This is a genomic window from Streptomyces sp. NPDC059092, from assembly GCF_042756365.1.
Taxonomy (GTDB): domain Bacteria; phylum Actinomycetota; class Actinomycetes; order Streptomycetales; family Streptomycetaceae; genus Streptomyces.
This window is the reverse complement of the sequence record NZ_JBHZEJ010000007.1, coordinates 56508-113188: the sequence shown is the minus strand read 5'-3', so window position 1 is coordinate 113188 and position 56681 is coordinate 56508. Positions and strand designations below refer to the sequence as shown.

General features: G+C 69.0%; 54 protein-coding genes, 1 tRNA gene and 3 pseudogenes (2 of these 58 cut by a window edge). 38 read left to right on the top strand and 20 right to left on the bottom strand.

Annotation, left to right across the window (positions count from 1 at the left end):
* Positions 1-187: the 5' portion of a hypothetical protein gene (locus tag ACFXPL_RS06865; protein ID WP_384913625.1), read on the bottom strand. 194 nt of this gene lie to the left of the window's left edge; 187 of the gene's 381 nt are visible here — the first part of the coding sequence; it begins with the start codon at positions 185-187; its stop codon lies off the left edge, out of view.
* A gap of 383 nt (positions 188-570) precedes the next feature.
* Between ACFXPL_RS06865 and ACFXPL_RS06860 the strand changes: the two genes are divergently transcribed.
* A complete protein-coding gene (locus tag ACFXPL_RS06860; RefSeq protein WP_384913622.1) occupies positions 571-1104 on the top strand; it encodes an NUDIX hydrolase in 534 nt (177 codons plus the stop codon).
* Here ACFXPL_RS06860 and ACFXPL_RS06855 read toward each other — a convergent pair.
* A complete protein-coding gene (locus tag ACFXPL_RS06855; RefSeq protein WP_384913619.1) occupies positions 1082-2428 on the bottom strand; it encodes a hypothetical protein in 1347 nt (448 codons plus the stop codon). The genes ACFXPL_RS06860 and ACFXPL_RS06855 overlap by 23 nt on opposite strands.
* A 185-nt stretch (positions 2429-2613) precedes the next feature.
* On the opposite strand from ACFXPL_RS06855, the pseudogene ACFXPL_RS06850 reads away from it, so the two are divergent.
* Positions 2614-2799: pseudogene (locus ACFXPL_RS06850) on the top strand (hypothetical protein); the annotation flags it as partial.
* A gap of 453 nt (positions 2800-3252) precedes the next feature.
* Here ACFXPL_RS06850 and ACFXPL_RS06845 read toward each other — a convergent pair.
* From ACFXPL_RS06845 to ACFXPL_RS06830, 4 genes are all read right to left on the bottom strand, one after another.
* Entirely contained in the window at positions 3253-4353 is a 1101-nt protein-coding gene (locus ACFXPL_RS06845; protein ID WP_384913616.1) for an MrcB family domain-containing protein, read from the bottom strand.
* A gap of 166 nt (positions 4354-4519) precedes the next feature.
* Entirely contained in the window at positions 4520-5737 is a 1218-nt protein-coding gene (locus ACFXPL_RS06840; protein WP_384913613.1) for a NaeI family type II restriction endonuclease, read from the bottom strand.
* A gap of 66 nt (positions 5738-5803) precedes the next feature.
* Positions 5804-6874 carry a DNA cytosine methyltransferase gene (locus ACFXPL_RS06835; protein WP_384913610.1) on the bottom strand — a complete coding sequence of 357 codons (1071 nt, stop codon included), beginning with the start codon at positions 6872-6874 and terminating at the stop codon, positions 5804-5806.
* Between the two features lie 390 nt (positions 6875-7264).
* Positions 7265-9442: an ATP-binding protein gene (locus tag ACFXPL_RS06830; protein ID WP_384913607.1), complete on the bottom strand. Its 2178-nt coding sequence runs from the start codon at positions 9440-9442 to the stop codon at positions 7265-7267.
* A 96-nt stretch (positions 9443-9538) separates the two neighbouring features.
* Here ACFXPL_RS06830 and ACFXPL_RS06825 point away from each other — a divergent pair, with 96 nt between their 5' ends.
* Positions 9539-10567, top strand: a complete 1029-nt coding sequence (locus tag ACFXPL_RS06825) for a DNA cytosine methyltransferase (protein ID WP_384913604.1) — start codon at positions 9539-9541, stop codon at positions 10565-10567.
* Between the two features lie 96 nt (positions 10568-10663).
* On the opposite strand, the gene ACFXPL_RS06820 is transcribed toward ACFXPL_RS06825, so the two are convergent.
* Both ACFXPL_RS06820 and ACFXPL_RS06815 read right to left on the bottom strand, forming a co-directional pair.
* Positions 10664-11911 carry an XRE family transcriptional regulator gene (locus tag ACFXPL_RS06820; protein ID WP_384913601.1) on the bottom strand — a complete coding sequence of 416 codons (1248 nt, stop codon included), beginning with the start codon at positions 11909-11911 and terminating at the stop codon, positions 10664-10666.
* A 160-nt stretch (positions 11912-12071) separates the two neighbouring features.
* Positions 12072-12407: a winged helix-turn-helix domain-containing protein gene (locus tag ACFXPL_RS06815; protein WP_384913598.1), complete on the bottom strand. Its 336-nt coding sequence runs from the start codon at positions 12405-12407 to the stop codon at positions 12072-12074.
* Between the two features lie 735 nt (positions 12408-13142).
* On the opposite strand from ACFXPL_RS06815, the gene ACFXPL_RS06810 reads away from it, so the two are divergent.
* The 18 genes from ACFXPL_RS06810 to ACFXPL_RS06725 all read left to right on the top strand — a co-directional run bounded on the left by ACFXPL_RS06810 (position 13143) and on the right by ACFXPL_RS06725 (position 25400).
* Entirely contained in the window at positions 13143-13412 is a 270-nt protein-coding gene (locus tag ACFXPL_RS06810) for a DUF6284 family protein (protein ID WP_384913595.1), read from the top strand.
* The gene (locus tag ACFXPL_RS06805; RefSeq protein ID WP_384913592.1) at positions 13409-13864 is read left to right on the top strand and encodes a Pycsar system effector family protein; all 456 of its coding nucleotides are present in this window, start codon (positions 13409-13411) and stop codon (positions 13862-13864) included. Before ACFXPL_RS06810 ends, ACFXPL_RS06805 begins: the two co-directional genes overlap by 4 nt.
* Positions 13861-14190: a hypothetical protein gene (locus ACFXPL_RS06800; protein ID WP_384913588.1), complete on the top strand. Its 330-nt coding sequence runs from the start codon at positions 13861-13863 to the stop codon at positions 14188-14190. The genes ACFXPL_RS06805 and ACFXPL_RS06800 overlap by 4 nt, the downstream gene beginning before the upstream one ends.
* Positions 14187-14357: a hypothetical protein gene (locus ACFXPL_RS06795; RefSeq protein ID WP_384913585.1), complete on the top strand. Its 171-nt coding sequence runs from the start codon at positions 14187-14189 to the stop codon at positions 14355-14357. Before ACFXPL_RS06800 ends, ACFXPL_RS06795 begins: the two co-directional genes overlap by 4 nt.
* Complete coding sequence (locus ACFXPL_RS06790; protein WP_384913582.1) at positions 14354-15232, top strand: protein spdB; 879 nt, start codon at positions 14354-14356, stop codon at positions 15230-15232. Before ACFXPL_RS06795 ends, ACFXPL_RS06790 begins: the two co-directional genes overlap by 4 nt.
* Complete coding sequence (locus ACFXPL_RS06785; RefSeq protein ID WP_384913580.1) at positions 15229-15570, top strand: RRQRL motif-containing zinc-binding protein; 342 nt, start codon at positions 15229-15231, stop codon at positions 15568-15570. Before ACFXPL_RS06790 ends, ACFXPL_RS06785 begins: the two co-directional genes overlap by 4 nt.
* Before the next feature lie 292 nt (positions 15571-15862).
* Positions 15863-16237, top strand: a complete 375-nt coding sequence (locus ACFXPL_RS06780; protein WP_384913577.1) for a DUF6251 family protein — start codon at positions 15863-15865, stop codon at positions 16235-16237.
* A 78-nt stretch (positions 16238-16315) separates the two neighbouring features.
* A complete protein-coding gene (locus tag ACFXPL_RS06775; RefSeq protein WP_384913574.1) occupies positions 16316-16636 on the top strand; it encodes a hypothetical protein in 321 nt (106 codons plus the stop codon).
* A 92-nt stretch (positions 16637-16728) separates the two neighbouring features.
* A complete protein-coding gene (locus tag ACFXPL_RS06770; RefSeq protein WP_384913571.1) occupies positions 16729-18846 on the top strand; it encodes a cell division protein FtsK in 2118 nt (705 codons plus the stop codon).
* Between the two features lie 150 nt (positions 18847-18996).
* On the top strand, positions 18997-19260 hold the full coding sequence (locus ACFXPL_RS06765; protein ID WP_384913568.1) for a hypothetical protein: 264 nt from the start codon (positions 18997-18999) through the stop codon (positions 19258-19260).
* Positions 19251-19439, top strand: coding sequence for a hypothetical protein (locus tag ACFXPL_RS06760; protein ID WP_384913565.1), 189 nt, complete (start codon positions 19251-19253; stop codon positions 19437-19439). Before ACFXPL_RS06765 ends, ACFXPL_RS06760 begins: the two co-directional genes overlap by 10 nt.
* 11 nt (positions 19440-19450) lie before the next feature.
* Complete coding sequence (locus tag ACFXPL_RS06755; protein ID WP_384913562.1) at positions 19451-19891, top strand: NUDIX domain-containing protein; 441 nt, start codon at positions 19451-19453, stop codon at positions 19889-19891.
* 10 nt (positions 19892-19901) lie between these two features.
* Positions 19902-20153 carry a hypothetical protein gene (locus tag ACFXPL_RS06750; RefSeq protein WP_384913559.1) on the top strand — a complete coding sequence of 84 codons (252 nt, stop codon included), beginning with the start codon at positions 19902-19904 and terminating at the stop codon, positions 20151-20153.
* 83 nt (positions 20154-20236) lie between these two features.
* Positions 20237-20950, top strand: coding sequence for a DNA methylase (locus ACFXPL_RS06745; RefSeq protein ID WP_384913557.1), 714 nt, complete (start codon positions 20237-20239; stop codon positions 20948-20950).
* Complete coding sequence (locus ACFXPL_RS06740) at positions 20947-21777, top strand: bifunctional DNA primase/polymerase (protein WP_384913554.1); 831 nt, start codon at positions 20947-20949, stop codon at positions 21775-21777. The genes ACFXPL_RS06745 and ACFXPL_RS06740 overlap by 4 nt, the downstream gene beginning before the upstream one ends.
* A 1-nt stretch (position 21778) precedes the next feature.
* A complete protein-coding gene (locus ACFXPL_RS06735; RefSeq protein WP_384913551.1) occupies positions 21779-23254 on the top strand; it encodes an ATP-binding protein in 1476 nt (491 codons plus the stop codon).
* A 469-nt stretch (positions 23255-23723) separates the two neighbouring features.
* Entirely contained in the window at positions 23724-23912 is a 189-nt protein-coding gene (locus ACFXPL_RS06730) for a helix-turn-helix transcriptional regulator (protein ID WP_384913549.1), read from the top strand.
* Between the two features lie 72 nt (positions 23913-23984).
* A complete protein-coding gene (locus ACFXPL_RS06725; RefSeq protein ID WP_384913545.1) occupies positions 23985-25400 on the top strand; it encodes a tyrosine-type recombinase/integrase in 1416 nt (471 codons plus the stop codon).
* Positions 25401-25534: 134 nt separating this feature from the next.
* On the opposite strand, the gene ACFXPL_RS06720 is transcribed toward ACFXPL_RS06725, so the two are convergent.
* A tRNA-Ser gene (locus ACFXPL_RS06720) sits at positions 25535-25621 on the bottom strand.
* A gap of 323 nt (positions 25622-25944) precedes the next feature.
* Positions 25945-26874, bottom strand: a complete 930-nt coding sequence (locus tag ACFXPL_RS06715; protein WP_384913542.1) for an NADP-dependent oxidoreductase — start codon at positions 26872-26874, stop codon at positions 25945-25947.
* Positions 26875-26950: 76 nt separating this feature from the next.
* Here ACFXPL_RS06715 and ACFXPL_RS06710 point away from each other — a divergent pair.
* The 3 genes and pseudogenes from ACFXPL_RS06710 to ACFXPL_RS06700 all read left to right on the top strand — a co-directional run.
* A pseudogene (locus tag ACFXPL_RS06710) lies at positions 26951-27326 on the top strand (winged helix-turn-helix transcriptional regulator); the annotation flags it as partial.
* 365 nt (positions 27327-27691) lie between these two features.
* Positions 27692-28669 carry a hypothetical protein gene (locus ACFXPL_RS06705; RefSeq protein WP_384913539.1) on the top strand — a complete coding sequence of 326 codons (978 nt, stop codon included), beginning with the start codon at positions 27692-27694 and terminating at the stop codon, positions 28667-28669.
* Between the two features lie 81 nt (positions 28670-28750).
* Positions 28751-29674, top strand: coding sequence for an FkbM family methyltransferase (locus ACFXPL_RS06700; protein WP_384913537.1), 924 nt, complete (start codon positions 28751-28753; stop codon positions 29672-29674).
* 385 nt (positions 29675-30059) lie between these two features.
* On the opposite strand, the gene ACFXPL_RS06695 is transcribed toward ACFXPL_RS06700, so the two are convergent.
* From ACFXPL_RS06695 to ACFXPL_RS06685, 3 genes are all read right to left on the bottom strand, one after another.
* On the bottom strand, positions 30060-30818 hold the full coding sequence (locus ACFXPL_RS06695) for a glycosyltransferase family 2 protein (protein ID WP_384913534.1): 759 nt from the start codon (positions 30816-30818) through the stop codon (positions 30060-30062).
* Positions 30819-30823: 5 nt separating this feature from the next.
* Positions 30824-31612 carry a GntR family transcriptional regulator gene (locus ACFXPL_RS06690; protein WP_384913532.1) on the bottom strand — a complete coding sequence of 263 codons (789 nt, stop codon included), beginning with the start codon at positions 31610-31612 and terminating at the stop codon, positions 30824-30826.
* 197 nt (positions 31613-31809) lie between these two features.
* Positions 31810-33477 (bottom strand): S1C family serine protease, encoded by a 1668-nt coding sequence (locus ACFXPL_RS06685; RefSeq protein ID WP_384913528.1) that lies wholly within the window; start codon positions 33475-33477, stop codon positions 31810-31812.
* 216 nt (positions 33478-33693) lie between these two features.
* Here ACFXPL_RS06685 and ACFXPL_RS06680 point away from each other — a divergent pair, with 216 nt between their 5' ends.
* The 3 genes from ACFXPL_RS06680 to ACFXPL_RS06670 all read left to right on the top strand — a co-directional run bounded on the left by ACFXPL_RS06680 (position 33694) and on the right by ACFXPL_RS06670 (position 36492).
* Positions 33694-34494 (top strand): glycerophosphodiester phosphodiesterase, encoded by an 801-nt coding sequence (locus ACFXPL_RS06680; RefSeq protein WP_384913525.1) that lies wholly within the window; start codon positions 33694-33696, stop codon positions 34492-34494.
* Positions 34495-34578: 84 nt separating this feature from the next.
* Positions 34579-35295: an ATP-binding protein gene (locus tag ACFXPL_RS06675; RefSeq protein ID WP_384913522.1), complete on the top strand. Its 717-nt coding sequence runs from the start codon at positions 34579-34581 to the stop codon at positions 35293-35295.
* Between the two features lie 231 nt (positions 35296-35526).
* Positions 35527-36492, top strand: a complete 966-nt coding sequence (locus tag ACFXPL_RS06670; RefSeq protein ID WP_384913519.1) for a DUF5926 family protein — start codon at positions 35527-35529, stop codon at positions 36490-36492.
* 330 nt (positions 36493-36822) lie between these two features.
* On the opposite strand, the gene ACFXPL_RS06665 is transcribed toward ACFXPL_RS06670, so the two are convergent.
* Together ACFXPL_RS06665 and ACFXPL_RS06660 are read right to left on the bottom strand one after the other, a co-directional pair.
* Positions 36823-37503, bottom strand: a complete 681-nt coding sequence (locus ACFXPL_RS06665) for a hypothetical protein (RefSeq protein WP_384913516.1) — start codon at positions 37501-37503, stop codon at positions 36823-36825.
* A gap of 187 nt (positions 37504-37690) precedes the next feature.
* Complete coding sequence (locus ACFXPL_RS06660) at positions 37691-38383, bottom strand: bifunctional DNA primase/polymerase (RefSeq protein WP_384913513.1); 693 nt, start codon at positions 38381-38383, stop codon at positions 37691-37693.
* A gap of 631 nt (positions 38384-39014) precedes the next feature.
* Here ACFXPL_RS06660 and ACFXPL_RS06655 point away from each other — a divergent pair.
* Positions 39015-40678 (top strand): annotated as a pseudogene (locus ACFXPL_RS06655) (PP2C family protein-serine/threonine phosphatase).
* A gap of 75 nt (positions 40679-40753) precedes the next feature.
* The gene (locus ACFXPL_RS06650; RefSeq protein ID WP_384913510.1) at positions 40754-42235 is read left to right on the top strand and encodes an aminopeptidase P family protein; all 1482 of its coding nucleotides are present in this window, start codon (positions 40754-40756) and stop codon (positions 42233-42235) included.
* A gap of 111 nt (positions 42236-42346) precedes the next feature.
* On the opposite strand, the gene ACFXPL_RS06645 is transcribed toward ACFXPL_RS06650, so the two are convergent.
* Positions 42347-42811: an ATP-binding protein gene (locus ACFXPL_RS06645; protein ID WP_384913507.1), complete on the bottom strand. Its 465-nt coding sequence runs from the start codon at positions 42809-42811 to the stop codon at positions 42347-42349.
* A gap of 240 nt (positions 42812-43051) precedes the next feature.
* On the opposite strand from ACFXPL_RS06645, the gene ACFXPL_RS06640 reads away from it, so the two are divergent.
* The 9 genes from ACFXPL_RS06640 to ACFXPL_RS06600 all read left to right on the top strand — a co-directional run bounded on the left by ACFXPL_RS06640 (position 43052) and on the right by ACFXPL_RS06600 (position 53420).
* Positions 43052-43882, top strand: a complete 831-nt coding sequence (locus ACFXPL_RS06640; RefSeq protein ID WP_384913505.1) for a hypothetical protein — start codon at positions 43052-43054, stop codon at positions 43880-43882.
* 206 nt (positions 43883-44088) lie between these two features.
* Positions 44089-44892: a YcnI family protein gene (locus ACFXPL_RS06635; protein WP_384913502.1), complete on the top strand. Its 804-nt coding sequence runs from the start codon at positions 44089-44091 to the stop codon at positions 44890-44892.
* A 166-nt stretch (positions 44893-45058) separates the two neighbouring features.
* Entirely contained in the window at positions 45059-45718 is a 660-nt protein-coding gene (locus ACFXPL_RS06630) for an SCO family protein (protein ID WP_384913499.1), read from the top strand.
* Entirely contained in the window at positions 45715-46164 is a 450-nt protein-coding gene (locus ACFXPL_RS06625) for a copper chaperone PCu(A)C (protein ID WP_384913496.1), read from the top strand. The genes ACFXPL_RS06630 and ACFXPL_RS06625 overlap by 4 nt, the downstream gene beginning before the upstream one ends.
* 38 nt (positions 46165-46202) lie before the next feature.
* Entirely contained in the window at positions 46203-48284 is a 2082-nt protein-coding gene (locus ACFXPL_RS06620; protein ID WP_384913493.1) for a copper resistance CopC/CopD family protein, read from the top strand.
* A 137-nt stretch (positions 48285-48421) separates the two neighbouring features.
* On the top strand, positions 48422-49660 hold the full coding sequence (gene efeB / locus ACFXPL_RS06615) for an iron uptake transporter deferrochelatase/peroxidase subunit (RefSeq protein ID WP_384913781.1): 1239 nt from the start codon (positions 48422-48424) through the stop codon (positions 49658-49660).
* Positions 49661-49729: 69 nt separating this feature from the next.
* Complete coding sequence (gene pheA / locus ACFXPL_RS06610) at positions 49730-50665, top strand: prephenate dehydratase (protein WP_384913490.1); 936 nt, start codon at positions 49730-49732, stop codon at positions 50663-50665.
* Positions 50666-51321: 656 nt separating this feature from the next.
* On the top strand, positions 51322-52599 hold the full coding sequence (gene serS / locus ACFXPL_RS06605) for a serine--tRNA ligase (protein WP_384913487.1): 1278 nt from the start codon (positions 51322-51324) through the stop codon (positions 52597-52599).
* Between the two features lie 2 nt (positions 52600-52601).
* Positions 52602-53420 (top strand): HAD family hydrolase, encoded by an 819-nt coding sequence (locus ACFXPL_RS06600; RefSeq protein ID WP_384913778.1) that lies wholly within the window; start codon positions 52602-52604, stop codon positions 53418-53420.
* 419 nt (positions 53421-53839) lie between these two features.
* Here ACFXPL_RS06600 and ACFXPL_RS06595 read toward each other — a convergent pair whose 3' ends face one another.
* The 4 genes from ACFXPL_RS06595 to ACFXPL_RS06580 all read right to left on the bottom strand — a co-directional run.
* Positions 53840-54532 (bottom strand): hypothetical protein, encoded by a 693-nt coding sequence (locus tag ACFXPL_RS06595; protein ID WP_384913776.1) that lies wholly within the window; start codon positions 54530-54532, stop codon positions 53840-53842.
* A gap of 266 nt (positions 54533-54798) precedes the next feature.
* Positions 54799-55518 carry an ABC transporter permease gene (locus ACFXPL_RS06590; protein ID WP_384913485.1) on the bottom strand — a complete coding sequence of 240 codons (720 nt, stop codon included), beginning with the start codon at positions 55516-55518 and terminating at the stop codon, positions 54799-54801.
* Positions 55519-55543: 25 nt separating this feature from the next.
* Positions 55544-56455 carry an ABC transporter ATP-binding protein gene (locus tag ACFXPL_RS06585; protein WP_384913482.1) on the bottom strand — a complete coding sequence of 304 codons (912 nt, stop codon included), beginning with the start codon at positions 56453-56455 and terminating at the stop codon, positions 55544-55546.
* Positions 56452-56681, bottom strand: the 3' portion of a protein-coding gene (locus ACFXPL_RS06580) for an ABC transporter permease subunit (protein ID WP_384913478.1). Its footprint extends 694 nt past the window's final position; the window shows 230 of its 924 coding nt (coding positions 695-924); its start codon lies off the right edge, out of view; the stop codon is at positions 56452-56454. Before ACFXPL_RS06580 ends, ACFXPL_RS06585 begins: the two co-directional genes overlap by 4 nt.

Below are 56681 nucleotides of genomic sequence, written 5' to 3'. Positions count from 1 at the left end.
GGGGCACGAGCGAGCGGCCGAGCGCGTCCCCGTTCCGGTCGCGCTCGTCCACGACGAAGCCCTCGGACCTGCCCCGGACCGAGTCCAGATGCGTGACGTACACCGCGATCCTGCCGTACGGGGTCTCGACCACACAGCGCACGTTCCAGTCCAAGACGACGTCGTCGAGGGCGCGTGCCTCCGTCATGGGGTACTTGCTCCACACCCCACGCCACCCTCGATCGCGTGGTACTTGTACGTGCAGGCCAGGCTCTTCACGTACACCGCTCCCGCCTCATCGGTGACTTCCTGCACCGCGGGGACATCCGCACTCGAAGCGGCCAACTGCCGTGCCGTACCCGCCGGATCCGGTTTGAAGGCCGAGACGTTGTGGGTGACGACCGTGAAGCCCCTTCTGAGCCGAGCCTTCATGAAAGGTTGCGACCCCGTAGGAACAGACACGCCAGTATTCGTCAGCCTGACATGAAGCCCGGTCGAACCTGGCCTTAGTTAGTCCTAGTTAGCCCCTGGTTAGCCCCTGGTTAGCCCCTGCCCTGCGATGCTGGAGGCCGATCGAGAGGGGCCACAGCGATGCAGTGGAAGATCCACGGCGAACGTCCGATCTACGAGAACAGCTGGGTGAACCTGTGGCTCACCGACGTCGAGACGCCGGACGGGAACCGCTGGGAGCACCACGTCGTCAAGCTTCGGCACCTGGCCGTGGCCGCCGTGGTCAACGAGCGGCGTGAGGTTCTGATGATGTGGCGACATCGCTTCATCACGGACGCCTGGGCATGGGAGTTGCCTATGGGTCTGGTCGAGGAGGGTGAGACGCCAGCCGATGCTGCGGCCCGTGAGGTGCTGGAGGAGACCGGCTGGCGGCCCGGTCCGATCAAGTCGCTGATCTACGCCGAGCCGGCCAACGGCATCACCGACTCCCAGCACCACGTCTTCCGGGCCGACGGGGCGACGTACGAGGGGCCGCCGACCGAGAAGAACGAGTCGGATCGGATCGAGTGGATACCTCTGGCCGACGTGCGGGACATGATCGACCGTCGCGAGATCGTCAGCAGCGGCTCCCTGGTCGGGCTGCTGTACCTGCTTATGGACGAGGCGATCCGCTGACCTGGTGTGGCAGCACTTCCCGGAGCCGGGCCTCGAACGCCACCGCGGCCGGTTCCCGACGGAAGGGCTCCAGCTGCTCGTAGAACTCCCGGAGGTGGCCGGCGACTCGTTGCGAGCTGACGGCCGCTGCCGGGGCCAGGGCGTCCATGGCCGTGTGGCACGCCTCGTCGAGCTTGCCGCGTTGGAGCTGGGTGCGGGCGAGCCAGAAAGCGTGGAAGGCGCGGCCTCGGTGGTTCGTCTGGTGTTCTCGGCGCAGAGCGTCCGCAATCAGAGGTTCGGCGAAGGCGGCTTCGCCCAGGCGGCCGTGCGCGATACCGGTGTCCACGATCAGCTTCGGCTCGTCGAAGTAGGCGACCCAGCCCGGGTCCGGATCACCGGTGCTGATCCGTCCGAATTGGGTGTGGGCTTCCGAGATCGCAGTGTGGGTCGCGCCGTGGTTGCCGAGGGTGGCGTGGGCGAAGGCTTCGCGCATCGCGAGCATGGCCAGCACGCGCGGTGTCGTCCCCGCGGCCGTTCGGGCCTGGTCCTGGGCGGCCGTGACGAGTGCGAGGGCGTCGCCGGGCTTGTCCTGGTAGGTAGCCTGGAGGCTCATGCAGGCGAGGACGTTGGCCATGAACTGGCGGTCGTCGATGGCCTTGGCCAAGCCGAGGGATTCGGTGAAGTAGGCGCGTGCCTGGTTGTACTGACGGGCGTCGAAATAGGTCCATCCAGTGAGCCGGGCCAGCTCGGCCGCGATGCTGTGCAGGCCGTCCCGCAGAGGAGCCGGACGCTGTTCCTTGAGGAGATCGACGACGTAGCGGAGCTGCCCGACGACCGCAGGCCGTAAGGCCTCGCCGCCGTGCTCGTCGTCCCGGCGCCAGTAGTCCGCGATCGACGAGTGCAACGCGTCCAGCGTCGATGGGCTGAGGTCTCGCTCGGCCGCCAGAGTGAGGATGCTGTCGACATCCGCCCCTGGTAGTCCGGCGGCCAGCGGCTCAGCAGCGGGGACCGGTTCCTCGGCCGGTTGGCGGGGCGTGACCGTCAGGCTGGGCGGCGTCTCCCAGGAGCGGCGGGCAAGGCCGAGCATGTGTCCGGGGATGCGCAGCCCGTCCGAGATCCGTTCGATCACGTCCATGTGCAGCAACTGCCGCCGTCCGGCGATCACCTCGCCCACGCGGCTCGGGGTCAGGTCGCAGCGACGCGCGACCATCGACGGATAAATGCCTGCCCGCGCCTTGACCAGCTGAAAGATGCGGCCGAAGTCCCTGGCCTGGCATGCCTCGATCATGACTGGGTCCGTGAGCAGACTGACCGGGAGTTCCTTCGAGCGAGATGGCTCGGGCATCGGGCACGCTCCGGCATGAGGACTACGGATCGCTGCACTTGGTCAACCGAGGGTGATGTTACCCAAGTTGGGTAATCCGCTTGGCCTTTCTGTCCGGGCCTGCGGATCGCGATGCTCCTGACCATGGCGAACGGACAGAACGACGTACGGATGACGTTGCGGGTCTCCCGCGACTCCGGCCAGACGTCTTGGCCCGCATGAAGAGCTGGAAGATCCTCCGCGACTGCCGCCTCAAAGGCGACGGCATCCACCACGCCATGCTCGGCATCGCCCGGATGCACATCCTCGCACTCGCCGGATGGACGAGCGGCCCGCACAACGGCCCACCACGCCGTAGGCAACTCGGAGATCATTTACGGGACAACCCTTAGGCGGCGTGTTCGACCGCTCATCACCGTCGTTAGAGGTGGGTGCAAGGTGGTGATGAGGGTCCATCGGTTGCGGCACATGAGCGGGTCAGGATGAGACAGGGCTCCATGACGAAGGGGTGCCCCTAGTCGAGACACCCCTTGTGACCTGCACACATTCTGATCTGGCGGTGGGTGTGGGATTTGAACCCACGGTGACATCGCTGCCACGACGGTTTTCAAGACCGTCTGCATCCGTGAACGTCCGACTCTCTGACCTGCCTAGTTTCCGGGACTGCACCCCAGGGGTACTTCGCTGGCCCACACATGGCCCACGGCCTCAATTGGCTACGCCCATAGCCGACCGCAAAGAGTTCTATCAGCCGCCCCTCGCCCCCGGCGAAGCCAAGCGCCCCCGGTCACCCACACGGGCGAGAACGTTCACCGCAGGAACGCTTCCGCTTCCACCAGGCCTTCTCACAGACCGGTTCGATGGATGTATGAGATGACGGTCAGAGTCTCCTCCTCGATGGTCCACGGCGAAGTGCAGTAGAGAACTCCTCCGGTCGCGGTCACAGGTTCGACGGTGCGATTCAGTTCAATGGAGTGGACGATCACAAGTGCGTTCTCTGGCGCGAACCTGCGCTGCCATTCGACCTCGGCCCGGGTCAGGATGATCTGGCTGCCGTCGGACGTGGTCCCCTTCACCTCTACGTGAAGCTTCTCGTCCCCTCGTGTCAGGTGCAGGTCGTACGGCTTGCTGGCGCCGACGTCCTTCACGGTCCATCCCTGGGCTTCGAAGTGCTCCGTGGCGAGCAGGACGCTGCGGTCCTCAATGGCCTTACGCTCGGCGGCGGTCATGAGGAACCCTTGACCGCCCCTGCGGGCGCTCCTGCGGTTCGCGGCGGTCGCCGCGCTCTGCGTTGCTTCTCGGACCTCCACCGGCAGGTCGCCGGGAATGTGGGTGGCGTCGTCCGCTGCCTTGTACAGGAGGCCTAGGAGCCGCGCCATGAAGAGCAGGTCTTGGCTCAGAACATCCGAGTTGGGGATGGCATCGCGTCGGTACTCAATGGCCAGGACGGTCCCGGGCTCGTAGCCTTTGCCGAGCTTCGTGCGAGCGTTGAGGCGGATCTCCCTCAGCAAGTCAGCGCGCTCGCTGGCAAGGTGCTCGATGAGTGGGCGAGCCCAGTCGATGCGCTTCTTCAGGGCGGCCGGCTCTCGGGGCTTGAGCTCGCCAGCGATCCACTCGGTGGTGCCTTGCATGAGCGAGAGGTAGACGCGTTCACCGTCGGCGCTGAACAGATAGACGATGTACCAGCCGTCGGTCGCGCTCGGGGTTCTGCTCTTCGAATAGACCCGGGACCAGGCGACTTCAGACCTCTGGCCTGCCCCGTCCTTGCCCTCGACTCCGACGTCGTCGAGAGGTACCTCAATGGCTACGGCGAGAGCCTCGGCATGCTGACGCAACCAATCACGGATCTCGGTACGAACGACGACGCCACGGCGCTGCATCTCCTTCGTGTTCTTCGCCTGCCACACCTTCTGGAGGCCGAGCACCTCACTCAAAAGTTCATCCACGCCCGAACAGTAGCTACGCGGACTGACATCGGGCTGCGCAAGTCGATCTCAGATGTACTGCGCCCCCGGCCGGCATCGGCGACAGCGGGGCGCTGTTCATGGAGTTTAACGGCCCAGCCCCTGGATCCGCTGGGCCGTCGTGCTGCCGAGACGCTTGCGTAGGCCGCTACAAGGTGAGCGCAGCCCCGGAGTCGTTCTGCCCATCGATCTTCTTCTTGTCGGGAAGGTCAGGCGCTGGAACGGGGTCAAGATCCAGCTCATCCACACGAACCCGCGCCCAGAACTGGCCGTCCAACGAGAACTTCGGTCGCGCATCGTCAGATGAGACAGGAACGAGACGGGTAGAGATCCATTCGCCCTTGACCGGTGCGGGCAATTCGAGCGCGCGGGCGGCGTGGGGGTGTGATCCTTGGTGCCCCAGCACGACGATGCCTCGTTGACGCAGCTGTATCCGTGCGTCGCGGGCTCGCTTTGGCGAATCGTCCTGCTGGGCGACGGTCAACACCGTTTGGCGGCCGATGAGCCGATCCTGTACCTCAAGGAATAGCTGGTTCACCCGCTGCTGTCCCGATGAGGCTCGCCCAGGCCATTTTGCACTGAGAATCCGCTTGCGTGTTTCGGGTTCCAGGTGAAGGAGCAAGTTCGTCGGAAGGTCTCTCTGGAGCCCACCCCAGAGCCAGTAGACATCGGACTTCGCGCTGGGATCGATCTTGCGCTTATTGTCTTGATTATAGGCGCGAACGAGTTCACCATTCGCATCCGGCGCCTGCCTCCAACGCAGGCGCTCATCGGTAATCCGAACTATGCCTGCGGCCCACTCGCTCTTGTCGTCGTTCATCCAGGTCAGGACTGCAACGTGGTTGGCACGGCCGCCACGGTCGCCGTGAGCAGCGCACAGATACATCTCCATCGGAATTTCCCAACCGCCGAGATCCTTGGAGAACTTGCAGTCGATGTCGAGCTCGGCGATGGACCAGTCGAGGTCCGCGCCGTTGTCGATGTCGAATTCCTTGGTGAGGTTCACCTCGACGGCCGTCCCAAGATACGTCTTCTCCGTCTTCGTCAGGTGTTGGTACGCCCAGCGCCCCGTCCGCCGGCCGTCAAGCAATTCGTCAAGGGAGTCACGTAGTGCCCATCGGAAGCGCTCCCGCGCCTGCGGCTGGTCGTGGAACCACTCCACAAACGGGGCAAGGTCATCGGGTACGGACTGCGTAAGCCCGGGCTGGATCTGCCACTCGCGCGGCACCCTGCCCATGTCCCTGCGCGGGGGGTCCCATGTGCGGAACGTACTGCGGCGCGAGTACTTAGCCGCCAACGCTCGCGACTCCTGCATACCGGCCTGAGCGGCATCCTGCGGGAACGGCAAACCCATTTGTATCGTCACGCGCTGAAGTCTGACAGCAGGCACCAAGCCAAGTTCGACGAACCCCAACCACGGTCGACACGATCGTCAAACAGTGGCAGGCGCATCTTGGACCGACCGGCGAACCGTCCACGTGTTAAGTCCCTGCAGGGCGTCCTCGCTGGGTCCGTCCCAGCCGAATGCGGCGCTGAGGATGTGCATGGCTAGCCGCGGGGGCACCGCATTGCCGATCTGCTGACCGACGTCACGTCCAGACCACGGGTAGTTGGTCGGAAACGTCTGAAGACGTCCTGCTTCGGAGAAAGAGAAGCGGTCGAGTTCGGAGCCGTCCAGGCCGACCACGCGGTTGCGGGAGATCTTCCCCGTGACAGTGGCGGACGGCTCTTCGGACCGCCTGCGGCCCCGGGCCTTCGGGTCGCCCCCAGTGCCATAGTTGGAGATGACCTCGAAAGCGGTCGGTCGGCTGACCACGTCGGCCATCGTCCGCCACGGCAACAGACTCGCGTCCCCAGAATCTCGGGCTACGCCCTTGCGGTAAGTGCGGTGTGTCGCTGCTGGAAGCTTCACCGGGTCCTTGCCGTATCGGGCGACCAGGACTGCTCGCCGACGGGTCTGCGGTACGCCGAACGCTTCGGTGTGCAGAATGCCGCAGTCGACCTTGTAGCCCTCCCTTTCCAAGGCCTTCCCGTACTCCTTCCAGACCGGAAGTACGGCGGGCACCTGCTCAAGGACGATCGCCCGGTAGGGGCGGTCGAGCTTGTCGATGGCGTCGAGCGCCCAAATGAGAGGTTGCAGAACGAGGCCTGTCCGCTCGTCGTCCAGCTTGGCAAGGTCTTTCTCGATCTCTTCGCGGTCCTCGCGGGCAACGAGACGATCGACGAACCTCAGGACTTCTTCAAGGGCTCGGCGGCCCACGCCTGTTCCCGCGACGGTGAAGGTCTGGCAGGGAGGACCGCCGGCCAACACATCAGCCTCGGGAAAGTCAGACGGTCCATACATGCGAACATCGCCCTCGGCGGTCGCCAGACCTGAGGCGCGGCGGGTAGTGCATGCCGCCGAGTCCCATTCGATGCCCACCGTAGGAACACCAAGCGTCTCCGCTGCCACGTCGAGCCCGCCGGGGCCAGCGAAGAGGTCCACGATTTTGGTGGGCTGCACTCGGGTCTCCAGATGTGTCGTTACGGGGCGACGGTGCCCCGAGCTCGGTGACCCCGGTTGCCCGCTCTGACTGTCGCTTGCCGACGACCATGCAGCGTACCGCGAGGCACGGACAGGAAGGCCCCATGCTCTCGTGGGGTCACCCCGCCGTGCCCCCGGGCTCCCGGGCTCCCGCGCAACGATGAGCACTCGTCCCCTGTTGTTGTTCTACCCACTCGCTTTCCAACTGTCCGCGTGGCCGTCCGGGGGCGTCCGTAGAGGTTCACGCGGCAGGTCAGACAGGGCGCGCGTACGGCGGTGAACCATGGCGTCCGTCAGCGCACTGGACAAAGACCAGGACAACGCGCGGCTCAGAGTCTAGGGCTCAACTCACACAAGAGGGGGGACTGCTCATGCTTCGAGCTGTGGTTGAGCCGGTGCGTTGCTCGGGCGCCGGGGTGCTACGACCTGTGGTGCCGTCTCAGGAGTCACGGGTGTCCAACCACCTGCCGTGGATTCGACCAGTTCCAGGAAGTCCTTGTGTGCTCGCTTGGTGGAATCAAGCACCTCGTGCCATGTTTTTCGAGTCACGTTGGGGTCGTTCTCAAGCGATGAGATCGACACCTCATCGAGGCGGTCAATGCTATCGACCACGAAGGTAAGCCTACGGTAGGGAAACTGGCGTCCCAGCTCGGGATTGTCGTCGAGGAATCTGCGCAATGAATGCAGATATCGCATCGCGTTTAGGAATTCCGCGTCGGTCAGCTTATAGCCAAGCCTCTTGATTTCTACGATCCAGAGAACCCCTGAGTCGTGAAGCAGTACGAAATCAGGCTCTTTCGCCTTCCGCTCGATCGCTGTGGTGTTGATTTCGGTGTCGTACTTCTTGGCGTACCAAGCTTCGAAACTCGCCCTGACTCGTTTCAGGGACTCGTTCATTCCCAGCGGTGTCCACTCGGGAGCTAGGAGCCATGGCGCCTGCTCGATTAGCTCTTGGAGTGGTCTCTCCAGAGTTCTTCCATCAGAAATCAACGCCTCCAGCTTGGCCACAACCTCCAGCCGTTCGGCCGCTACCTGACCCAGAGAATACATTTCCGCAATGTGTGCCTTCTGGAAGAGATCCATGACGGCGTCCACAGTTGTTTCGGTCGTGTCGGCCACTTCCCGGAGTGCCTGGAGAAGACTTCGATGTGGGCCGAGGGACATTGCTAGATTGCTGATACGCTCCACATGTTCAGGATTTTGGAGTGAATCATTGTCCGTATCTCTAACAAGGAGAGCCGCAGCTTCTTTAACGGAATCTCGGTAAACCGGGTCTGCCGGTGCTGCCTCGATCAGTCTTTGTTCCAGACTTGACGTCTCCATGAAGAAGCGAGTCTTTGCACGTCGAATATGCTCTTCACTGCGCCTGGCAAGCTCCTTCATCAGCGCCTGACCCCACTGGCTCAGAGCTTCCCCTAGGTCCGAAGACCAGATAATGTCTTGCCTATCAGATCGGACTAGATCCTCGTCCTCATCCAGCCATTCGGCGTGGAGCTCACCCACAATGGAGCTTCGCAGTTTGAACTCTCCGGTGAATCCCGTGGCAATTCCAAAGTCCATCGTTTGTGCTACGAATTTTCCGCGTGCGTAGATTCGCACGCCAGCCATATTGGAGTCCTTGTAGGATTTCTCGCTGTAGGCGACGTATCCGGTTACCGGGAGGAAAGATGATTCGAACGGAACGGGTCTGTCGGCGAGCTCAATCCTAGTTCCCTCCAGTAGATCGATCTTGAGTTGCCCGAGCGTGAACTGATCGGTCAAGGATGAAGAATTTTTGACACATACTCGCCAGTCGGCGCGTTCAAGGCCGAATCGTGCAGCGAGTTGCCTATTCAGCTCTTCCTTGCTGGGGACACGCTTCCGCGAGAAGTTCCTCAACCTGATCGTGGTTCCATGGTCCTTAGACCATGTGCCGTCCAGTTCGCCAATCTCGGGATGATAGTTCTTTTCCGTGTCTGCGAGCATGTCGGTAAGGTTGAGGATTAAATGCGAGGTGCGATATCCGTTCTCAGTATTTTCGCCACCAGCTGAGACAACCTCCACAGTCTTGCAGATGCCGAATGGGGCAAGTTTACCGATTCCTTTTCTGCCCATCACGGGACGGTTCTTGCCTCGGGATTTGTCGCTACCTGTTCGGCTGCGCCTGTCGGCGCCGACAGTCAGATAGTGCTTATTGATCTCGGAAGGGGTCATCCCGTGACCGTTATCGGAAATTGTTATTTCGTATTGCGCAGAGAGGTTGGGCGCCTTGGGGTCGAAGAGGAAAGCTCCCCAAGGCACTGTGACAGTGACGTCTTCTGCATCCGCGTCGTACGAGTTGGCAATGAGTTCAGCCAAGACGGCCGAAACGCGGTCGTAGAGTTTGATGCCGAGCTTGTCGATCGTGAGCCGGCTGATGCGCATCGTGTAGACGTGTGCAGACTCGCTGCTGGGTGAGTCTGCTGCTGACTGCTCAGGCCCGGAAGGGGTGAGCATGGGAAGCTGTTCCGGCTGGTTCGACGGGTCCGACATCAAGTCCCCCTGGTCCGGCGACGGTGAATCAGACATTCTGCATGATGTGTCGTCAGCTTGCCTAGGGCGCACGCGGGTTGCAGGGAGCGCGAACCATGGTCATGAGGCGCTATGTTGAGCTAACATCCAGCCGTGACGAAGCCAACTGCCATCGACCTCTTCGCAGGAGCCGGCGGAGCCACCCAGGGCCTCGTGGGGGCTGGCTTCTCTGTCCTGGGCGCGGTCGAGAACGACTCTGATGCGGCTGCTACACACGCCAAGAACCATCCAGATTCCCACCTGTGGGAAGCGGATATCCGCTCGCTACAGGCTTCCGCAATGCGTAGACAGTTGGGGTTGGCCCCCGGTGAATTGACGCTGCTGAAGACGTGTCCCCCTTGTCAGGGATTTTCTTCGCTTGCGTCCGGTAAGGGGCTGACTGACCACGAGCGTAACGATCTCGTTTTGCATACAGTCAGATTCGTGCGCGCGCTGATGCCGCAGTCCGTTCTATTGGAAAATGTTCCTGGGCTAGGGAAAGACGCGCGCCTCCAAAGCGTGCGGGATTCGCTTCACTCTCTTGGTTACGTCTCGATGGTTTATAGGTTCGAGGCGTCCGATTTTGCTGTGCCGCAACGTAGGCGTCGTCTAATCATGCTCGCTGTGAGAGGGAAGAGACGGATCCTCCCCCAAGATATTTCCGAGGTAATTCCCGACCTGCGTGGTTCTGTTTCAGTCAGGGCCGCATTCTCCGAACTGGAATCGGCTAACAGAGTGGATGACCCGCTTGATCGCTATCGGAAAAGTTCTGACAAGGTTAGGCGTCGCATTGAGTCGATCCCTGTTGGCGGGGGGCGCCTAGACCTGCCAGAGGAGCATCAGCTCGATTGTCACAAGAAGGTTGGCACGAAGCATGCCACCGCTTCGTATGGTCGCATAAAGTGGGATTCTCCTGCGTCAACGATGACCACCCGTTGCACTACTCCCGCTTGCGGTACGTTCGTTCATCCGGAACAGCATCGCGGCATCACGCTGAGGGAAGCTGCTACGTTGCAGACCTTTCCGGCGGACTATGACTTTCAAGGAGACTACGGGTCAATTGAGCGACAGATTGGAAATGCTGTGCCTGTCCGTATGGCAACCGTCCTCGGAATGGCTGTGCGGCGGACGCTGAATCTCTAATCTGAGCCATTTGCCGTGGAGAGATATCTAGCAGACAGGTGAAACCAAGACGGGCGTGGCCTCACTTAAAGGTCTCGCCCGTCTACCGTGTGCGGTTCAGGAAGGGAGGAATCCCGGCTTCTCCCTTCCTAGGACTTGCAGCTGGTTCAGGTAGTCTTGTGCAGCCGGTTCGGTGCTGTAGCGCTGCCTCATGACGGCCGCGAGTTCTCGACTGGTCATGATCAGGGACGGGACGGACTGACGCTCTCCCTGTAGGGCGCGTTCGCCGTGGATGAGGGCTTGTTCGAGGTCACCCTCTCGCGCTGCGGTGACCCCCAGGGTTACCCGTGCTTCGGCGTTCCGCATGGGTGATCGCTCTGTGCCGTCGAAGTCAGTTCCCGTACGCAGAACTTCATCCGCGAGTGTCCGCGCAAGTCGGTCTTCCCCGACCAGCCGATAGCAGTCCATCGCGTAGAAGTCGAACTTGGCGGGGTCGACAACAAAGTGGTTGTCCAGGTTCTCGGGATACGGCATCCCCTCTAGCAGCCGGCGCCCCTTGTCGAGGGCCACCTCAACCTGCCGACGGTCCCCGAGCCGAGCCCATGCCTTGGCCTCCTGGCCGGCGAGCTGCACGGCGACGCCATGGTGCGCTGCGGTCTCTGCCCCGGCTTGCGCTGCCGCGATGACCCCGCGATAGTCGCCGGTCGTGAGGGAGAACCACGCCCGCATCTCGTGCGCCCACCCCGCCACCTCGGGATGGTCGGACTCGGTCGCGAGCGAGAGTGCGGCACGCCGCGTTGATTCGGCCGCGTGGCGGTCGCCCGTGTCGTACTCGACACAGCCGACCAGCAAGGCGAGCCAACCTGACAGCGCGAGTACCTCGCGATGCTGGGCAAGCGTGAGGCTCTTTGTGTGCAGGTCAACAACGCGGCGAAGCCACTGCCGACCCTCGATGAGAAGCTGGGCACTCGGCATGAATGGGTACTCGGAGCAGAGGCGGTCCGTGGTGATCCGGAGCGCATCGAGCGTCGCGCTGTCGATGTCGGACCGGTTCAGACGACTCACGATCTCCAGAGTCTCCATGCCGCTCGCTGCCAAGATCTCATTGTCTCCGTCCCGGCGAGACGGTGCGGGGAAGAGGGCGTGTGTCACCGTGCCGAACACGGCCGCGATGATCGGTTGGTAGAAGTCATTCGGTGTCTGGCCGGACTCCCAGCGCTTCCACTGGCGAATCATGCTGTCTTCTGCTGGCAGCTCCGTGGGTGCGTGCGCACGCAGGGCCCTGACCGCGTCACGCTGTGACCAGTCGCGGGCCTGTCGTTCGGCAGCAATGCGCCGCGCCCATGCGGGCCTGTCGTCAGTCATGCGCCCTCCTCTGAGTGCCTCTACTCCGAGTCTCGCGCGCGGGCCGGGGGGACAGGGAAGGGGACAGGGGGGTGTCACCGGACATGTCCCCACCTCTCTTTCGCCGTCCCCAGGCTGTCACTTACCTCACACACCCCGTTACTCCCATGCTGGTTGCAGATCAAGCGCCACCCGGTTCGGAGCGGCTTTCCAGCACTTCGAGTCGTTCGGTCAACGCCTTGAGTTGGGAGCGGATTTCCTTGATGTCATCACGTACGTCGTCACCCGGGGCAGACCCGTCGCTGACGAAGTTGCCCAAGTTCCCAGCAGACACGATCAACCCCTCGCTCCGGAGTGCGGCTAGTCCGTTCTGAATGGTCTGGCTGGCGTACCCAAAGCGGTCCATCAGCTCTCGCTGAGAGGGGAGTTTTTCCCCCGGCTTCATCTTCTTGATGTCGTCGCGGAGCGCGTCTGCGACCTGTACCGCCTTCGGCTTGGGCCCTCCTGTGACAGTCATGCCTTGAGGGTACCCACCACAGCGAACTAGTCCGCATCACCCCGCAAGGGTTGTGCACTACAGCAGACTAGTGCAAGCTAGTTGACGAGAGGTTGCCCTGACTCAAAGGGGAAATCGCTTGACCTGCACAGGCAGCGTCCGGAGGAAAGCCCGCAGGGGTGAGTACGAGGGAAGCGCTCGCTCCTTGAGAACTGAATCGTGTGCCGCTCCAGCCATCTGCTCTTGGGTGGTCGATGGGGCCGCCTCCAGTCCGGGATGTTCACGGACTTGGGAGGTCGTCTCCGGCCCTGGCAAGGGTTCGGGAGACCGCCGGAGTGATCCGGCCGCACGTCGCCGCGTCGTGGGTTACGCGGTCCGGGGCAACCAACCTCCCCGAGGCATCAAAAGGGGCGCTGTCCACCGAGTCACCCGGGGGTGGGCAGGGGTCGCAGAGTCTGTGCGGCCAACGATCACCCGGCATCACCTTCGCCGGAGGTTCGCATGATCCGCCGCTGTATGCGGGCGCTGACCGTGCTGGACCGGCACGGCGGCAACGCCCGCCCGCGTCGCTGAGACGCCGACGGCCGTACTGGACCTGAGTCCGGGACGGCCGCCGGTGTCTGCACCACCGCCCCGACGGTCGCAAGGCCGGGTTCGACTCCCGGCCGGGGCACTCCACCCACGAACGGCGCGGCCCCGGTGTGTCACCACCGGGGCCGCTTCGAGCCGTTCCACCTGCAAGGGAGAACCCGACTCATGGAGCACATCGTTACTGTTCAGGACGCCGTTACGGCGTTCGCGCCGTGGCGTGAGCCGACGGACGCGGAGCTGGACGCGATCGAGTTGGAGATGCCCGTCATCACGGCGGACATCGCCCTGCTGGACGCGCAGATCATGACGCTGGACCGGCCGGTCACCGAGCTGGACATCCGGCGGATCCGCCGGGCCCACAACCGGCTGCTGACCGCCCGCCGGGAACTCTCGAACCGGTCCGCCGTCGCGGACCTGTCCGGGGGTGCCGCATGAGCGCGCTGGACGCGGGCCTGAGCGCCGCGCACGCGGAGGTGAAGGCAGAGATCGCCCGGACCGACTCCAAGACGTCGCTGCTGCTGGCGTTCATCGGTGCGCTGCTGGCCGGCGTGTGGACGGTCGCCAAAGACGTCCACCTCCCCGTCGCCGCGTACGTGGTCGGCGGCGCGGGTGTGGTGCTGCTGGTCGTCGCCGCCGGTCTTCTGCTGGGAGCGGTCCGCCCGAACCTGTCGGGTGCGGCGGTGGCGGGTTTCCCGCTGTGGGCGACGCTCACGGCCGAGGAGATCCGGGACCACCTGGCCGAGGACCGGCGGGGCGCGGACATCGCGAATCTCTCCCGGATCGCGGTCCGCAAGTTCGCCGGTCTGCGACGCGCGGTCGACCTGACCCGCACGGCCGGTGTCCTGCTGGCCGTAGCCGCCCTGGTCGCGATGGGGGGTGCGCTGTGAGCGTCACGCTGAACGACCTGGCCGTCCCGCTGCGGGCCCTGCGGATGCTGGCGGTCGACTTCCCCGACCTGCCCGCCGTCGAAGCGCAGATGTCGCCCATCTACCCGAACCGGCTCGACCTCAGCCTGCACGACGACCTGGCCGCGTTCGAGACCTGGCGGACCGCCCTCGGCATCCCCGGCGAGGCGGTCACCTTCCACCAGGAGCCCGGCGGCCCGTCCATGTGGCTGAACTGCCGCACCGAGTACGCCGGGGCGGACCTGCATCTGACCGGCTTCGGCCGCCTGCCGGGGCCGGCCCTCCCGGTGAGCGAGGTGGCGGTATGAGTGCCCGGCCGCTGACCGGTGCGGACCGGCACCGGGTGGAGGGCGCCCGCCGGCTTCTCGCCGATCTGACGGCCACCGTGACCGACGCGGACCTGGCCTTTCTGGTCGGCCGTACGACGGTCGTCGTCGCGTCGCTGATCGTGACGGTTGAAGGGGGCCAGCGATGAACCGCAGCGTCAAGACCGTGCTGCCCGCCGTGGCGATGACGGTCGTCTCGATGGTCCTGACCCTGGCCGTGGTGGTGATGTGGCTGGGCACGGCGATGCCGTGGCTGGTTGCGCTGGTGGTCGGGTTGGGGATCGACGGGGGATGGCTGGCCACCCTCGCCTACGAACGGCGCCTGGCCGCGCAGGGCGACCACTCCACGGGCGTCACCGCCGTCGGGTGGGCGTTCGGGGCCGTGGCGACCGGTGTCCTGGTGGCGCATGCGCTCACCGCCGAGACGAACGCCGGCGCGTGGCTGGCCGTCGCGTGGCTGCCCATCGCCGCAAAGGCCCTGTGGCTGGTCCACGGACTGTGGGAGCGGACCGCGCTCACCACCGAAGCCCTCGATGCGATCCAGGGCATCCAGCAGGAAGCCCGCGACGAAGCGGCCGTGGCCCGCGCCCGGCTCCGGGCGGAAGCGGCCACCGAGGAGACGCGACTGACCGCCGTGACGCAAGCCGGCGCCCGCGTCGCACACGTCCAAGCCGAGACCGCCGAAACCCTCTCCGCCGCGTGGTCGACGCTGGAATCGGCCCGGGAGGGCAAGGACACCGGCAGGGCGCTGACCTGTGTGACGACCCCCGTCACACCCGGCGTCACACCCGGCGTCACGGCCCGCTGGGAACTCCCCGTCTGGGGCCCCACCGAGACCGTGTCACCCCTCGCCCTGGAGACAGCCCCCGCGCTCACCGATGACGAACTGGACGCGCTGGTCGACCAGATCCGGCACAGCGAATCCCCCGCCCTCTCGTACCGGGAGATGGCCGTCCGCTTCCGCGCCTCCCACTCCGCATCCGAGGTCCGCCTCCGGGCCGCGTGGAAGCGCGTCGCAGCATGAGCGGGACGCTGCCGGTCTACCGGTGGCGCCTCGCCCCCGACGGCTACGCCACCCGCCGCCAACTCCGCGCCCTGGGCTTGCGGCCCGGCGGTCAGAACGTCGCCGCCGAACTTCAACGGCCCCGCCGCCGACGCGGGCCGCTGGTCGCCTACCTCTACCGCGTCGACCGCGCCCTCCCGGTGCGGCCGATGACACCGGCCCGGCGGGCGGCACTCGCCAAAGCGATGACCGCCCGCCGGACCTGCCCCAACTGCCGCACCGACGCCGGGTACTGCATCCCGCGCTCGCTCGGCATGTGCGTGCCCTGCCACGACTCCGGCCGGCAGCACGCCGCTTAGCGCATCCGCCCGACACCCACACCCACACGACAGATCGAAGGGTGGGCTCATGCCCCGCGAGGACAAGACCGTCAAGAAGGCCGCCGCCAAGTACGGCGCCGCTGTCCGGGCCCAGAACGGCCCGGCACCTGTACGCGCTTCGCGTGCTTCGCGCTGCTCATGCGACCCGATCAGCTACCCGGGACGCACCTGCGCGAACTGCCGCTGAACACAGCCCCGATGGTCGCAGGCCGGGTTCGACTCCCGGCCGGGGCACTCCCCGCACCCACCCCGACCACGCACCGGAGGACGCATGGAACAGCTTCCCGCTCCGCGTACGGTCGTCCAGCTCCCGGACGGCACCCACGCCTACATCGACCCGAACATCCTGCCCGCACCCCAGACCGGCGGCCCGCAGGTCGTCCACGTCCACCAGGCCCCGCCGGACCGCACGGTCCAGCGGATCGCGCTCGGTACGGGTGTGGGCGCCGGAGCGGTCACCGCGGGGGTGTACTTCGGTCCGCTGCTGGTCGGCGTGCTGACCGCGATGGCCGCGAACCTCGCCCTGCTGGCCCTGCTGGCCGCCGTGTGCGCGTGGGGCGTGGTCACCGTCGTCAAGGCCGTCACCCCCACCGGCAACACCCCGCAGGAGAGCAAGCGGGGCTCCCGCAAGGGCCGCCGCGGCTGACCGGTTGCCTGTCCCGCCCGGCATGTCCGGGCGGGGCGGGGAGCCGGGACAGTCCCGGCCCCGAAAGGGGAAACCGCGATGCCCTCGTACACCCCGGCCGAACGCCGCCGCCGCGCCTGGCTCATCACCCGCGGGGTGAAGCAGGCCGCCGCCGACGCGGTCAGCCCGCGCATCGAAGCGGAGATCGACCGGATCGACGCCCGCGCCGACGAACGCGGCCGGCGCGAGACCTACGCCATGTTCGACCAGCTCGACCAGGCCAAGGACGCCGTCGCCGCCGCCAGGACGGCAGAGCGCACCGCGCCCCGCGACACCAGGAACGCCGCCCGCACCGCCCGCAAGGACGCCGAAGCGGCCCTGCGCCGGACCGAACAGGCCGCCCGCCGTATGGGCCTGTGATCACGCCCCGGGACGGCCGCACACCCGGCAAGGAAGCCGGCCGTCCCGGGCCCTACCCGCCCGCCTATCAGGCAGAGCAGGAGAACTCCAGCATGACCGACACCGTCACTTCTCCGAGCCATCTCCGGAAGGTTCCCGACCTCGACCCCACCACCACCGCCCCGGCCGCCACGGACGTCCCGGGCGACAAGGACGCGCCCGCGGTGGCGGTGGCCGTCGACAACCCCAAGCTCCCCGAACCGGGCGTGGCCACCGAGAAGCGCAAGCCCGTGCTCGCCGGGTGGCTGACCAGCCGGCGGGACTTCACCGCGACCGCCCGGCACGCCGCCGCGAACCTCGGCTACGCGTCGCTGTTCCACGGCGTGCGCCTGCCCGTCTACGCCGGTCGCCTGACCGCAATGGCCCCGCGGGGCGCCTGCCGGTTCGTCGTCACGACGAACCGGTGGGTGTGGGACCGCGAGGCCGCCCCGCTGCGCGACCACGCGGTGCGCACCGAGGATGTGGAGGAGTACATGCGCCTGTCGCGGCTGCGTGCCGGGCGGGTGCGGCTGCGCGGCCTGGTGACCCTGGTCGCGGCCGTGTTCGGACTCTCCTTCGCCCTGTGGCTCTATGTCCTGGCCCCCGCCTACCTGTACGCGTTCGCGGCCGGCGGGGTTCTGCTTCTCGGGGCGGGCGGTCAGCAGCCGGACGCGCCGGTCGTGGGCCCGGCTGTGCTGAAGACGGAGATCCAGAAGCTCACCGGGTCGATCGTGCTGCGCGGGCTGGACAGCATCGGCAACACGAAGGTGTCCGCCGCCATCAAGAAGGGCGGCGACATGAACGGCATGCGCTTCACCTCGGAGATCGTGCGCGACGGCCCCGGCTACCGCGCCGACCTCGATCTCCCCTACGGCGTGACGCCGGAGGACATCATGGAGGCCCGTAAGCCCCTCGCGTCCGGTCTGCGGCGCAAGGTGGGCTGCGTATGGCCTGCCCCCGACCCGACCGAGCATGAGGGCCGGTTGGTGCTGTGGGTGGGGGACAAGCCCATGAACGAGACCACCAAGCCCGCCTGGCCGCTGGCCAAGACCGGTCAGGTGGACCTGTTCAAGCCGGTCGTGTTCGGCAACGACCAGCGCATGCGCGACGTCGACGTCACCCTCATGTTCGCTTCCGTCGTGGTCGGGTCGATCCCGCGTATGGGCAAGACGTTCTTGATGCGGCTGTTCCTGCTGATCGCGGCGCTGGACCCGCGGGCGGAGATCCACGCGTTCGACTTCAAGGGAACCGGCGACTTCGGCGCCCTGGAACCCGTCTGCCACCGCTACCGCGCCGGCGAGGAAGACGAGGACATCGAGTACGTCGTCCACGCCCTGCGGGAGTTGAAGGAAGAGCTGCGGCGCCGCGCCAAGGTCATCAAGGGTCTGCCGACCTCCCGGTGCCCGGAGTCGAAGGTCACCCCCGCACTCGCGAACGACAAGTCGTTGGGGCTGCACCCGATCGTGGCCGGGTTCGACGAGTGCCAGGTGCCGTTCGAGCACGAGGAGTACGGCAAGGAGATCGAAGCGATCTGCACCGACCTGGTCAAGCGTGGCCCCGCCCTGGGGATCGTGGCCCTGTTCGGTACCCAGCGCCCCGATGCGAAGTCCCTGCCGACCGGGATCTCCGCGAACGCCGTGCTGCGGTTCTGCCTCAAGGTCATGGGCCAGCCCGCCAACGACATGGTGCTGGGCACCTCGATGTACAAGTCCGGCTACCGGGCCACCATGTTCTCCCGCTCCGACCGGGGCATCTGCTGGATGGCCGGTGAAGGCGACGACCCCCGCATCGTCGCGTCCGCGTTCGTCGACGCGCCCGCCGCCGAACAGATCGCCGCCCGCGCCCGCCAGGTGCGCGAGGAGTACGGCAACATCAGCGGCCACGCGATCGGACTCGGGCCCGAGAAGAGCCGCGGCGCGGACATCCTCACCGATGTTCTCGACGTTGTCCCGGCCGCGGAGAAAGCCGTGTGGTGCGAGCGGATCGCGGTCCGCCTGGCCGCCCACCGCCCCGAGGCGTACGAGGGGTGGAAGGGCGAGAACGTCACCGCGGCACTCAAGCCCTGGGGCATCAAGCCGGGGCAGGTCTGGGGCCAGACCGACGCCGGTGAAGGCAAGAACCGGCGCGGCATCGACCGCGCCGACATCACGGCCGCGATTACACGCCGTGACGCGGATCGGGCCGCCGCCTGACCCGAACCAGGCCGCTAGACCTAGCAGCCCCGGCCGCTAGGTCTAGCACCTGCGCTAGCAACCCGTCCGGCCTGTGATCAGGGACCTAGCGTCTAGCACCTGACCAGCCACAACCCCCGAAAACCACCCTACGACGGGAGTTGACCCCTCGTGCTCATCACTAGCGGCGTTCTGCTGGCCGCCCTCGCTGGTTACGCAGCGTTGTGTGCGGTCTCGCCGTTCGGCCCCTGCCGCAAGTGCTCCGGGACCGGTCTGCGCGAGCTGCGCAAGGGCGCCAAACTCTGCCGCCGCTGCCACGGCCGGCGCCGCCGACTCCGCCTCGGACGCCGCGCACTCAACGCCGGGCACCGCACCCACGCCGCCGCAACCACCCACCGCACACCCGCCCAGAAAGGAACCCCGCCGTGGCACTGACCATCTCCCTGGTCTTCCTCTTCGGACTCGTCCTGTTCTTCCTCCTGCGCTCCCACTCCCTCAGCTTCGGCTCCGCGTTCACCGCCGCCGGATTCGGGTTCTTCCTCGCCTCCACCGGCGCCGCCACCCCCATCAACCAACTCGCCACCGCCGTCCTCAACGCCATACCCGACCTGTAGAGGAGACCTACGTGACCGAGACCGAGACCTTCGAGACCATCCGCTACACCGCCGATGTCGTCCTGATCGCCGCCCGGCGCGTCCTGTTGATCGAGCGTGGCTGGGCCCCGTTCGAGGGGTACTGGGCTCTGCCCGGTGGGCACGTGGACGCCGGGGAAACCAGCCTGACCGCCGCTGCCCGCGAACTGGCCGAGGAGACCGGCATCACGGTCCCCACGACCGCTCTCCGGCAGGTAGCCACCTTCGACACCCCCGGCCGCGACCCGCGCGGCCGGTACGTCACCGTCGCCTACGCGGCCACCCTTCCCGAGACCGTCCCGCCGATGGCCGGGGACGACGCCACCGCCGCCCGCTGGTGGCCCCTGGACGCGCTTCCGAACCTCGCATTCGACCACGCCGACATCCTCAACGCGGCCGTGACTTCAACCATCGAGACCATCCCCGATCTGTAGAGGAGACCCCGTGATCCGACTGCGCATCAGCGTCACCGACTGGCCCCGCCGGGCCCTCATCCTCACCGACACCCCCCGCCCCAACTGCCCCGACTGCTATGGAGACGGCGGGATCGCTCAGCACTACGGCGACGAGACCGGCGAGTGGGCGGGCACCGACTGGTGGCACTGCCCCTGCTGGAACGAGAACCGCCGCTGGACCCTACTCCCGCTGCCCCGCCGCACCCCGCGCGGCGGCTACAGCGACGAACCGCCCTTCTAGACATGGCTGGGGCGGCCGTCTCTCGCCAAAGTCACGGCCGCCCCGGTCTCCAAGCACTCATCACAGAACTGGAGACATCCAGCATGACTCAACCCACCTTGATCCGGCGACCCCGCCGCCGGCCGCGTCTCCTTGACGCGTTCTGCTGCATCGGCGGCGCCGCCCGCGGCTACCAGGAAGCCGGTTTCCACGTCACCGGTGTGGATGTCCGGCCGCAGCCGGACTACTGCGGTGACGTCTTCCACCAGGGCGACGCGATCGAGTTCATCCGGGCCCACGGGCGCGATTTCGACTTCATCCACACGTCCCCGCCGTGCCAGGGGGAGGGCTCCCCGGCCAAGGGCACCAACGCCGCTCGCCTCACGGCGGCCGGCCGCTCCCACCCCCGGCTGATCGTTCCGACCCGGGCCGCGCTGGACGCGATCGGGCGACCGTACGTCATCGAGAACGTGGCCGGCTCGGAGGTCCGTAAGGATCTGCGGCTGTGTGGTGAGTCGTTCGGGCTCGCCGTGCTCATGCACCGGTACTTCGAACTGAGCGGCTGGACGGTCGACCAGCCGGCTCACCCTCGGCACCGGGGACGGGTGCGCGGGTGGCGTCACGGCGAGTACTTCGACGGCCCGTACGTCGCCGCCTACGGCAAGGGCGGCGGAAAGGCCACCGTCGAAGAGATCCGCGCCGCCAAGGGCATCGACTGGTCGACCGATCACTTCAACCTCCGCGAAGCTCTGCCCCCCGCCTACACCCGGTGGATCGGTGCCGCGTTCCTCACGACCCGGCTGGAAGTGGCGGCATGAGCGAGAACCTGCGAACCGCTCTGAAGTTGGCGGCGGCCGGAGTCCCGGTCCTGCCGCTGCGGGCGGGGAAGCTGCCCGTCGGCAACTGCCCGGCGTGCGCGGCCGTGGCCTGTGGTGGCCGGTCGAACATGCGGGAAGCGGGCCCTTGCCGGTGCCCCGCCCCGTGCCACGCGTGGGCCGCTGCCACCACCGACCCCGCGGTACTCACCTCCCGCGCGTGGGCGTCCGCCTGGCAGCACGCCGGAGCAGTCGCCTACCACCCCGGCGGGGCCGGCCTGACCGTCGTCGACCTCGACAACGCGGCGGCCGTCGCATGGGCCCGCCGCACCCTGCCGCCCACCTGCGCCGTGTCGACGACACGCGGGGAGCACTGGCTCTACCAGGGCACCATGCAGTCCTCGAACGGCGTCCGGCCCGGTGTGGACGTGAAGTCGTCCATGTCCTACGCCCGGTGGCTCGGCTCCGGCGCTGGCATGGTGACGGCGCTGCCCGACGCCGTGCGCGCGCTGATCGTGAAGGCGCCCGCCCCGGTCCAGCCGGTGCGCGCCGTCGCCGTGCCGGCCGGGGGCGGCCGGTGTCCGCACCGCACCCCCGTCTACCTCGAACGCGGCATCGCCATGGCAGTGCAGCGGATCGCTGCCGCCACCACGGCTGTGCACGCCACGGTGTTCGGGGCGTTCCTGGCCGTGCTGTCCACGCATGGCCGGTGCGGCTGCCTCACCGAGGACCACACGATGCGGCTCTTCGCCGCCGCGCAGGCCAAGGGCGAGTCGGCCCGGCACTGCGCGGACGCGTGGGCCAACGCCCGCACCCGGTTGGGACTGTGACATGGCCGACGACGAGAAGAACCCGGCACGCGAGGTCATCGCCGACTATGCGCACAGCCATTTCCGGTACTTCCGCACCGCGGATGGCACCGTGTACGCGCAGAAGAACGGCCACCCCGTCGCCCGCCCCATCCGCTCTCAGGGCACTACCGGCAGCCACCGCCAGGAACTTATGGTCGGCCTGTTCAGGGACGGCGTCGGCGTGTTCAACGGCACGGCGCTCAAAGAGGCACTGGACCTGATCGAAGCACTCGCCCTGACCGAGGACGTCCAGCCCGTGCACATCCGGGTGGCGCCCGGGTTCGACGGGGCGACGTGGCTCGACCTCGGCCGCGACGACGGACGCTCCGTCCGCATCCACCCGACCGGGTGGGACATCCGCGTCCCCGACCCGCGCGAGGTGTGCTGGCGACGCACCCAACTCACCGGGGAACTCCCCCTGCCCGCCAAGGACACCGACGGCAAAGGCATCGATCTCCTGCTGAGGCTGTGCAACTTCGCCGGCGCGGAGACGGAGTGTCTGGCCATCGCGTGGCTGATCGGCTGTCTCGGCCCGTCCGTCCCCGTCCCCGCCCCCTTCCTCACCGGCCCCCAGGGCGCGGGAAAGTCGACCGGCGGGCGGATGCTCGTACGGATCATCGAGGGCATGAGCGGCGACCTGCGCCGGGCGCCAAAGGACGAAGAGAACCTGATCGCGGCGGTGGCGGCCGGATGGGTGACCGCGCTGGACAACCTCTCCCACATGACCCCGGACCTGTCCGACGCCATGTGCTGCATCGTCACCGGAGCCGAGAGCGTCAAACGCGCCCTGTTCACCGACGGGGACGTCTTCCGCGTCGGCTACCGCCGCCCCCTCCTGCTGACCGGCATCGATGTCGGCGTCATCCGCCCCGACCTCGCCGAACGCCTCCTGCCCCTGCGCCTGGAACGCCCCCAGGTACGGCGTACCGAGGCGGAACTGTGGGCGGAGTACGCGGACGTCCTGCCCGTCGTCCTCGGCTCCCTCCTGGACCTCACGGTCAAGGTCCGGGCCGTGGAAGCACAGACGCCCACAGACCTGCGCATGGCCGACTTCGCCCACCTCTGCGCACAGCTCGACACCGCGACCGGATTCGGAGCGCTGGCCGCGTACCGGGCAAGTCTGGACGACCTCAACGACGACGTCATCGAAGGCGACCTCCTGGCGCAGACCGTCCTGCGGCACGCCGACACGATCGAACCGGGCGCAGCGCAGCGGATGACGTCCACGGAGTGGCTGCACTGCCTCAGCCGCCTCCACAGCGGCGAGGAATTGCGCTCCCTGCCCAAAGGGTGGCCGACGACGGGAAAGGTTCTCTCAGACCGTCTCAAGCGACTTCAACCCACCCTCGCCGCGCGCGGGGTGCTCATCGACACCGGCCGCACCTACGAAGGCCGTTACCTCGAAATGACCCGCACCGCCGCACCGGCCCCGGCACCACCGCCGCCGATGTTCTGACCAGCGGCCGGGACCGGCGGGGCGGACAAGCAAGAGGAGCACGGCCCGCCGCGCGGTGGTGCTCCTCTTGCTGTTCGGCGCTCGCGCCGCCCAAGGGACGCGCCGCGCAGCGGCCCCTTCTTCACGTCCTGAGGCGCCGCACCACTACAGACACCCCTCCCTTTGTCCTAAGAAGGGAAACGCTGCGTCATGTGCGTCATACGGACGGCCAACCGGCCCCCGGCCTGCGGCAATGGCCATGACGCAGACGGCCGATCCTGCGTCATCCCTGCGTCATGTGCGTCATGCCATGACGCACCCCATGACGAACCCATGACGCACACCCCAACCGCTGCGTCATGCAAAACCCCAGGTCAAAGCCCCCGCATGACGCTGATGACGCAATGACGCAGAAATCCGAACCTCGGACAGGCGCGAGCACTAGAAAGCCCACGCCCGAATGCCCCGTCACTCTCTGAGGAGTCGCACCGTGGCACGCCCCCAGATGCTCAAGCTCCCCGATGTCCTCACCGAACTCGACATGAGCCGCGCCGCTTTCTACCGCCTGCGCGCACGCGGTAAGGCGCCCCGTCTCTTCAAGCTCCCCAATGGCCAACTCCGTGTCCGTCGATCCGATCTGGACAACTGGCTGAACGGTTGCGAAGACGCCGCTGCCTGACCTGACCGCCGGACAACCGAAGAACCGAGGGGCCCGCTGTACAGGCGGGCCCCTCCCCTCATGGGGAGAAACATGCTCACGTACGACGTAGACATCTGGTCGATCAGGCAGCGAAAGGGGCGTCCCAAGCCTTTCGAACTGCGGTGGAAAGTTGGCGCGAGACCTCACTCGCGAAGCTTCAAGCTCAAAGTTCAGGCGGACGGTCGGCGCTCCGAGTTGATGGCGGCGCTCCGCGACCGGCAGCAATTCGACGAGGAATCCGGACTCCCCGCCTCTGAGTTGGCGGCACTCAACACGCCGACTTGGTACGAACACGCCAAGGCGTACGCCCTCATGAAGTGGCCTGGCGCCGCCGCGAAGCACCGGGCCGGCATCGCGGAGGGGCTCGCCGTGGTGACCCCGGCCTTGGTCACCACTACGCGTGGTGCTCCCGACCGGAAGGTCTTGCGTCGCGCTCTCTACACCTGGGCTTTCCGCGCCGTGACTGATGAGAAGGACAAGGTTGTCTGCCGTCTCGACATCGAGTCGCCGCCGGCGGATGTGCGCGCCGCGCTCGACTGGTTGGCCAAGAACTCGTTGAAAGTCACCGCACTTGAAGAGCCTGACAGGCTCCGTCCCGCGCTCGAAGCACTGTCCCGGAAGCTTGACGGCGGCAAGGCTGCCGAGAACACCGTGAAGCGCAAGCTCATGGTGTTCAGCAACGCGCTCCGGTACGCGGTGGAGGAGAAGGGATACCTGACCAGGAACCCTCTGCTACGGGTCGACTGGACAGCACCCGCGACGGATGACGAGGTGGACTTCCGCTACGTCCCCGGTCCCGCGCTCGCCCGTCGACTGCTGGCGGCAGTGAAGGGACAGGGGCAGCGCGGCGAGCACCTTGAAGCGTTCTTCGGCTGCATCTACTACGCGGCAATGCGTCCTGGTGAGATCGCCTCACTCAAGGACACAGACTGTCGCCTCCCTCCGGACACCGAGGGGTCCGCCGAAGAATGGGGAGAGCTTCTGTTGGAGGAGAGCCGCCCGGAAGTGGGCTCCGGGTGGACCGACAACGGAAAGTCGTACGAGAAACGTGGACTGAAGCGGCGGGCGCGCCGCGCCACGCGCTCGGTGCCCGCGCCACCCGCGTTGGTCCGGTTGCTCCGTGAGCACAAGCGCCGGTTCGGCACGGCCCCCGACGGCCGTCTGTTCCGGGCAGCGCGAGGCGGACGCATCCGTTCCACCGAGTACTGCGAGGTGTGGAGCATGGCCCGGAGCGAGGTTCTGACCTCTGCCGAGGTGAAGAGTCCACTCGCTGAAGTTCCCTACTCCCTGCGGCACGCCGGGGTCTCCCTATGGATCAAGGCGGGTGTTGACCCTGTCGAAGTCGCACGGCGGGCGGGACACAGCATCGCCGTGCTCTACCGCTTCTACGCGAAGATCTTGCGCGGAGCCCAGACGCGATCCAATCAGCTCATCGACAAGGAGTTGAGCAGCGACGATGACGGGTGATCCTGGCCCACACATGGCCCACACGGGCTGATCAGCACCGGGATTCACGCGTACGAGGTGAGACAAGGTGAACACACGGAAGGCGTCTCCACACCGGAGACGCCTTCCCTGACCTGCTACTTCTCTGACCTGTGCGGTGGGTGTGGGATTTGAACCCACGGTGACATCGCTGCCACGACGGTTTTCAAGACCGTTCCCTTAGGCCGCTCGGGCAACCCACCCACGCCCCGCCCACCAGCGGCGGAGCGGCTACAGCTTACCGGCTGGCCGGCCCGGGCGCGTATGCCCTGGCCGGAGGATGGCCACAGCCCCCATGGTCCGCAACTCGGCATCGCTGTCACGGCGAGGTGGACGACAGCGGGAGATCCCGCTCCGGATGGTCGTCGCCGGTAACGTTCCCCCGCACCCCGAGGTCCACCCGAGTCGCCTCGTGGAACGTCTCGGAATCGTCGCGGGGGGGGTCTGCGATCTCCTGCACCGTAGGCGGGAGGTCTACCAGCCGTTCGTCAGTGGGGCATCACTCACGCGAGGCCCCACGACGGGATCAGAGGGTGAGGACGAGCTTGCCCTGGAGGTGACCGCCGTCGAGCAGCCGGTGCGCGTCGGTGACGCGCTCGAACGGGAACGTCTCCTGCACGTGGACCCGGAGCCTGCCCTGTTCGACGAGTTCGACGAGACCTCGCAGGGCGACCGGATCGGGGTCGACCGCGATGCCGCTGAAGCGCATGCCGGCCGCCTCGTACTTGGCGATGAGCTCCGCGTCCCCCTCGGCGACCGCCGTCACCAGGTGACCGCCCGGGCGGAGCACTTCGAGCGACCGCTCGACGGTGTCGCCGCCGATCGTGTCGAGCACGACATCGATGTCGCGGACCGCCCCGGTGAAGTCGACCGCCGTGTAGTCGATCACCTCGTCGGCGCCGAACCCCTCGACGAACTTCCGCTTGCTCCCGCCGGCGGTCGCTATCACATACGCGCCGAGCGCCTTCGCGATCTGGATCGCGACGTGGCCGACCCCGCCACCACCGCCGTGGACCAGGACGCGGTCGCCCTCGGTCACGCCGCCGAGGTCGACGAGGCCCTGCCACGCCGTCAGTCCGACGACCGGCAGCGCCGCCGCCTCGACGTGCGAGAGCGACGCCGGCTTGCGTACCAGGTGCAACGCCGGCGCCGACACGAACTCGGCGTACGCGTTCGCCGCCCGCGGGAACAGCGGCATCCCGAACACCTCGTCGCCGGGCCTGAACCGCCACGTCTGCGCCTCCTCGACCACGCCGCTGATGTCCCAGCCGAGGACGAACGGCGGCCGGCCGATCAGCGGGGGGAACTCGCCGGCGCGCAGGAGCGCCTCCAGCGGGTTCAGCCCGATCGCCTCGACACGGACGAGAACCTCGGTCGGGAGGGGCTGGGGCTCGGGCGCGTCCACGATGGTGAGCACCTCAGGACCGCCGAGCGTCTGCTGGGTGATGACTCGCATGACTCTCCTGGCTTTGGAAGGGGGGAGAGAACTCAGGCTATGTATCCGATAGGAACCAGCAGGTACCTTTGGCGCCATGAGCGGTTTCGGTCCCGGCGATCCCTTTCTCGCCGACTGTCCGGGGCGTCTGGCGGTCGAGCTGATCGCCGACAAGTGGACGGCGGTCGTGCTCTACGGCCTCAGCGAGGGCCCGGTGCGCCATGGCGAGCTGATCGAGCTGATCGGCGGCATCTCCCGCAAGATGCTCACCCAGACGCTCCGACGGCTTGAGGCGCACGGACTCATCCGCCGCCACGCCTACGCCGAGGTGCCGCCCCGCGTCGAGTACGAGCTCACCCCGCTCGGGGCGACGCTGATCGATCCGATCCACATGCTGACCGAGTGGGCGAGGGAGAACGGCGACGCGGTGCTCGACGCGCTCGACGCCGATCCCCGAGCCGGTCGCCCATAGCGGCTGCGACCCCCGCCAGGACGCTGGTCGTTCACGAAGTGCCCGTTCGTGGCTGAACCGGCTCGCCTCAGCCCATCGCAGGCTGAGGCGTCCGACCGCGCAGGCCTCATGATCTGCCCACGTTCGTTGTCCCTGGGGGACATCCAGTTGTCCCTGGGGGACATCCATGCGCCATGTTCGTCTGAGGTACCGGCTGACCGGCTCGGGCGCGTATGCCCTGGCGGGGATGGGCGGCCCGGCCGGCGCGGACTAGTTCACATCGGTTGTGGGTACGGTTGAGGTGCTGCTGAACGAGCCTGTCGCGCCGCGGCCATCCGGGGGCCTCCGCAAAGCGACGTACGAGCTCGCTCACCACGGGGGGAACGTATGGAGCCGACAGAGTTAGTCGCCGCGGCGGTCCGGCTGGTGGCGTCGTCCGCGACCGGGAGCGCGGCTTCGGCCGTGGGGACGCGGGTCGGAGAAGTGATCACGCAGCGGTTGGGGCAGTCGCCGCAGGGGCGGCGTGCTCTGGCCGAGCTGGAGTCGGCGGACGCGTCGGACGATGACAGAGCGGCCGAACCGGCGCGGGCGGCGGTCAGCAGCGCGTTGCTCGACGAGGTGCTGGAGGATCCCGAGTTCAGGCGGCGACTGGACAGCGCGGTGGCCGAGGCCGTGACAGGGGCCGTGGCGGGGGCCCACCCGCCCGTGTCCGCGGGGCAGCCGGGCATCAACATCGGTGGGAGCCGTAACAAGGTCAAGGGCAATCTTTCCCTCGGCCCGCTCACGATCCACAACACACGCACCAATCAGGCCGTCGCTCTCGCCCTCCTGCTGATCTTCGCGGTGGCCGCGGTGCTGGTCTTCCGCGCGAGCGGGGAAGAGGGAGAAGAGAGAGTGGCGGCTCCGTTGGACGATCCCGTGGTGGTGCGGAGCGTCGTGCCCGACGAGGGCAGCGTGCCGTCGGGCTGGACCGTGACGGAGCAGCCCAAGGCCGAGCGGTGTGGCGGGCAGGCCGACTGTGCGAAGTTGCTCGGCGGCGCCACGGCCAAATGGAAAGAGGCCGAACTCATCGTGTACGCCGCGACGTCCAAAGGCGCCGCCGCGGACCTTTACACGGAGTTGCGTCAGACCCTGTCGGAGGAGGGCTCCGCGACGCAGACGGATGTGGGCGGTTTCGGGGACGACCGCAGTGGATGGCGTCACGGTGAGTTCAGCGAGGTGATCGCGCGCAGTGGGACGGTGCTGGTGAGAGCCGCCAGTGGTAAGGACGCCGGTGCTGATGCGGAGAAACTGGCTCAGGTGGTCGTGGAGCGCGCCGATCAGGCTCAGCGCGGCGACACCCCGAGCGCGTCCATGCGTCGTTAGCTCAACGATGTTCACCCGTGCCCGCACGACCGTTGTCCCCGGCGCTACGGTTCGCGTAGGACCAGGCGGAGAGGGCATCGGATGGCCAGTCACATCTCGGACTCGTTGGGCACTCTTGGCCGTGGCTATGTGCGTGACGCCCCTGGATCGCTCGGGAAGGCGTGGCTCGCCGCGCGGTATGTGAATCCCCGGTTGCGGGACCACCCCCGGCAGCGTGTCGTGCACACCCGGTTCGGTGCCCGGTTCGCCGTCGACACCCAGGACTTCATCCAGCGGTACCTGTACGTCTTCGGGGTCTGGGAACCGCACATCACACGATGGCTGCAGGGCCGGCTCCGCCCCGGTGACACCTTCGTCGACATCGGCGCGAACATCGGGTACTACAGCGTTCTCGCGTCCGGCCTCGTCGGGAACGCGGGACGGGTCGTGGCCGTCGAGGCCTCGCCGGCGTTCCATGAGCGGGTGGTGCAGCACGTACGGCTCAACGACTGCCGCAACGTGCGGGCGGTCAACGCCGCCGTCTCCGACAGCCGGAAGAAGGTCACCTTCGTGCTGGCCAGTTCGGCGAACCTGGGGGCGAACAGCATCGTCCCGTACGACGGGCCGGCCGAATCGTCCTTCGAGACCGAGACCGTTCCGCTGACGGAACTGCTGGAGCCCGACGAGATCGCCCACGCCCGGGTCATCAAGATCGACGTCGAGGGCGCCGAGGGGTCGGTCGTACGGGGCATGGTGCCGCTGCTCGACAAGCTGCGGCCGGACGTGGAGATCGCGGTGGAGGTGGCCCCCGGCCGGATGACTCAACTCGGAGACTCCGCAGAGGAGTTGCGAGCGACCATGCGCGAACACGGCTTCAACGTCTACCAGATCGCCAACGACTACCTGCCCGACAGCTACCCCCTGGCGATCCGCAGTACGTCGACCGTTCCCGAGCGATGGCGTGGACCGATCGCCGGGCAGTGCGACCTGATCTTCTCCCGGGTCGACGCCGAGACGCTGGGCTGACGCGAGCGGTCGGGGACTGAGGGGCTGGAGCCTTCCCGGCCCTTCACCGACGAGGTACGAGTGACACGTTCACGCGGTACGCGCCCCACCCAGCGCCGCCGGCGCCGCCTCGCCCACTGGTTCCGACCGCGCGGATCGCGCACGTTCGTCCTCGGGATGTGCGCTGCCGTCGGAGGAATCGCAGGCTCGATACGGGGCGCCGTGAACGGTGTGGGGATCCTTGAGGTCGCCGGACTGCTCGGACTGGGGATCCTCGGAACGCTGTTGGCCATCGGTTACGTCGTGCGGTACGGCAAGGAGAGGTGACGGTCCGCAGGTCGCTCAGGCGTACGGGCGTACGGGCGCGCGGGGAGATGCCTCAGGCCAGTGGCCGTACGGGAAGGGCTCAGCCCGTGGCCGGGGAGCTCCACCGAAGCCCCGACAGGGCCCGTGCCCGCGCCTCCACCACCGCCATGCGCGCGTCGCGCTCCGCCGGGTCGGTGTGGGCGGCCTGGCCGGTCGCCTGGCCGGGCCACTTGCGGTAGAGGAGCCCCACCTCCGACGAGAACCAGCCCCGGCTGACGGAGTCCAGCGCGAGCAGCAGCCCGGTGTCCTCGGAGGCCGGCAGGGCCATCCAGCCGCCGAGCGCGAGCACCAGATGGCGGCGCGCGAAGAGCGTCGCCGGGTGGACCTGGGCCAGGAAGTCGTGCGCCGACCAGTAATCCAGTACGGTGCCGCGCTCCATCGGGCCCTCGTCCGGGTCACCCGGGAAGCCGACCGTGGAACCGTCGGGCAGCAGATCCAGCACCCGCGACGTCGCCCAGCCGATCGTCGGGTCGGCTTCGAGCGCGGCCAGGTCACGGGCGAGCGCCCCCGCCGCCAACTGGTCGTCGGCGTCCAGGACCTTGACGTACTCGCCGTCCGCCACCGCGAGCGCGAGCGTACGGGCCGTACCCGGGCCGCCGGGCCGCCCCTGCGTGAACGTCACACGCGGATCGTCCGGAACGTACGGGGCGACCTCGTCGCTCCGGCCGTCCTCCTGGATCAGCCAGTGCCACTCCCACCCCTCGGGCAACTCCTGCTCGACGAGGGACTTGTACGCGTCCGGCAGGAAGTGCGCGGACGGAGCGTGCACGGCGGTAATGACGATGATGCGCCGGCGCACGGCACTCACCACCTTTCCAGGGGTGTGACGAAGAGCATCTCGGTACGGTCACCGGAGAGCGTGACCTCGGACATCTCCACCACACGGCCCTCGGTGCAGAACGACGTCTTCCGGCACAGCAGGACCGACGTCCCGGGCGGCAGCTCCAGTTCCGCCGCCTCTTCGGGGGTCGGCGGCCGGGCGGTCACGCGCTCCTCGATACGGTCCAGCTCGATCCCCACCGAGAGAAGCTGGTTCTGCGTACCGCCCGGCCACGGCTCGTTGGCCGCGTCCAGGAGCTTCGGGTTCGACTCGACCAGCGCGCGCACGAGGTACGAGGTGACCAGCGCGAAAGGCGCGGTCTCGGCGGCGTGCCGCGTCCGGTACGTACGCTCCACCAGGGCGCTTCCCTCGGGAATGCCGAGCGCCTCGGCGACCCTCGCGTCCGCCTTGGTCTCGCGGTACGCCGCGTGGAAGACGAGGTCGCCGACGCAGAGGCCGGTGTCGTGCTCGGTGGAGCCCGTCTCCAGCCGTTGGGCCTCCGGCTGGTGTGCCCGGTTCTTCTCCCACTGGTGACGGCCGTTGCCGCGCAGCACCTTCGTACGGGCCCTGCGGACGAAGTTGCCCCGGCCGTGCTGCTTCTCGACCAGGCCCTCGTCCTGAAGCACCCGGAGAGCGTCGCGGACCGTGGGGACGCTGCGGTGGTGGCGCTCCGCGAGCTTCGTCTCCGAGGGAAGGCGGTCACCGGGCCGGAGCCCACCCGCGCGGATGGACTCTCGCAGCTCGTCCGCGATCCGCTCGTACGCCTTGGCCATACGCGCTCACCGCCTTCTCGTACAACGGCGCCAGGATACGACGGCTGTGGGGGCGGGGCCCACGGAGGCGAAGGGGCACCGGGACGGCCGGTGCCCCGCCTCACCTGCGGTCCTGCGGTTCCCGCGGTTCCCGCGACGACGGGGAACCGGGGAAACTCCCGCGGGTCGCGTGGGCCCGCAGGAGCGTGGCCTCAGCCTCAGCTTTCGCCTTCGCGCTCGCCCAGCGTGACCTGGGTCGTGGACTCCTTGCCGCCGCGCTTGTAGGTGATCGTGACCTTGTCGCCCGGCTGGTGGGTCCAGATCTGGCCGATCAGGGTCGGGCCGCTGTCGATCGGGATGTTGTTGAACTTCGTGATGACGTCGCCGGCCTTCAGGCCCGCCTTGGCCGCCGGGCCGTTCGGGGAGACCGCGGGGGCGCCGCCCTCGCCCCCCACGGCGATCTTGGCGCCCTCGCTCGTCTCGCCCATCGTGACCGTCGCGCCGATCACCGGGTAGACCGGCTTGCCCGTCTTGATGAGCTGTTCGGCGACGTTCTTCGCCTGGTTGACCGGGATGGCGAAGCCGAGGCCGATCGAGCCCGCCTGGGACTGGCCCAGGCCGCCGCTGCCCGCCGACTGGATGGCGGAGTTGATGCCGATGACCGCGCCCCGCGCGTCCAGCAGCGGTCCGCCGGAGTTGCCCGGGTTGATCGACGCGTCGGTCTGGAGGGCGCTCATGTACGAGCTGCTGGAGCCCGAGCCGTCGCCGGAGGCGACCGGGCGGTTCTTGGCGCTGATGATGCCCGTCGTCACCGTGTTGGAAAGCCCGAAGGGCGCGCCGATCGCGATCGTCGTGTCGCCCACCGCCACCTGCTCCGAATTGGCGAGGGGGAGGGGGGTGAGCCCGGCGGGCGCGTTCTTCAGTTTCACCACCGCGACGTCGTAGCCCTCGGCCCGGCCGACGACCTCGGCGTTGTACTTCTTGCCGTTGGAGAAGGTCGCGGTGAGGGCACCGCCCTCGGCCGCGGAGGCCACCACATGGTTGTTGGTGAGGATGTGGCCTTCCTTGTCGTAGACGAAGCCGGTGCCCGTACCGCCCTCGCCGTTGCCGCCCTTCGCCTCGATCGTGACGACGCTCGGCAGCGACTTGGCGGCCACCGAGGCGACCGTACCCGCGTCACGCTTGACTTCCTTCGGGGTGTCCGCCGCGGAGACGGTCGTGGAACCCGTGGAGCCGTTGCTGTTGTTCTCCGCCGCCCAGTAGCCGATGCCGCCGCCGACACCGCCCGCGACGAGCGCGGCGACGAGCACGGCGGCCATCAGACCGCCCGCGCGACCGCGCGGGGGCTTCGGTTCGTGGCCCGGCATCGGCGTACCCCAGGAGCCGCCGTCACCGCCGCCTCCGTAGGAGGGGAGTACGGGCGGGGGCGGCGGCCAGCCGGCCCCGGCGGGCTGCGCCGCGGTGGGCGCGCCCACGGACGCGCCGACCGGGACAGGCCCGGGGGGCGGCAGCGGAGCCCCGTACTCCGGCGCGGGGTGGGCGGGGGGTGTCGGGGCGGCGTACGGGGACCGCGGTGGCGGGCCCGGCTGCTGCGGGGCGCCCGCGGGCTGCTCCGGCGCCGCGCCCGGCGTCCGCGGAACCGAGTCCTGCGGGTACGCCATGTGGGGGGCCGGCGCCTGCGGGGCGGGCGCCTGCGGGTCCGTCGGTGGCCGGCCCGGCTGCTGGTCCGTGGGCTCGGACGCGTGCTGCTGGTCCGTGGGCTCGGACGCGGCCTCTCGTGCGACCTCTCGCGGAGCGGACGCGGGTGTGCCCTCGGGAGCGGCATCCGGTACGGGAGGTACGGACGGGACGGCGGGGCCCGCGGTGCCCTCGTTCTCGGTGCTCACAGCTCTTTCTCCTCGGTTCCACTCGGTCTTCGGCAAGAGTCCGCTGTGCAAGTGTCTGCGGTCAGCTTTTCCCACAGCACGTCAGACCACTGTAAGCAGGACCTGTGTATCTGCCCGCCAACCTTTACTCCGGACATTACGGACAGGCCTGCAGGAGACCCCGGAACGGCCCCCTTCGAACACCCGCCTACCCCGTCACGATGACACCATGACGCGGTGACCCAAGCACGACAGCACAGCATCCAGGTCGTCGCCCACCGCGGAGCCTCGGAGGACGCCCCCGAGCACACCCTGGCCGCGTACACGAAAGCCATCGAGGACGGCGCGGACGCCCTTGAGTGCGACGTACGGCTCACCGCCGACGGCCATCTCGTCTGCGTCCACGACCGGCGCGTCAACCGCACCTCCAACGGACGCGGCGCGGTCTCCGCCCTGGAGCTGGCCGATCTCGCGGCGCTCGACTTCGGCTCCTGGAAGGACAGCGAGGAAAGCCCGGACTGGCGGGACCCGGAACTCACCTCCGTACTGACACTGGAACGGCTCCTCGAACTCGTCGCGGACGCCGGACGCCCCCTCCAGCTCGACATCGAGACCAAACATCCCACCCGCTGGGCCGGCCAGGTGGAGGACCGGCTGCTGCACCTGCTGCGCCGCTTCGGCCTGGACGCCCCCGGCGACGCGGAATCCCGCGTACGGGTCATGAGCTTCTCGGCGCGCTCGCTGCACCGGATCGCGGACGCCTCGCCGCAGCTCCCGACCGTGTACCTGATGCAGTTCGTCTCGCCCCGGCTGCGTGACGGACGGCTGCCCGCCGGCGCGCGGATCGCCGGGCCCGGGATGCGCATCGTCCGTAACCATCCCGGCTACATCACCCGGCTCCAGCAGGCGGGCCACCGCGTCCACGTATGGACGGTGAACGAACCGGAGGACGTCGACCTCTGTGTACGTCTCGGCGTCGACGCGATCATCACCAACCGCCCCCGTCAGGTGCTGGCCCAGCTCGGCCGGCCCACCTGACGCCCGCCACGTCCGGCCACCGCCCGGCTACGGAAGGTGGCCGGGTGTGCACCGGCGCGTTCGTCGTAAAGGCGATCGGTACGAGTGCGTCAAAGGCTCCCGCCCGGCCGGTTTCCGGTTCGGGCCGTTGGGGCATTCACACCGTGGCGTGGGGCAAAGGAGGTCTCGGGGGTGGCGTTTGTGGTGACACAGGAAGTACCCACGTCGTCTTGCATGGCCGTTCCCCACGGCCCTGCGGGCGTGGGTCAGGCGCGGCACCGTATGCGCGAGCAGTTGAGCCGCAGCGGGGTGTCGGAGTCGGTCGTCGACGACGCCGTGCTCATTCTCTCCGAACTCGTCAGCAACGCGTGCCGGCACGGCAGACCACTGGGGCGTTCGGAGATCGGCGACGGCGACATCCGCGCGGAGTGGCGCGTCGACAAGGCGGGACGGCTGACGGTCGAGGTGACGGACGGCGGCGGCCCGACCCGGCCCATTCCGGCCACCCCCTCGGTCACGGCCCGCGGCGGCCGAGGACTCAACATCATCTCGGCGCTGGCACAGGAGTGGGGCGTACGGGACAGCGCGACCGGTGAGGTCACGGTCTGGGTGATCGTCACCGAAGGCCACCGCCGCGAGGACTTCGCCACCCGCGTCACGGCCCCCGCCCTGACCGGGCTCGGCGACCTCGACGACCTCGAAGGACTGGACGGCTTCGAGGGACTGGACGGGCTCGACAGCCTCGGTGGCCTCGGTCATCTCGGCCGGATCGACGATCTCGGTGGACTGGACTTCGCGGACTCCCGCGGCGACAAGGACTGACGCGCCCCGCACATCCGGACGGACCCGCACGTGCGGACCCGTCTGCACGTGCGGACCCGTCCGTCCGAGCGGACCCGCACGTCCGGACGGACCCGTACGTCCGAACGAGGGCATACGGGCGCGCGCGGGCGCCCCGCGCTCCCCCCGTAGGCGCTGTACGGCCGGGCCCTGTCCGAGTGGGACGCTAGGCTCGCGCCGACACCGCATCGCCGTTCCCGGGAGAAAGCCACCATGGCCAAGAAGCGCCCCCAGACGAAGGCCGCGAAGGCTCAGCTCAAGGACGGTCCCGTCCCGGTGGTGGGGGCCCGCGAACCCTGCCCGTGCGATTCGGGCCGCCGCTACAAGGCGTGTCACGGCCGGGCCGCCGCACACGCCGTCACCGAGCTGATCCAGCGTCCCTTCGAGGGCCTGGCCGGTGAGTGCGACTGGGTCGCGCTGCGCGAGCTGGTGCCCGCCGCCACCGCCGAACTGACGCTCAAGGACGGGCTGCCCGAGGGCGTGCCCTCCGTGACGCTCGCGACGGTCCTGCCGATGGCCTGGCCCGCGCTGCGCCGTGACGACGGCTCCGTCCTGCTCGCCCTCCAGAACGACACGTCGTCCGGCGACCTGAGCCGCGACCTCGCGGACACCCTGCGGCGGGCGCTGGACTCCGAGCCGGGCCGGCCGGTGGCCGCCCACCGGGTGCCCGCCGACGGCCCGCGCCTCCAGGACCTGCTGGACCCCGCGGCGCCGTTCACCCCGGTCGTGCACTCCGGGTTCGAGTTCTGGGTGCCGGACGCGGAGAACAGCTCGCCGGAGGTGACCGCCTCCCTGGAGCGCGCGAATGCCGCCGCCATCCCGACCGCGCTCCTCTCCGGCACGGACGCCGCGTACTGGTGCGAGACGCCGGAGAAGAACCACCTGCGCTGGGTCATGCCGCACCCCGAGGAGAAGTTGCTGGACGCGCTCGCACGGCTGCACGCGGCCGGTGCGTCGAGCCTTGGCGAGGGCACCCGGCTGGTCGGCTCCTTCCGGGCGCACGGCCTCACCGTCCCGGTGTGGGACCTGCCGAGCGCGATGGGCGCGGAGGAGTGCGAGAAGCCGGCTGCGGAGTTCGCCGAGCGGCTGGCGGCGGCCCTCGCCGACGACGCCCCGCTCACGGGCGACGAGCGCCGGGCGCGCGGCGGCCTCACCAACCGACAGGTGACGCTGAGCTGAGCGCGGGGCGGGCGGAGCCCGTCGGGCCACCGACGGTTCGGCGGGCTGGCGCGCGCCGGGCCGGGCCCCGCCCGAAGGGGCCACGTGTCCCCCGAGGGGTTGCGATCCCAAAGGGTTCCACGGAAGTCCACAGAAGTTCACAAGAGTTCGGTGATACCAGTCACACCTTGCCGTACTGGCAAGTAATTCGTTGTCCGAATACGCCGGATCGAATTTGCTAACCGCCGATCTCTTGTTACCGTTCTAGAAGCCCGGTCGCTGGTGCATCCCCCGTCGCCAGCGACCGGGCGTCCGCGTTCCCGGTCCCGCCCACCCCTGCCGGCCGTCGGGTCAACGGACCGCGAGGCCGGGGGAGTTGCTTCCGGAACGCAACAGCAGGGGCCCTTCGGCCACCTCGCTCCCGCCCGCCCCCGACGCCGCGAACTCCGCCATCGCCAGATAGCCGGAACGCTTTCCCCGGGACGGCTCACGCGGTGTTTCACAGGTCGCCGGTTCGCCGTCCGCGGCGACCGCGCAATGCGTCTGTACGGTGCGCCCACGCGGGCCCATCAGGCTGAGCACGGCGAGCAGTTCGCCGCCCGTCGCATTGCGATAGTAAGTACGGCCCCAGGTGTCGCCGCCCCCGGCAGGACCGTCGGACAGGACGCATGTCTGCGCCTCGACGCCCTCGGAAGAGACGACTTCGGGCCCGCACAGCTCGACGGTCCGCCCCGCCACGCCCGTACGCGCCGCGGCGCCAGCGGCGTCCGTGCGCGCCGCCGCGTCCGTGGCCGCTTCGGCATCCGTGGACGCCGCCGCGCCCGTGGCGTCCGTGCGCGACCGTCCGTCCGTGGAGCCCGGCCCCGGGACCCGTACGGGCACGGTGGCGGTCCCTGAGGCGGCCCCCGGACCGGAAGAGCCCAGGGAGCCCAGAGAGCCCAGGGAAGGGCCCAGGGAGCCCGCGGAGGCCACCAGCGGCACCAGTGCGGCGCACACCACGGCGGCCGAGAGCCCGATCATGCGGAGATTCATGGTGGGCCGAACATAACGGCGGAACAGGCCGCCCAAGGACACCGCGCGGCCACTTCCCGGACAACTCGGCCCGGCTCACACCCGTACGAGTGAAGCGGCCGGCGTACGGGACGACGTGCGGCGGCGCCTACGTTCTGCCGCGCGTACGCCTGCTACGCCCGCGCCGCCCGCGCTGTCGCCCGTGGCCTCAGTACGCGAGCCTGCTGCCGCCGTCCGGTGCTCCGGTGCTCGCCTCGACCAGCGCGTCCACGACCGCCTCCACGTCCGGCAGCCAGGGCGCCGCCGACCCCGCCAGGGGCTCCCGCTCCCAGCGGACCTGTCCGCCGGCCGCCTCGGACGGCGGCAGGACGAGATAGCCGCCCTCGCCGTGGAACCGCAGCGAACTGGGCACCCAGTCCTTGGCGTACAGCAGCTCGCCGAGCTGTTCGAGGGTGTACGGGGCCACCAGCAGCGACCAGCGCGTGGGCGTCGCCACGACCGGGCCGAGCCGCATGCCCATCCGGTCCAGCTCCACCAGCGCCCGCGCGCCGGCGACGGCCGGCAGGCTCACCGCGCACGGCGCGGCGGCTCCGGTCGCCAGGACGATCGGGGCCGTGGGGCGGTTGTTCCACCACCAGCGCAGCATGCGCTCGTCGGTGGTCGCCGCGAGCAGTCCGGGATCGAAGGGGTGGGCGCCGGGTACGACGCATTCGGGGTCGGGGCAGGCGCATCCCTGGCCGCGGGTCCCGCGTCCGCCGGCCGCCTTGAGGCCGACGCCGGGGAGCACGGGCCAACCCCACTCCGAGGCGCAGATGAGCGCCGCGTCGAGCTGGGCAGGACTCTTCTTGCTCCCCTTGCGCCGGAGCCGGAGCCTGCGTCGCCTTCCGAGGATCTCGCGCATGAGCGCTCGTTCCTTTCCGTTGAACGCCGAGGGTCCACATGACACTGACACCCTGCGTGTGCGTGTGCATGTGCGTGCATCTCTTCACCGTGCGTACATCCAGCGCTCGGCCGCCCCCTGCCCGAGGCGCGGACAGTCGTTCCTGGTCCGCGGCGCGTCGCACCGTACCTGGACGGATCACGGACGGTCGTCGTTGCTTCTTGGCTTCGCTTCGCCGCGTGGTTCGAACGGGGTGGAACGTGTGGCGAGGAGTGGCGTGCGCATGGCGCTTGCTGTTCCGCTGTCGCGTGTCGCGCTTGGTAGGGCGCTTGGTTTCCCGCTGTCCCGCTGTACTTTTCTCGCCACTCCGGGGGACGGGGTGTGGCCTACGGCGGTTAAGACGCCAAGTCCCGCCGCCAGGTTCCGGGGCGGTCCCAACTGCCCCTGTCCGTCACCGTTTACGTACCCAGCATGTTCGGAATGACGCTCACGTTCGGAGTGACGCTCCATGGCGCCCCACCAGGGTTGTCGCGGAACTCAGCCCTGGCAGATCCCCTGTTGAACGCCCTCAGTCGATCGCAAAACATGGTCAGGGGGGTCATTTTTTGGACAAGTTCAGGATCCCACAGAAACCCACCACTGCGCCAGGACAATGCTGGACATTGCATCTGCTGTGCGTGTACATGTGGATGCAATGCCAGCCGTGCAGAATGACATGGGGGTTTGCGATGCTATTGAGCGAAACGCACCCACCGGGGAGCGGCCGCAATGAGCGCCCCTAACGTACCGAAAGTGGCTGGAATCGATTCAGCCGTCACCGTTTCCGCGCACACTGCCGCGCCGCGCGACGTCATTCCGCCCCCACCGGGCGCGCTGATCCAGGACCGGCTGGCCGGCTGGGTCTCGGACCTGACCACGCTCCACGAACTCGTGGAACGTCTGGCCATGACCGGCTCGCCCGGCGCCGCACTCGACGAACTGCTGCGCGCCGGGGCCGCTCTGGTCGGCGCCCCACGCGGCCTGGTGGTACTGGAACCGGCCGACGGGCTCGGCCCCGCAGCCACCGTCGGCCTCGGCCTCTCGCACGCCGATCTCGGCCAACTGGAGACCGTGCCGCGCCACGCGAGCGCGTACGGCAGGCTGCTCCTCGACGGTGCCGGGTCCCCCTCCGGATCGGGGCCGGGCGCCCGGCCGGTGGCCGGATCCGTACGGGACATGGACGCCAATCGGGTGAGCGACGGGGTGGCCGAACCCGATCTGTTCGCCGACCCGGCCACGGACCAGCGCCAGCGCGAGGTCGCCGCCCGCCTCGGCTACGGGGCGAGTTACGCCGTACCCCTGCGCACCGCCGCGGCCTCGGACGCGTCCCCGGCGCGGCCGGAACAGCTCGGCGTGGCCGTCTGGTTGTACGACGGGCCCGCCGAACCCGCGGAGCGCCGGCGCCGTCTCGTCGGCCTCTACGCCCGCCACGCCGCCGCCCATCTCGCCCGGCTGCTGGAGCTGGAACGGGCCCGCGCCCGGGCCACCGCGCTCGCCGAGGAGCTGCGGCCCGGCCGGCTGCCCCGGATCCCCGGCGTACGGCTGGCCGCGCGCCACAGCACCGTGCGGCGCGCCGACCGCGCCCCGTACGGGCCCGCACACGTCCCCGGACACGTCCCCGCGTACGGACGCGAGTCCGGGCAGGCGTACGGGCACGCGTACGGCGGCGACTGGTACGACGCGCTGCCGCTGCCCGAGGGCGCCCTGAGCCTGTCCGTCGGCTCGGTCAGCGGCTCGGGGCCCGCCGCGCTCGCCGCCACCGCCCGGCTGCGCGCCGCCCTGCGCGCGTACGCCGTGATGGAGGGCGAGGACCCCGTCGCCGTGCTCTCCGACCTGGAACTGCTCCTGCGGCTCACCGAGCCCGCCCGTACGGCCACCGCGCTCTTCGCGTACGCCGAGCCCGGACCGCGCAAGATCGTGTTCGCCGGGGCGGGGCACGCGCCACCGCTGATCGTCGGGGACCGGCGTACCCAGTACGTCGAGACGACCCTGTCCGCGCCGCTCGGAATGGTCTCCGGATGGCAGGCGCCGAGCGTGGAACTGTGGGCAGCGCCGGGCGAAACGTTGCTGCTTTACACAGATGGGCTGCTGCGCCGTACCGGCGGTCCTATGGACCGCGCCTTCGCCCGCCTGCACGCCGCGGCGGCGAGCGTCCCGGCGTCCGCGCGGAACGATCCGGGGGATGTCGCGGACCATGTCCTGCGGGTTCTGCTCCCGGAAGGGCGCCGGGAAGAGGGCGACGAGGACGCCGTGCTGCTCGCCGCCCGCTTCGACTGATTCCTCACAGGGATCCGGCCCCGCTTCCCCTCACACATACGATGGAAAAAATGGGCATTCGTACGAGGAGAAGACGTGGCTGAAGAGCTCACCCCGGAGACACCCGAACCGGAACCGGAGACCCCTGAGTCGGCGGAAGAACCCATCAAACAGCGGAAGAACGGTCTGTACCCGGGCGTGTCCGACGAGCTCGCAGAGAACATGAAGTCCGGCTGGGCCGACACCGCGCTGCACGGCCTGCGCGCCATCCCGCAGGCGGCCGAGACCGCCGCCCGGCGCGCCGCGCTCTCCGCGCGCTTCCCCGGCGAGCGTCTGGTGGTTCCCGCCGGAAAGCTGAAGACCCGCTCGAACGACACCGAGTACGCGTTCCGCGCGTCCACGGAGTACGCGTACCTCACCGGCGACCAGACCCAGGACGGCGTCCTCGTCCTGGAGCCGGAGGCCGGGGGCCACCGGGCGACGGTCTACCTGCTGCCGCGCTCCAACCGCGAGAACGGCGAGTTCTGGCTCGACGGCCAGGGCGAGCTGTGGGTCGGCCGCCGCCACTCGCTCGACGAGGCGGAGCGGCTTCTCGGCCTGCCCGCCAAGGACGTACGGGAGCTGCCCGCGGCGCTCCGGGCGGCCACGGGACCCGTCCGTGCCGTCCGTGGACACGACGCCGGGATCGAGGCGGCGCTGGCCGACAAGGTCACCGCCGAGCGCGACGAGGAACTGCGCGCCCACCTCTCCGAGGCACGTGCGGTGAAGGACGCCTTCGAGATCGGCGAGTTGCAGAAGGCCGTCGACTCGACCGTACGGGGCTTCGAGGACGTCGTACGGATCCTCGACAAGGCCGAGGCGACCAGCGAGCGCTACATCGAGGGAACCTTCTTCCTCCGCGCCCGCGTCGAGGGCAACGACATCGGTTACGGCTCGATCTGCGCGGCGGGCCCGCACGCGACCACCCTGCACTGGGTGCGGAACGACGGCGACGTACGCGCCGGCGACCTGCTGCTGCTCGACGCCGGTGTGGAGACGCACTCCCTCTACACCGCCGATGTCACGCGCACGCTGCCGATCAACGGCACGTACAGCGAGATCCAGCGGAAGATCTACGACGCGGTGTACGAGTCCCAGGAGGCGGGCATCGCGGCGGTCAGGCCCGGCGCGAAGTACCGGGACTTCCACGACGCCTCGCAGCGCGTCCTCGCCGAGAAGCTGGTCGAGTGGGGGCTGCTGGAAGGCCCGGTCGAGCGGGTCCTCGAACTGGGGCTCCAGCGGCGCTGGACCCTGCACGGCACCGGCCACATGCTCGGCCTCGACGTCCACGACTGCGCCGCCGCGCGGCGGGAGGCGTACGCGGACGGGACGCTGGAGCCGGGGATGTGCCTGACCGTCGAGCCGGGTCTCTACTTCCAGGCCGATGATCTGACCGTGCCGGAGGAGTACCGGGGGATCGGTGTCCGGATCGAGGACGACCTCCTCGTCACGGAGGACGGGAACCGGAACCTGTCGGCGGGGCTGCCGCGGCGGGCGGACGAGGTCGAGGCCTGGATGGCGGCCCTCAAGCAGTCCTGACCGGGGCGGCGCGCGTCCCTGCCCGCTCTTCGCGCGCCTCCTCGCGGGCTGCTCCCGGCCGGCCTCTTCGGTCGGCCGGGGGGCCTGCACGGGCCGAGTCCGCGGGAGGCGTCAGCCCACGCTCAGCAAGGCGTCCCCGCGCCACTTCAGGACCTTGTCGAAGCTGACGACGGCGCCGTGCCCCGGCCGGTTACGGACGTGCACGTGGTCGGCGAACTGCTCGATCATGCGGAGCCCGCGGCCGTTCTCGGCGGTCGCGGAGGCCTGGGCCGTCGCGGCGGTGCGGCGCACCACCCGCCGGGACGGGAAACCGGGACCCGAATCGGCCACTTCGATACGGCAGCGCTCACCGTCGAGATACGCGGTCACCCGGTAGGCGCCGGGCCCCTCCCCGGAGGAACGTTCGTCCCCGCCGTGTTCGACGGCGTTCGCACACGCCTCGGTGAGGGCGACCGACAGGTCGAACGAGATGTCCGGGTCGACCCCGGCGGTCCGCATGGCGTCGAGCAGAAGGCGCCGGGCGAGCGGAACACTCGCCGCTTCGCGTCGCAAGTGGAGAGACCACCAGATGCTCATGTGTCAGCCTCCTGGCTGCGGCTGTTCAGGCTGCTGCGGCTAGACATACCGATACGTATTGCCCCTCCGGCCGACCTGTAAGCACACGATTGACGTGATAGCCCTCATTCGGCGGATGCGAGTGGGATGCCCGCCGTGTATAGGGCGAGATGACGCATGAAAGGGCTGACATGGGGCAGACGCCGACCTTCCGGACCTGCCCTACGGGGCCCGGTGCCGCAGTGCGATGATGACCCGGCCATGTCCAGTCCCGTCCGCATACGTGCCGGAGCCGCGCCGCGGCTGCTGAGGGCCGCGGTGTTCACCGCGGTCTGTGTCGTGCTGTCGGCGACGGGACACGCGATGGCGGCCTGCGCGCCCGTTCCCTGGTGGACCCTGCTCGTCGGGTTCCTGGGGGTCTTCGCGGTCGCCGCGCCGCTGGCGGGCCGCGCCCGCTCCACAGGGTCCGTCGTCGTCGCCCTCGCGGGTGGCCAGCTCGGTCTGCACACCCTGTTCGGCGTCGGTCAGCACAAGCTCCACGTCCCGGCCGGCAGCGACGACGCACTGATCCGGATGGCCGCGCGATTCGTCTGCGGGGCGGGCTCCGGCTCGTTGAGCCCCGTCGACGCGCAGCGCGTCCTGGCCGACGCGGGCGTCCCCGCACCGGGCTCGATGGGCTCGGCGGCGGGCGGCGCCCATGACCACATGACGACGGTCGGGTCCGCGGCCACCGGTTCACTCACCGCCTCGGGCGACGGGCTGCTGCCCTCCGTACCGATGATGCTCGCGCACCTGCTGGCCGCTCTCGCGGCCGGCTGGCTGCTGCGGCGCGGCGATCTCGCGCTGCTCCGGCTCGGCAAGCTCTCGGCGGACGGCATCGACGAGGTCGCGGACAGTGCGCCGCTACGCGCCCTGCGCGCCGCTCTCGCGCTCGTACGGGCCCTGTGCGCCGGGCTCCCCGGCGTGCCCACGCCCGAGCCGCGCGCCGCGTACGCCTCCTCGTACGGCGCTCACCCGGTGCGGGCCGGGGAGACGCTCCAGCACACGGTGATCAGGCGCGGCCCACCGGCCGAATGCGCTCTCGCGGCCTGACTCGACAGACCCCCGCCCCGCACACGGCAAGGACACGCGCTTCCGCGTGCTCCCACCGGCCCGTTTCCTTCGGTGCTCCGTGCGGTCGGGGAGTGTCGCCGTGCCGTCGCGCTCGCCCACGCGAGCGCCTCGACCGGTCCGGGCCGGGTGAGCTTCCGGTACGCCCACCGACCGATCACCGCTTCCCTCATCACGTGGAGTGTTTCGTGTTCAGAGCCTTCTCCTCGCCGTCCTTCGGCTCACCCGCCGTCGCCCGTCTCTCCGTCGTCGGCGGTGTCGCCGCCTCCGCCCTGTTCCTGCTGGCCGGGCCCGCCTCCGCGCATGTCGGCGTGCAGCCCCAGGGCGAGGCGGCCAAGGGCGGTTACGCCGTCATCAACTTCAAGGTGCCCAACGAGCGGGACGACGCCTCCACCACCAAGGTCGAGGTGAACTTCCCGGCCGACCACCCGCTGGCCTCCGTGATGCCCGAGCCCGTGCCCGGCTGGAAGGTCGCCGTCACCAAGGAGAAGCTCGCCAAGCCGCTGACGATGCACGGCAACACCATCACCGAGGCCGTCTCCAAGGTCACCTGGACCTCGGCGGGCGGCAAGATCGGCCCGGGTGAGTTCCAGCAGTTCCCGCTCTCCGTCGGGCAGCTCCCCGAGGACACCGACCAACTGGTCTTCAAGGCCCTCCAGACGTACGACGACAAGGAAGTCGTCCGGTGGATCGAGGAGCCCAAGGAGGGCGCGGAAGAGCCCCAGAGCCCCGCACCGGTGCTGAAGCTCACCGCGGCCACGGGCGACGGGCACGGCGCCGCCGGCTCCGACCACGACGACTCCGCCGCCGGCACCGACGCGGCCGACAAGGCCACGGCCAAGACCGGCGCCCAGCAGGACGGCGCCACCGGGACGGCCTCCGCCGACAGCAGCGACACGACCGCCCGCGTCCTCGGCGTCGTCGGCATCGTCGTCGGCGCCGCGGGGGTGGCCTTCGGCGTCCTGGCCGGCCGCCGCCGTACCACCGCCTGACACGCCCGTCCCTGACAGGCCGTCCTGACAGGCGGCCCCTGACAGGCGGTCGCTGACACGCCGTACTCACGGCACCACGTACGACGCGGCCGTGGCGAGCGAGGCTGGGACTCCCCCGGCCCCGCTCGTCCGGCCGCCACCGCACTCACCACCGGGAAACAGCTTTATGCGCACCAAGAAGACCGTGACCACCGCGGCCGCTCTCGCGGCCGTGGCCGCACTCACCCTCACCGCCTGCGGCAGCGGCGACGACTCCGCGAAGCCCGTCGCCGATGTCTCCACCCAGGCCAAGACCCAGGCCGCGACCGTCCTCGACCAGCCCTTCAAGAAGCCGAACCTCGTCCTCAAGGACACCCACGGCAAGGACTGGGACCTCCGCGAGGAGACCAAGGGCAGGCCGACGCTGATCTACTTCGGCTACACCAACTGCCCGGACGTCTGCCCGCTGACGATGAGCAACATCGCCATCGCCAGGAAGTCGCTCAGCAAGGCTGACCAGGAGAAGCTCCAAGTCGTCTTCGTCACCACCGACCCCGAGCGGGACACCTCCGCCGAACTCGCCAAGTGGCTGCCCAGCGCGGGTGATCCCTCCTTCGTCGGGCTGACCGGCGACTTCCCGACCATCCAGGCGGGCGCACGCCAGCTCGGCATCGGCATCGACGCGCCCAAGAAGGAGAAGGACGGCACCACCGTCTCCATGCACGGCACCCAGGTCATCGCCTTCTCGCCGAAGACCGACGCCGGGTACGTCCTGTACGGCGAGGACGCCACCTCGGACGACTACGCCAAGGATCTCCCGAAGATCATCAAGGGCGAGAACCCGTGAACCGGCGCACCACCTCCCTCGTACTCGCTGTCGGCCTCACGAGCACCCTCACGCTGACCGCCTGCTCCTCTCCGAACACTCCCGAACTCAAGGTCGGCGACAGCTACATGCCACGCCCCGTCAGCGACCTCGGCGCGGGCTTCCTCACCGTCACCAACAGCGGCGGCGGCGACGACAAGCTCACCTCCGTCACCAGCGACATCTCCGACGACGTCACCATCCACCGGACCAAGGACCAGAAGATGCGGGAGGTGAAGTCCTTCGACATCCCCGCCGGCGGTGAACTGGATCTCGAACGCGGCGGCAACCACCTCATGTTCATGAACCTCAAGTCCCGCCCCGCGCCGGGTCAGAAGGTCGGCATCGAACTGCACTTCGAGAAGACCGACCCCATCAAGGTCGAGCTTCCCGTGAAGGAGACCAACTACAACCCCGCCCACCACTGAGGCCGAGACCCGCCCCGGACCAAGGGACTGAGAGACCTATGACAGCCACCGCCCCGCGCTTCGGAGCCGTATCCCTGGTGCGGCTGCTTCTCGTCACCACGGTGCTCCTCGGCACCGTCCTCACCGTGCTCTCCGGCACGGCATCGGCGCACGCAGCACTCACCGGGAGCACCCCCGAGGACGGGGCGGTGGTCGCCACCGCCCCCCAGGACATCACCCTCACCTTCTCCGAGCAGATCGCCATGGGCGCCGACTCGATCCGCGTACTCGATCCGGACAACAAGCGCGCCGACACCGCGCAGATCCGCGACCTGGGCACGGGAACCGGCGTCAAGTACGGCGTCGCCCTGAAGGCAGGCCTGCCGAACGGCACCTACACCGTCGCCTGGCGGGCCGTCTCGGCCGACAGCCACCCCATCTCCGGCGCCTTCACCTTCTCCATCGGAGCGCCCTCCCCGACCACCGCCGCCGTGCCCGTCGAGAAGGTCGGCGGCGGGCTCGTGGGCGCCCTGTACGACATCACCCGCTACGTCTCGTACACCGGCTTCATCCTCCTCGTCGGCGGTACGGCCTTCATCCTCGCCTGCTGGCAGCGCGGGGCGTCCGTACGGCCCCTGCAACGGCTCGTCGTCCAGGGCTGGCTCGCCCTGACCGCCGCCACACTCGTCATGCTGCTCCTGCGCACCCCGTACACCGGCTCGGGCAAGCTGGCCGACGCCTTCGACCTCGGCGGGCTCCAGGACGTCCTGACCACCAAGACCGGCGCGGCACTCGTCTCCCGGCTGCTGCTGCTCGGCGCCGCCGCGCTGTTCATCGCCGTTCTCTTCGGCACGTACGCCAGGCGCGACGAGCCGGAGGAGACGGAGGAGAGCACGGGGGAAGGCACGGAGAAGGGCACGGGGGAGAACACCGAGGAGAGCACGGGAACAGCGGAGAACACGTCGACTGGAACGACGGGGACGGCACGGGCTGCGGAGAAGGCGGAGAAGAACGACCTCACTTTCGGACTCGCGATGGGCGGCAGCGTCGTCGCCGCCGGGATCGCCGCCACCTGGGCTCTCGCCGAACATGCCTCGACCGGGATCCAGCCCGGTGTCGCCATGCCCGTGGACATCCTGCACCTGCTGGCGGCGGCCACCTGGCTCGGCGGGCTGACAGCGCTGCTCGTCGCTCTCCACAAGGCGCCCTTCATGGAGAGCGCGGCGATACGGCGCTTCTCCCGCATCGCTTTCGTCAGCGTCGTCGTCCTCGCCGTGACCGGGCTCTACCAGTCCTGGCGGCAGGTCGGATCATGGTCGGCGCTCGGGGGGACGTCATACGGGCGGCTCCTTCTGGTCAAGGTCGGGCTGGTGGCCGTCCTGGTCGTGATCGCCTGGTTCTCACGACGGTGGACAGGACGGCTCGCGCAAGGGACGGAAACGGCATCAGGGACGGGGACAGGAACCGGGACGAGGGCGGAAACGACGGCCGAAGCCGCGGCGGAACCGGAGACTGGGAGTGGACCCGAGACCCCCGCGGCGACAACCGTCGTTGGTGACGCCGAGAGAGCTACCCAGCTCATACGCCAGAAAGCCGCGATGGCGAGCACACGCCAGAAGCGTCTGCGTGACGCCGATCCCGAACGGACCGGACTGCGCCGCTCCGTTCTCGCCGAGGCCGGCGTCGCGGTCGTACTCCTCGCCGTCACGACCGTGCTGACCTCCACCGAGCCGGGCCGCACCGCGGAACAGGAAGCCGGCCGGGCCGGCTCGGCGGCAGCCGCCGAGCCGGAGAAGACGGGCCCCACCACCGTCACCCTGCCCTTCGACACCGGAGGCAGGAACGGCCAGGGCACCGTCAGGCTCACCCTCGACCCGGCACGCTCCGGCGTCAACGTCATGAACATCTACCTCGACGACGCCGAGGGGAAGGTCATGGACGTGCCCGAGGTGAAGATCGCGTTCACCCTCACGGCCGAGAAGATCGGCCCGCTGCCGATCGCGCCCGTGCGCGCCGCGGCCGGAAAATGGACCGCGGACCCCGTCCTGCTCCCCATGCCCGGCGACTGGAAGCTCCAGGTGACCGTGCGGACCTCGGACATCGACCAGACGACCGTCGACAAGAACGTGAAGATCGGCTGACTACCGTGAGCGACACCCGACAGACCCCGACCGGCCGGAACACCCCAGCCGCCCCAGCTGCCTCCGACGCGCCTGTCGCGCCCGACGCGCCCGACAACAGGAGGACGGCCGACACCCCCGCCGTCTCCAGACGGCGGCTGCTCACCACCGCGGGCTCCGCGGGAGCCGCCGGACTCGCGCTCGGCGCCGCGGGCGGGGCCGGCTACGCGACCGCCCGCCGCCCCGAGCCGGTCACCGCGCTGACCACCGTCGGCACGGAGGCCGTCCCCTTCCACGGCGCGCACCAGTCCGGCATCACCACCCCGGCGCACGCCCGCGGCCACCTGGTCGCCTTCGACCTCGCCCCGGGCGCGGGCCGGAAGGAGGCCGCCGCGCTGCTCCGCCGCTGGTCGGCCTCGGCCCGGACACTGATGGCCGGCGAACCGTCGAACGGCCGGAGTGGCGGTACGACGAGCGGCGGCCACGACACCGGGATCTCCCTGGACGCCGGCCCGTCCTCCCTCACGGTGACCTTCGGCCTCGGCCACAGCTTCTTCGACCGTACGGAACTCACCGCCCACCGCCCCGCCGCCCTCGACCCCCTGCCCGCCTTCTCCTCCGACCGTCTCGACGCCGCCCGCAGCAACGGCGACCTGTGGATCCAGATCGGCTCCGACGACGCGCTGGTCGCCTTCCACGCCCTGCGCACACTCCAGAAGGACGCGGGCGCGGCGGCCCGGGTGCGCTGGCAGATGAACGGGTTCAACCGCTCCCCCGGCGCGACCGCGCAGCCCATGACCGCCCGCAATCTGATGGGCCAGGTCGACGGCACCCGAAACCCGAAACCGTCCGACCCGGACTTCGATCAGCGGATCTTCGTACCGGCGGAGGCACCGACCGGCACCCCGGAGTGGATGGCCGAAGGCTCCTACGCCGTCGTACGGCGCATCCGCATGCTCCTCGACGACTGGGAGGAGCTGACGCCCGCCAAGCAGGAGCAGGTCATCGGGCGCCGCAAGTCCGACGGAGCCCCGCTCACCGGCGGTACGGAGACGACCGAGCCTGATCTCGACAAGCGCGGGCCCGACGGCGATCTGGTGATCCCCAGCAACGCGCACGCCCGGATCTCTCGGCCGGACGCGAACGGCGGGGCCGCCATGCTGCGCCGTCCCTTCTCCTTCCACGACGGCATCGGCGCCGACGGAACACCCGACGCCGGGCTCCTCTTCGTCTGCTGGCAGGCCGACCCACTCAAGGGGTTCGTACCCGTGCAGCGCAAGCTCGACCGCGGGGACGCGCTGTCGGCGTTCATCCGCCACGAGTCGAGCGGCCTGTTCGCGGTGCCCGGCGGGGCTCGCCAGGGGGAGTACGTGGGCCAGCGGCTGCTGGAATCCTGAGCCTCCTGGGCCCCAGCACGCACGCGGACACGGGAACCATCGGCGGGGCCGGGCCATTAGGGTGACCGTATGTCGGCGACGCGCTATACGTATCTCGGCCCTGAGGGCACCTTCACGGAAGCGGCCCTCCGCACCCTCCCCGAGGCCGCCACGCGGGAGCTGGTCCCCATGGTGTCGGTCCCGGCGGCTCTCGACGCCGTACGGAGCGGAGAGGCCGCGGCGGCCCTCGTACCGATCGAGAACTCGGTGGAGGGCGGGGTCACCTCGACCCTCGACGAACTGGCCGGCGGCGAGCCCCTGATGATCTACCGCGAGGTGCTGCTGCCGATCAGCTTCGCCCTCCTCGTACGGCCGGGGACGCAGCTCTCCGACGTGAAGACGGTGACCGGGCACCCGGTGTCCCAGCCGCAGGTGCGCAACTGGCTGCGGGCCCAGCTCCCGGAAGCGCTGTGGGAGTCGGCCGCGTCGAACGCGGACGGGGCTCGGCTGGTGCAGGAGGGCCGGTTCGACGCGGCCTTCGCGGGCGCGTTCGCGGCGGCCACGTACGGCCTCGAACCCCTGGTCAGCGAGATCCACGACGCGGCGAACGCGGAGACGCGCTTCGTCCTGGTGGGCCGGCCCGCGCGCCCCGCGGCGCCGACGGGCGCGGACAAGACCTCAGTGGTCATCTGGCTGGGCGACGACCGCCCGGGCGCGCTGCTCGAACTTCTCCAGGAGTTCGCGGTGCGCGGCGTCAACCTGATGCTGATCCAGTCGCGGCCGACCGGCGCGGGCATCGGCAACTACTGCTTCGCCGTGGACGCCGAGGGCCACATCTCGGACCGCCGGGTGGGGGAGGCGCTGATGGGGCTGAAGCGGATCTGCCCGAAGGTGCGGTTCCTCGGTTCATATCCGCGGGCCGGGGTGTCTGCCGCGGACGTGGGGACGCTGCGCCCCGGGACCTCGGACGCCGAGTTCATCGGCGCGGCGGACTGGCTGGCCCGCAGCCAGGACGGCCGGGCCTGACGCGAGCCTGCGGCCCGGTGCCGGGCGTGCACGCCCGGTGCCGGGCGTGCCCCCGGACACCGGCAGCGCCCAGGGCTGCGGCACAGGCCCTGTGGACAGAGACCCAAGTTATCCACAGGACCGGTTCTCGACCTGGGGACAAGTCGACAACCAGCCTCGCCGCAGTCGACAAATCGTCGCAGTCGTCCCACTTTCGTCCACAGGCCCCTCGATCGCGTTCGACCGCCCGGCGTCACCCCCATTCCCGTGATCAACTCGTCAGAGCGAGCAATTCCCACCCGAATGAGTGTGTGAAGTGGGTTTGAGGGGCGGTTTTTCCGCCCTCCATCCAGTTTCCGTAGGGCCCTTTTCCGGGATCCACAGATCTCCCACACAGCCTGTGGATAACTTCAGGGGAGTCCACTCCTCTGTGGACAACAGAGGGCCCGGCCCCCCTCCGTCACCCACTCCAAATCCCGCCCCCCACAAGGGAAGTGAGTCAAGGCGGCAATGCCGGAATGCCTCGTTCCGGGGAATTCAATCCCCTTTATTGACGAACGACGGGAGGCCGGCAAGGGATTTCCCGACAGTTTTACCAAATGCGGCAATTCGGACAGCGAGCATGGTTGTCGGCAATCGAGTGGGGCGTTGTCAGCGCGCACCGGTAGCCTGGTGGGGTGATTGACCTTCGCCTGCTTCGTGAGGACCCCGACCGTGTTCGCGCCTCCCAGCGCGCCCGTGGAGAGGACGTCGGCCTTGTCGACGCCCTGCTCTCCGCCGACGAGCGGCGCAGGTCGTCCGGCGTCCGCTTCGACGAGCTGCGCTCCGAGCAGAAGTCGCTCGGCAAGCTGATCCCCAAGGCCTCCGCCGAGGAGCGCGCCGAGCTGCTCAAGAAGGCCGAGCAGCTCAAGGCCGACGTGAAGGCCGCCGACGCCGAGCAGCACGAGGCCGACGAGGAGGCCAAGCGACTCCTCCTCCAGCTCGGCAACGTCGTCCACCCCGACGTCCCGGTGGGCGGCGAGGAGGACTTCGTCGTCCTGGAGACGCACGGCACGATCCGTGACTTCGGGGCGGAGGGCTTCGCCCCCAAGGACCACCTGGAGCTGGGCGAGTCGCTGGGCGCCATCGACGTCGAGCGCGGCGCCAAGGTCTCGGGTTCGCGCTTCTACTACCTGACCGGGATCGGTGCGCTGCTGGAGCTGGCGCTGGTCAACGCGGCGATCGCGCAGGCCACCGAGGCCGGCTTCATCCCGATGCTCACCCCGGCGCTGGTCCGCCCGCGCGCCATGGAGGGTACGGGCTTCCTCGGCCAGGCGTCCGAGAACGTGTATCACCTGGAGAAGGACGACTACTACCTGGTGGGCACGTCGGAGGTGCCCCTCGCGGCGTACCACATGGACGAGATCATCGAGGCCGACAAGCTGCCCCTGCGGTACGCGGGCTACTCGCCGTGCTTCCGCCGCGAGGCCGGTACGTACGGCAAGGACACCCGGGGCATCTTCCGGGTCCACCAGTTCGACAAGGTCGAGATGTTCTCGTACGTCAACCCGGCGGAGGCCCAGTCCGAGCACCAGCGGCTGCTGGAGTGGGAGAAGCAGTGGCTGACCGGCCTTGAGCTGCCCTTCCAGGTGATCGATGTGGCGTCGGGCGACCTGGGCGCCTCGGCCACGCGCAAGTTCGACTGCGAGGCGTGGATCCCGACGCAGGGCAAGTACCGCGAGCTGACCTCGGCGTCCAACTGCGACGGCTTCCAGGCCCGCAGGCTCTCGGTCCGGATGCGCGACGGCAAGCAGGTCAAGCCGCTCTCGACGCTGAACGGCACGCTGTGCGCCGTGCCGCGCACGATCGTGGCGATCCTGGAGAACCACCAGCAGGCCGACGGCACGGTACGCGTGCCCGAGATGCTCCGTCCGTACCTGGGCGGCCGTGAGGTACTGGAGCCGATCACCAAGTGAGCATCGACCCGGCTGCCGCGCCGTTCCCGTACAAGCTGGTCGCGACCGATCTCGACGGCACGCTGCTGCGGGACGACGGCACGGTCTCGGGCCGTACGCGCGAAGCGCTCGCCGCGACCACCGCGGCGGGTGCGGCGCACATCATCGTCACCGGACGGTCCGTGCCCTGGACGCGCCATGTCCTGGACGACCTGGGGTACGAAGGCCTCGCGGTGTGCGGGCAGGGCGCGCAGGTCTACCACGCCGGTGAGCACAGGCTGCTGACCTCCCTGACGCTGGACCGGCAGCTCGCCGGGCTGGCACTCGCCAAGATCGAGAGCGAGACCGGCCCGCTCGCGCTGGCCGTGAGCCGGGACGGGCTCGACGGCGAGGTCCTGGTCACCTCCGGCTACCGGCTACAGGAAGGCCCGCTGCGGAGCACGCTCGTCGAGGACCCGGCGGAGCTGTGGGCGGCGCCGCTGAACAAGGTCTACGTCCAGCACCCGGAGCTGGACGACGACGCGCTGGCGCAGGTCGCGCGCGCGACGGTCGGGAGCCTGGTCGACGTGGTGATGGCGGGCGAGGGGATAGTGGAAATCCTTCCCCTGGGCCTGTCGAAGGCCACCGGCCTCTCGCTGGCCGCGCGCAGGCTCGGCCTGAAGGCGGCGGACACGATCGCGTTCGGTGACATGCCCAACGACATCCCGATGTTCGGCTGGGCGCGGCACGGCGTGGCGATGGCGAACGCGCACGCGGAGCTGAAGGCCGTGGCGGACGAGATCACGGACTCCAACGCGGACGACGGCATCGCGGTGGTGCTGGAGAAGCTGCTGCTCGGCTGAGCCGGCCGCGTGGCGAGGTACGCGGCCGGGAGCGAGGGTGTACGGGAGGGGCGGCCCGCGCGGATGCGCGCTCGAAGCGGCCGCCCCCGGGCGGCACTCGTGCGGCTGCGCGGAGTGGTAATGGCTCCTCCGGTGCCGGCGCGGTGCTGCCCTGTTCGAAACTCGACGGACTCGACTCGACGGACTCGTCAGCCGGTCATCGCCGTGCTCCGCTCCCGGTCTGTGGTGCGTCCCGGCAGCTCGGTTGCCGTGACATCACCACTGTGCTCCCGGCGCACCACGGCGCGCCACTGATTATCCGTACGGGCCCGCGCCCGCCCGCCGAGTGAGGGCGCGGACGGACACGGACCTGCCGGACCGCCGGGCTGCCGGGCTGCCGGACCGCCGGGCTGCCGGGCTGCCGGGCTGCCGGGAGTGGATCAGCGGCGCTTACGTCCGCGCCGCAACTCCCCCACCTGCTGGGCTACGTGATCCACCTTGGCGTCCACCCGGTCGATACGGTCGGACATCTCGCACAGCCGGTTACTGATCGCGGCGACCACCTGGTTGGTGGCGTCGAGCCTCCGGTCGAGGCTGTCGAGCCGGTACGACATCCGGTTCAGCACCGGCCCCAGCTCCTGAAGCGCCACCCCGACCCCGCCGAGGCAGGACTCGATGTCCGTCACTCGCCGGTCGAGTGCGGCGTACCCCTCGCGCCGGCCCTCCTCGGCGTCGAGAAGGTACGTACGGACACACCGCGCGATGTCGCTGTCGCGAAGAAGCATCGCGACGTTGAGGACGGCGCGGCGGGTGTGGAGGGTGAGACTGGACCGCCTCTGTGGATAACTTCCTTCGCTCGCGGATGAGAGTGACATGTTGTCACTCTGATATTCGCGCAGGTCAGGGCCGCGCAACACCTGCAGCCCATTCTCCGACAGCTCCGCGCGATGCCGCGCGGTCAACTGCCTGATGACGTCTGTGGATACTTCGAAGTAGCGAGCGACGCCCTCTGTCGTGACATGTACGCCGTCCGGCAGCATCCGCAGAGCCTTGACCTTGTCGAGTGCCTCGACCCGCGCCATGACACTGTCACGCATCGAGCGCGATTCGAGCAGAGCACCTTCAGGTGGCATGAGCGTGCCTTCCATTCGTGAACCGATGATGGCCGGCCCTCTCCCCGGGCTTCAGGGGCGGAGGTCGGCTCACGGTGGCTACTCACCCAATGACCGGTGCGGCGGCTCTTTCGAACCGCCACCGGCAATCCCCAGATTCACGAACGCTCGACGCTACGAACTCCAATTGCCTCCACGCACACGAATCAACGAGCCGATAAACGCACAGTTACGCGGCCCTCGCGCGGCGGCGCCGTGTCGCCGTCGCGCGGCAGCGCCGTCAGACCTCACTCCTCGCCCGCGAGCGTCAGCGTCCGCAGCTTCCGGCCCGCGTACCAGGTCGCCGCCACCGAGACCCCCACCAGCAGGCTCACCGCCAGCGGCAGCCCGACGTCCGAGGTGATCGTGGAACCGGCATCGATCTTCTGGGCGAGCGCGAGCGCCCACTGCTGGACGCTGAGGGTCCGCGCGCCGGACACCAGGCTGCCGAAGAGGGTCTCCCAGACCAGTGCGTAGACCAGGCCGATGACCACCGCGTGCCGGCTGACCGTACCGAGCAGCAGGAAGAGCGCGCTGTACGCGATCGATGCGACGAGCGCCGCGACCGTGTAGGCGATCGCGATCTGCTGGCCGTTGCCGTTGAGGATCCATCCGGCGATGAAGGTGGGGATCGCGGAGAACCCCATGGTGACGGCGATCGCCACGATCAGTTTGGTGAAGATGATCGCCGTCCGGTTCACCGGCTTGGAGAGCAGGTAGACGATCGAGCCGTCGTCGATCTCGGGTCCGATCGCGCCCGTACCGGCGATCACGCCGATCAGCGGGACCATCGTCGCGAGGGCGAAGCCGCCCAGCACCTCCGAGGCGACCTGGTCGTCGACACCGTTGAACATCCGGACGGCGACCGCCATCAGGATCAGCAGCGCGGGCAGTACGAAGAGGATCGCGGCCCGGCGCCTGCCGAGCAGGGCCCGGTAGGTGAGCCGGGCGACTGTGGGGTTGTACATGACGTCACAGCTCCTTTCAGGCCGCTCAGGCCGCTACGAGGTAGGAGAAGACCGACTCAAGGGATTCGTCCGAGGGCGAGACCGTGAGCAGCCGGATGGAGTGCTCGTGGGCGACCTTCGGCAGCAGCGCGGTGAAGCGGCCGAAGTCGACGGCCTGGATGCGCAGGGCGCCCTCGGCGAGGTCGACCTCGATGCCGGCCGTCGACGGGTCGGCGATCAGGGCGGCGGCGAGCGCGCGGTCGTCGCTGGACCGTACGAGATAGCGGTGCGGCCGGTCGGTCATCAGCCTGCGGATCTTGCGGAAGTCACCGGATGCGGCGTGCCGGCCGGCCACGACCACCTCGATGTGCGAGGCGAGTTGTTCGACCTCCTCCAGGATGTGGGAGGAGAACAGCACCGTGCGGCCCGCGGCGCCCATACGCCGCAGCAGCTCCATGAGCTGCATGCGCTGGCGCGGGTCCATGCCGTTGAACGGCTCGTCGAGCAGCAGCACCGACGGGTCGTGGACCAGCGCGGACGCCATCTTCACCCGCTGGCGCATGCCCTTGCTGTACGTCCCGATCCTGCGGTCCTGCGCGTACTCCATCTCGACCGTGGCGAGCGCGGTACGGGCCGCCTTGGCGCCCAGACCGTGCAGTTCGGCGTTGGCGACGACGAATTCGAGACCGGTGAGGAAGTCGTACATCCCCTCCCGCTCCGGCACGATGCCGATCCGGCGGTAGACGGACTCGTTGCGCCAGATCTTCTCCCCGTCGAGGGTGACGGTGCCCGTGGAGGGGGCGAGGAAGCCCGCCATCATGTTGATGAGGGTGGACTTGCCCGCGCCGTTGGGGCCGAGCAGGCCGGTCACACCGGGGCCGATGGTCATGGTCACGTCGTTGACGGCGACCACGTTCCCGAACCAGCGCGAGGTGTGGTCGATGTTGATGGTGGTCACAGCCCGACCTTCCGGTAACGGCTCATGAGGAGGGCGTACGAGCCGGAGATGAGCGCGAGGACTGCCAGCAGGTAGACCACGCCGACCCCGGCCGAGGGGCCCGCGCCCCCGGGGAAGGACGACGAGGCACCGAGGAACGCGGTCTGCAGTCCGTCGATGAGCGTGATGGGTGAGAAGAGGCCGATCCACTGCACGGCGTCGGTCCGGCCCGTGGACAGGGCGATCG

Excerpts from the sequence above, each read along its gene's own strand:
- ACFXPL_RS06860 (WP_384913622.1), top strand. The coding sequence starts at position 571 with ATGCAGTGGAAGATCCACGGCGAACGTCCGATCTACGAGAACAGCTGG.
- ACFXPL_RS06855 (WP_384913619.1), bottom strand. The coding sequence starts at position 2,428 with ATGCCCGAGCCATCTCGCTCGAAGGAACTCCCGGTCAGTCTGCTCACG.
- ACFXPL_RS06830 (WP_384913607.1), bottom strand. The coding sequence starts at position 9,442 with ATGTCTGATTCACCGTCGCCGGACCAGGGGGACTTGATGTCGGACCCG.
- ACFXPL_RS06820 (WP_384913601.1), bottom strand. The coding sequence starts at position 11,911 with ATGACTGACGACAGGCCCGCATGGGCGCGGCGCATTGCTGCCGAACGA.
- ACFXPL_RS06815 (WP_384913598.1), bottom strand. The coding sequence starts at position 12,407 with ATGACTGTCACAGGAGGGCCCAAGCCGAAGGCGGTACAGGTCGCAGAC.
- ACFXPL_RS06810 (WP_384913595.1), top strand. The coding sequence starts at position 13,143 with ATGGAGCACATCGTTACTGTTCAGGACGCCGTTACGGCGTTCGCGCCG.
- ACFXPL_RS06805 (WP_384913592.1), top strand. The coding sequence starts at position 13,409 with ATGAGCGCGCTGGACGCGGGCCTGAGCGCCGCGCACGCGGAGGTGAAG.
- ACFXPL_RS06795 (WP_384913585.1), top strand. The coding sequence starts at position 14,187 with ATGAGTGCCCGGCCGCTGACCGGTGCGGACCGGCACCGGGTGGAGGGC.
- ACFXPL_RS06790 (WP_384913582.1), top strand. The coding sequence starts at position 14,354 with ATGAACCGCAGCGTCAAGACCGTGCTGCCCGCCGTGGCGATGACGGTC.
- ACFXPL_RS06785 (WP_384913580.1), top strand. The coding sequence starts at position 15,229 with ATGAGCGGGACGCTGCCGGTCTACCGGTGGCGCCTCGCCCCCGACGGC.
- ACFXPL_RS06780 (WP_384913577.1), top strand. The coding sequence starts at position 15,863 with ATGGAACAGCTTCCCGCTCCGCGTACGGTCGTCCAGCTCCCGGACGGC.
- ACFXPL_RS06775 (WP_384913574.1), top strand. The coding sequence starts at position 16,316 with ATGCCCTCGTACACCCCGGCCGAACGCCGCCGCCGCGCCTGGCTCATC.
- ACFXPL_RS06770 (WP_384913571.1), top strand. The coding sequence starts at position 16,729 with ATGACCGACACCGTCACTTCTCCGAGCCATCTCCGGAAGGTTCCCGAC.
- ACFXPL_RS06745 (WP_384913557.1), top strand. The coding sequence starts at position 20,237 with ATGACTCAACCCACCTTGATCCGGCGACCCCGCCGCCGGCCGCGTCTC.
- ACFXPL_RS06740 (WP_384913554.1), top strand. The coding sequence starts at position 20,947 with ATGAGCGAGAACCTGCGAACCGCTCTGAAGTTGGCGGCGGCCGGAGTC.
- ACFXPL_RS06735 (WP_384913551.1), top strand. The coding sequence starts at position 21,779 with ATGGCCGACGACGAGAAGAACCCGGCACGCGAGGTCATCGCCGACTAT.
- ACFXPL_RS06725 (WP_384913545.1), top strand. The coding sequence starts at position 23,985 with ATGCTCACGTACGACGTAGACATCTGGTCGATCAGGCAGCGAAAGGGG.
- ACFXPL_RS06715 (WP_384913542.1), bottom strand. The coding sequence starts at position 26,874 with ATGCGAGTCATCACCCAGCAGACGCTCGGCGGTCCTGAGGTGCTCACC.
- ACFXPL_RS06705 (WP_384913539.1), top strand. The coding sequence starts at position 27,692 with ATGGAGCCGACAGAGTTAGTCGCCGCGGCGGTCCGGCTGGTGGCGTCG.
- ACFXPL_RS06700 (WP_384913537.1), top strand. The coding sequence starts at position 28,751 with ATGGCCAGTCACATCTCGGACTCGTTGGGCACTCTTGGCCGTGGCTAT.
- ACFXPL_RS06690 (WP_384913532.1), bottom strand. The coding sequence starts at position 31,612 with ATGGCCAAGGCGTACGAGCGGATCGCGGACGAGCTGCGAGAGTCCATC.
- ACFXPL_RS06670 (WP_384913519.1), top strand. The coding sequence starts at position 35,527 with ATGGCCAAGAAGCGCCCCCAGACGAAGGCCGCGAAGGCTCAGCTCAAG.
- ACFXPL_RS06665 (WP_384913516.1), bottom strand. The coding sequence starts at position 37,503 with ATGAATCTCCGCATGATCGGGCTCTCGGCCGCCGTGGTGTGCGCCGCA.
- ACFXPL_RS06660 (WP_384913513.1), bottom strand. The coding sequence starts at position 38,383 with ATGCGCGAGATCCTCGGAAGGCGACGCAGGCTCCGGCTCCGGCGCAAG.
- ACFXPL_RS06645 (WP_384913507.1), bottom strand. The coding sequence starts at position 42,811 with ATGAGCATCTGGTGGTCTCTCCACTTGCGACGCGAAGCGGCGAGTGTT.
- ACFXPL_RS06640 (WP_384913505.1), top strand. The coding sequence starts at position 43,052 with ATGTCCAGTCCCGTCCGCATACGTGCCGGAGCCGCGCCGCGGCTGCTG.
- ACFXPL_RS06630 (WP_384913499.1), top strand. The coding sequence starts at position 45,059 with ATGCGCACCAAGAAGACCGTGACCACCGCGGCCGCTCTCGCGGCCGTG.
- ACFXPL_RS06620 (WP_384913493.1), top strand. The coding sequence starts at position 46,203 with ATGACAGCCACCGCCCCGCGCTTCGGAGCCGTATCCCTGGTGCGGCTG.
- pheA (WP_384913490.1), top strand. The coding sequence starts at position 49,730 with ATGTCGGCGACGCGCTATACGTATCTCGGCCCTGAGGGCACCTTCACG.
- ACFXPL_RS06595 (WP_384913776.1), bottom strand. The coding sequence starts at position 54,532 with ATGCCACCTGAAGGTGCTCTGCTCGAATCGCGCTCGATGCGTGACAGT.
- ACFXPL_RS06590 (WP_384913485.1), bottom strand. The coding sequence starts at position 55,518 with ATGTACAACCCCACAGTCGCCCGGCTCACCTACCGGGCCCTGCTCGGC.